General features: G+C 62.6%; 52 protein-coding genes (1 of these 52 running past the window's edge). 27 read left to right on the forward strand and 25 right to left on the reverse strand.

What is annotated here, in order from left to right; translation table 11 throughout:
- Positions 1-573: 573 nt before the first annotated feature.
- On the reverse strand, positions 574-1650 hold the full coding sequence (gene mtnA, locus ACF8EA_RS18560) for an S-methyl-5-thioribose-1-phosphate isomerase (RefSeq protein ID WP_392522913.1): 1077 nt from the start codon (positions 1648-1650) through the stop codon (positions 574-576).
- A gap of 110 nt (positions 1651-1760) precedes the next feature.
- Between mtnA and ubiG the strand changes: the two genes are divergently transcribed.
- From ubiG to ACF8EA_RS18575, 3 genes are all read left to right on the forward strand, one after another.
- The gene (gene ubiG / locus ACF8EA_RS18565) at positions 1761-2459 is read left to right on the forward strand and encodes a bifunctional 2-polyprenyl-6-hydroxyphenol methylase/3-demethylubiquinol 3-O-methyltransferase UbiG (RefSeq protein WP_012271034.1); all 699 of its coding nucleotides are present in this window, start codon (positions 1761-1763) and stop codon (positions 2457-2459) included.
- Between the two features lie 2 nt (positions 2460-2461).
- Positions 2462-3133: an N-acetylmuramic acid 6-phosphate phosphatase MupP gene (gene mupP / locus ACF8EA_RS18570; protein WP_021782445.1), complete on the forward strand. Its 672-nt coding sequence runs from the start codon at positions 2462-2464 to the stop codon at positions 3131-3133.
- Between the two features lie 157 nt (positions 3134-3290).
- Positions 3291-4031: a YciK family oxidoreductase gene (locus ACF8EA_RS18575; RefSeq protein ID WP_021782446.1), complete on the forward strand. Its 741-nt coding sequence runs from the start codon at positions 3291-3293 to the stop codon at positions 4029-4031.
- Positions 4032-4148: 117 nt separating this feature from the next.
- On the opposite strand, the gene ACF8EA_RS18580 is transcribed toward ACF8EA_RS18575, so the two are convergent.
- The 7 genes from ACF8EA_RS18580 to ACF8EA_RS18610 all read right to left on the reverse strand — a co-directional run bounded on the left by ACF8EA_RS18580 (position 4149) and on the right by ACF8EA_RS18610 (position 12062).
- Positions 4149-4934, reverse strand: a complete 786-nt coding sequence (locus tag ACF8EA_RS18580) for an iron-containing redox enzyme family protein (protein WP_331245073.1) — start codon at positions 4932-4934, stop codon at positions 4149-4151.
- 30 nt (positions 4935-4964) lie between these two features.
- Complete coding sequence (locus ACF8EA_RS18585) at positions 4965-7421, reverse strand: EAL domain-containing protein (protein WP_230064542.1); 2457 nt, start codon at positions 7419-7421, stop codon at positions 4965-4967.
- A 288-nt stretch (positions 7422-7709) separates the two neighbouring features.
- A complete protein-coding gene (locus tag ACF8EA_RS18590) occupies positions 7710-9542 on the reverse strand; it encodes an ABC transporter ATP-binding protein (protein ID WP_021782449.1) in 1833 nt (610 codons plus the stop codon).
- Positions 9535-10167: a DsbA family protein gene (locus ACF8EA_RS18595; RefSeq protein ID WP_084850784.1), complete on the reverse strand. Its 633-nt coding sequence runs from the start codon at positions 10165-10167 to the stop codon at positions 9535-9537. Before ACF8EA_RS18595 ends, ACF8EA_RS18590 begins: the two co-directional genes overlap by 8 nt.
- Before the next feature lie 3 nt (positions 10168-10170).
- Complete coding sequence (locus ACF8EA_RS18600) at positions 10171-11103, reverse strand: rhodanese-related sulfurtransferase (protein WP_021782451.1); 933 nt, start codon at positions 11101-11103, stop codon at positions 10171-10173.
- Between the two features lie 127 nt (positions 11104-11230).
- Complete coding sequence (locus tag ACF8EA_RS18605; RefSeq protein WP_010952797.1) at positions 11231-11527, reverse strand: BolA family transcriptional regulator; 297 nt, start codon at positions 11525-11527, stop codon at positions 11231-11233.
- A gap of 10 nt (positions 11528-11537) precedes the next feature.
- Complete coding sequence (locus ACF8EA_RS18610; protein WP_010952796.1) at positions 11538-12062, reverse strand: DUF2059 domain-containing protein; 525 nt, start codon at positions 12060-12062, stop codon at positions 11538-11540.
- A 154-nt stretch (positions 12063-12216) separates the two neighbouring features.
- Between ACF8EA_RS18610 and ACF8EA_RS18615 the strand changes: the two genes are divergently transcribed.
- Positions 12217-13611 carry a class II fumarate hydratase gene (locus ACF8EA_RS18615; protein WP_021782452.1) on the forward strand — a complete coding sequence of 465 codons (1395 nt, stop codon included), beginning with the start codon at positions 12217-12219 and terminating at the stop codon, positions 13609-13611.
- A 115-nt stretch (positions 13612-13726) separates the two neighbouring features.
- Here the strand turns inward: ACF8EA_RS18615 and ACF8EA_RS18620 are convergent, their stop codons facing one another.
- Together ACF8EA_RS18620 and pap are read right to left on the reverse strand one after the other, a co-directional pair.
- Positions 13727-14680, reverse strand: a complete 954-nt coding sequence (locus ACF8EA_RS18620) for a DMT family transporter (RefSeq protein ID WP_084850783.1) — start codon at positions 14678-14680, stop codon at positions 13727-13729.
- Positions 14681-14857: 177 nt separating this feature from the next.
- The gene (gene pap / locus ACF8EA_RS18625) at positions 14858-16351 is read right to left on the reverse strand and encodes a polyphosphate:AMP phosphotransferase (protein WP_084850782.1); all 1494 of its coding nucleotides are present in this window, start codon (positions 16349-16351) and stop codon (positions 14858-14860) included.
- Between the two features lie 136 nt (positions 16352-16487).
- On the opposite strand from pap, the gene mnmC reads away from it, so the two are divergent.
- From mnmC to ACF8EA_RS18650, 5 genes are all read left to right on the forward strand, one after another.
- On the forward strand, positions 16488-18452 hold the full coding sequence (gene mnmC / locus ACF8EA_RS18630; protein WP_392522915.1) for a bifunctional tRNA (5-methylaminomethyl-2-thiouridine)(34)-methyltransferase MnmD/FAD-dependent 5-carboxymethylaminomethyl-2-thiouridine(34) oxidoreductase MnmC: 1965 nt from the start codon (positions 16488-16490) through the stop codon (positions 18450-18452).
- Positions 18453-18866: 414 nt separating this feature from the next.
- Positions 18867-20654, forward strand: a complete 1788-nt coding sequence (locus tag ACF8EA_RS18635) for an N-acetylglutaminylglutamine amidotransferase (RefSeq protein ID WP_084850780.1) — start codon at positions 18867-18869, stop codon at positions 20652-20654.
- Positions 20655-20657: 3 nt separating this feature from the next.
- Positions 20658-22403, forward strand: coding sequence for an N-acetylglutaminylglutamine synthetase (gene ngg / locus ACF8EA_RS18640; protein WP_021782457.1), 1746 nt, complete (start codon positions 20658-20660; stop codon positions 22401-22403).
- A gap of 166 nt (positions 22404-22569) precedes the next feature.
- On the forward strand, positions 22570-23754 hold the full coding sequence (locus ACF8EA_RS18645) for an osmoprotectant NAGGN system M42 family peptidase (protein ID WP_021782458.1): 1185 nt from the start codon (positions 22570-22572) through the stop codon (positions 23752-23754).
- Positions 23755-23837: 83 nt separating this feature from the next.
- Positions 23838-24065 (forward strand): YheU family protein, encoded by a 228-nt coding sequence (locus ACF8EA_RS18650; RefSeq protein ID WP_004575803.1) that lies wholly within the window; start codon positions 23838-23840, stop codon positions 24063-24065.
- Between the two features lie 14 nt (positions 24066-24079).
- Here the strand turns inward: ACF8EA_RS18650 and csrA are convergent, their stop codons facing one another.
- Together csrA and ACF8EA_RS18660 are read right to left on the reverse strand one after the other, a co-directional pair.
- On the reverse strand, positions 24080-24259 hold the full coding sequence (gene csrA, locus ACF8EA_RS18655) for a carbon storage regulator CsrA (RefSeq protein ID WP_021782459.1): 180 nt from the start codon (positions 24257-24259) through the stop codon (positions 24080-24082).
- A 120-nt stretch (positions 24260-24379) separates the two neighbouring features.
- Positions 24380-25189: an SDR family oxidoreductase gene (locus tag ACF8EA_RS18660; RefSeq protein ID WP_084850779.1), complete on the reverse strand. Its 810-nt coding sequence runs from the start codon at positions 25187-25189 to the stop codon at positions 24380-24382.
- Positions 25190-25395: 206 nt separating this feature from the next.
- On the opposite strand from ACF8EA_RS18660, the gene ACF8EA_RS18665 reads away from it, so the two are divergent.
- A complete protein-coding gene (locus tag ACF8EA_RS18665) occupies positions 25396-25548 on the forward strand; it encodes a DUF3309 family protein (RefSeq protein ID WP_003252624.1) in 153 nt (50 codons plus the stop codon).
- A gap of 73 nt (positions 25549-25621) precedes the next feature.
- Here ACF8EA_RS18665 and ACF8EA_RS18670 read toward each other — a convergent pair whose 3' ends face one another.
- The 8 genes from ACF8EA_RS18670 to ACF8EA_RS18705 form a co-directional block, all read right to left on the reverse strand.
- The gene (locus tag ACF8EA_RS18670; RefSeq protein WP_392522918.1) at positions 25622-26785 is read right to left on the reverse strand and encodes a hypothetical protein; all 1164 of its coding nucleotides are present in this window, start codon (positions 26783-26785) and stop codon (positions 25622-25624) included.
- A gap of 11 nt (positions 26786-26796) precedes the next feature.
- Positions 26797-27546, reverse strand: a complete 750-nt coding sequence (locus ACF8EA_RS18675) for a molecular chaperone (RefSeq protein ID WP_274101334.1) — start codon at positions 27544-27546, stop codon at positions 26797-26799.
- Positions 27547-27624: 78 nt separating this feature from the next.
- Positions 27625-30093, reverse strand: coding sequence for a CS1-pili formation C-terminal domain-containing protein (locus tag ACF8EA_RS18680; protein WP_392522919.1), 2469 nt, complete (start codon positions 30091-30093; stop codon positions 27625-27627).
- Between the two features lie 74 nt (positions 30094-30167).
- Entirely contained in the window at positions 30168-30659 is a 492-nt protein-coding gene (locus tag ACF8EA_RS18685) for a CS1 type fimbrial major subunit (protein ID WP_028698289.1), read from the reverse strand.
- 68 nt (positions 30660-30727) lie between these two features.
- The gene (locus ACF8EA_RS18690; protein WP_021782465.1) at positions 30728-31213 is read right to left on the reverse strand and encodes a hypothetical protein; all 486 of its coding nucleotides are present in this window, start codon (positions 31211-31213) and stop codon (positions 30728-30730) included.
- Positions 31214-31366: 153 nt separating this feature from the next.
- Positions 31367-33031, reverse strand: a complete 1665-nt coding sequence (locus ACF8EA_RS18695) for a cation acetate symporter (RefSeq protein ID WP_392522921.1) — start codon at positions 33029-33031, stop codon at positions 31367-31369.
- Entirely contained in the window at positions 33028-33339 is a 312-nt protein-coding gene (locus tag ACF8EA_RS18700; protein WP_010952786.1) for a DUF485 domain-containing protein, read from the reverse strand. The genes ACF8EA_RS18695 and ACF8EA_RS18700 overlap by 4 nt, the downstream gene beginning before the upstream one ends.
- 438 nt (positions 33340-33777) lie before the next feature.
- On the reverse strand, positions 33778-34638 hold the full coding sequence (locus tag ACF8EA_RS18705; RefSeq protein ID WP_021782468.1) for a glycine betaine ABC transporter substrate-binding protein: 861 nt from the start codon (positions 34636-34638) through the stop codon (positions 33778-33780).
- 197 nt (positions 34639-34835) lie between these two features.
- Between ACF8EA_RS18705 and ACF8EA_RS18710 the strand changes: the two genes are divergently transcribed.
- Entirely contained in the window at positions 34836-36401 is a 1566-nt protein-coding gene (locus ACF8EA_RS18710; protein WP_392522922.1) for a beta (1-6) glucans synthase, read from the forward strand.
- A gap of 512 nt (positions 36402-36913) precedes the next feature.
- On the opposite strand, the gene ACF8EA_RS18715 is transcribed toward ACF8EA_RS18710, so the two are convergent.
- Positions 36914-37267, reverse strand: coding sequence for a hypothetical protein (locus ACF8EA_RS18715; RefSeq protein ID WP_101196187.1), 354 nt, complete (start codon positions 37265-37267; stop codon positions 36914-36916).
- Between the two features lie 190 nt (positions 37268-37457).
- On the opposite strand from ACF8EA_RS18715, the gene ACF8EA_RS18720 reads away from it, so the two are divergent.
- Entirely contained in the window at positions 37458-38756 is a 1299-nt protein-coding gene (locus ACF8EA_RS18720; RefSeq protein ID WP_021782471.1) for a serine protein kinase PrkA, read from the forward strand.
- A gap of 73 nt (positions 38757-38829) precedes the next feature.
- Positions 38830-39576 carry a VacJ family lipoprotein gene (locus tag ACF8EA_RS18725; RefSeq protein WP_392522941.1) on the forward strand — a complete coding sequence of 249 codons (747 nt, stop codon included), beginning with the start codon at positions 38830-38832 and terminating at the stop codon, positions 39574-39576.
- Positions 39577-39662: 86 nt separating this feature from the next.
- On the opposite strand, the gene ACF8EA_RS18730 is transcribed toward ACF8EA_RS18725, so the two are convergent.
- Together ACF8EA_RS18730 and ACF8EA_RS18735 are read right to left on the reverse strand one after the other, a co-directional pair.
- A complete protein-coding gene (locus ACF8EA_RS18730; protein WP_021782473.1) occupies positions 39663-40811 on the reverse strand; it encodes a patatin-like phospholipase family protein in 1149 nt (382 codons plus the stop codon).
- 145 nt (positions 40812-40956) lie between these two features.
- Positions 40957-41892 (reverse strand): lipid A biosynthesis lauroyl acyltransferase, encoded by a 936-nt coding sequence (locus ACF8EA_RS18735; protein ID WP_392522923.1) that lies wholly within the window; start codon positions 41890-41892, stop codon positions 40957-40959.
- A 111-nt stretch (positions 41893-42003) separates the two neighbouring features.
- Here ACF8EA_RS18735 and minC point away from each other — a divergent pair, with 111 nt between their 5' ends.
- The 7 genes from minC to ACF8EA_RS18770 all read left to right on the forward strand — a co-directional run bounded on the left by minC (position 42004) and on the right by ACF8EA_RS18770 (position 48709).
- Positions 42004-42765 (forward strand): septum site-determining protein MinC, encoded by a 762-nt coding sequence (gene minC / locus ACF8EA_RS18740; RefSeq protein WP_021782475.1) that lies wholly within the window; start codon positions 42004-42006, stop codon positions 42763-42765.
- A 109-nt stretch (positions 42766-42874) separates the two neighbouring features.
- Positions 42875-43687 (forward strand): septum site-determining protein MinD, encoded by an 813-nt coding sequence (gene minD / locus ACF8EA_RS18745; RefSeq protein WP_003252574.1) that lies wholly within the window; start codon positions 42875-42877, stop codon positions 43685-43687.
- A gap of 3 nt (positions 43688-43690) precedes the next feature.
- Positions 43691-43945, forward strand: coding sequence for a cell division topological specificity factor MinE (gene minE / locus ACF8EA_RS18750; protein WP_021782476.1), 255 nt, complete (start codon positions 43691-43693; stop codon positions 43943-43945).
- A 151-nt stretch (positions 43946-44096) separates the two neighbouring features.
- Complete coding sequence (locus ACF8EA_RS18755; protein WP_019436776.1) at positions 44097-44732, forward strand: RluA family pseudouridine synthase; 636 nt, start codon at positions 44097-44099, stop codon at positions 44730-44732.
- A gap of 169 nt (positions 44733-44901) precedes the next feature.
- Positions 44902-46191: a M18 family aminopeptidase gene (locus tag ACF8EA_RS18760; RefSeq protein ID WP_392522925.1), complete on the forward strand. Its 1290-nt coding sequence runs from the start codon at positions 44902-44904 to the stop codon at positions 46189-46191.
- A 140-nt stretch (positions 46192-46331) separates the two neighbouring features.
- A complete protein-coding gene (locus ACF8EA_RS18765) occupies positions 46332-46499 on the forward strand; it encodes a hypothetical protein (RefSeq protein ID WP_016501052.1) in 168 nt (55 codons plus the stop codon).
- A 44-nt stretch (positions 46500-46543) separates the two neighbouring features.
- Positions 46544-48709, forward strand: coding sequence for a mechanosensitive ion channel family protein (locus ACF8EA_RS18770; RefSeq protein WP_021782478.1), 2166 nt, complete (start codon positions 46544-46546; stop codon positions 48707-48709).
- On the opposite strand, the gene ACF8EA_RS18775 is transcribed toward ACF8EA_RS18770, so the two are convergent.
- Positions 48706-49419, reverse strand: a complete 714-nt coding sequence (locus tag ACF8EA_RS18775) for a UTRA domain-containing protein (protein ID WP_003252562.1) — start codon at positions 49417-49419, stop codon at positions 48706-48708. The genes ACF8EA_RS18770 and ACF8EA_RS18775 overlap by 4 nt on opposite strands.
- Positions 49420-49745: 326 nt before the next feature.
- On the opposite strand from ACF8EA_RS18775, the gene ACF8EA_RS18780 reads away from it, so the two are divergent.
- The 6 genes from ACF8EA_RS18780 (at position 49746) to ACF8EA_RS18805 (ending at position 55025) form a co-directional block, all read left to right on the forward strand.
- Positions 49746-50810 (forward strand): ABC transporter substrate-binding protein, encoded by a 1065-nt coding sequence (locus ACF8EA_RS18780; RefSeq protein WP_252458973.1) that lies wholly within the window; start codon positions 49746-49748, stop codon positions 50808-50810.
- A 129-nt stretch (positions 50811-50939) separates the two neighbouring features.
- Positions 50940-51746: an alkaline phosphatase family protein gene (locus ACF8EA_RS18785; protein ID WP_003252558.1), complete on the forward strand. Its 807-nt coding sequence runs from the start codon at positions 50940-50942 to the stop codon at positions 51744-51746.
- Positions 51743-52582, forward strand: a complete 840-nt coding sequence (locus ACF8EA_RS18790) for an ABC transporter permease subunit (protein WP_103469327.1) — start codon at positions 51743-51745, stop codon at positions 52580-52582. Before ACF8EA_RS18785 ends, ACF8EA_RS18790 begins: the two co-directional genes overlap by 4 nt.
- Positions 52572-53366, forward strand: a complete 795-nt coding sequence (locus ACF8EA_RS18795) for an ABC transporter permease (protein WP_021782481.1) — start codon at positions 52572-52574, stop codon at positions 53364-53366. The genes ACF8EA_RS18790 and ACF8EA_RS18795 overlap by 11 nt, the downstream gene beginning before the upstream one ends.
- A gap of 1 nt (position 53367) precedes the next feature.
- Complete coding sequence (locus ACF8EA_RS18800; RefSeq protein ID WP_021782482.1) at positions 53368-54357, forward strand: ABC transporter ATP-binding protein; 990 nt, start codon at positions 53368-53370, stop codon at positions 54355-54357.
- Positions 54358-54371: 14 nt separating this feature from the next.
- On the forward strand, positions 54372-55025 hold the full coding sequence (locus ACF8EA_RS18805; RefSeq protein ID WP_392522926.1) for an HAD family hydrolase: 654 nt from the start codon (positions 54372-54374) through the stop codon (positions 55023-55025).
- A gap of 60 nt (positions 55026-55085) precedes the next feature.
- Here the strand turns inward: ACF8EA_RS18805 and ACF8EA_RS18810 are convergent, their stop codons facing one another.
- On the reverse strand, positions 55086-56048 hold the full coding sequence (locus ACF8EA_RS18810; protein WP_021782483.1) for an NAD(P)H-quinone oxidoreductase: 963 nt from the start codon (positions 56046-56048) through the stop codon (positions 55086-55088).
- Between the two features lie 139 nt (positions 56049-56187).
- On the opposite strand from ACF8EA_RS18810, the gene ACF8EA_RS18815 reads away from it, so the two are divergent.
- A protein-coding gene (locus ACF8EA_RS18815; protein WP_172402795.1) for a carboxy terminal-processing peptidase crosses the window boundary here: on the forward strand, positions 56188-57671 show its 5' portion. Its footprint extends 598 nt past the window's final position; only the first 1484 of its 2082 coding nucleotides appear in the window; it begins with the start codon at positions 56188-56190; its stop codon lies beyond the right edge, outside the window.

Below are 57671 nucleotides of genomic sequence, written 5' to 3' on the forward strand. Positions count from 1 at the left end.
GGCGACGCCCCTCTACCGCCATACAGGCGGCGCTCGCCCTCCCAGGCGACGCCCCTCTACCGCCATACCCTCAAGGCCACGCCGCCTGGCATGACGTTGCGCAATGGCCGGGTGGGTTTGCCGTGGGTTTTATGGTGTTGCGCAATGGCCGGGTGTGTTTGCCGTGGATTTTATGGTGTTGCAGATACCGAGCGCCGCCCGCGCGGCGCATCGCGAGCTTTGCTCGCTCCTACGTTTGTTTCTGGCCAGTAACACCTGTGGCAGACGCGCGCGACCGCCTTGTTTGTACGACGCGATATCGAGACATGCGCCAAGGCGTTCGCGCACAAATCCCACAGGAATGACTGGCCCGAAACAAACGTAGGAGCGAGCAAAGCTCGCGATGCGCCGCGCGGGCGGCGCTCGGTCTCGCAGGCGACGCCCATCTACCGCCATACAGGCGGCGCTCGGTCTCCCAGGAGACGCCCCTCTACCGCCATACAGGCGGCGCTCGCCCTCACAGGCAACACACCTCGACCGCCCTACCCCTCAATGCCGCCTCGACCGCCCCCTCAATGCCACCTCGACCCCCCCTCAATGCAACCGCTTGCGGCAAACCAGCTGAGCCAGCTTGGCAGCATCCGGGCGCTCGACAATGCCGCGCTCGGTCACGATCACATCGATCAGGTCGGCCGGCGTCACATCGAACACCGGATTGAACACCTCGACACCCGGCGACACCCGGGTACCGCCAAAGTCGAGCCACTCGTCGGCGTCACGCTCCTCCAGCGGGATATCCTCGCCCGTGGCCAGGTTCAGGTCGATGCTGGTGCTCGGTGCCACGACCATGAAGCGCACGCCATGGTGCATGGCACTGACAGCCAGCTGATAGGTGCCGATCTTGCCGGCCATGTCGCCATTGGCAGCGATGCAGTCCGCCCCCACCACCACCCAGGTGATGCCCTTGGTCTTCATGAGGTGGGCCAGCGCAGAGTCGGCACAAAGCGTCACCGGGATGCCCTCATTGGCCAGCTCCCAGCCGGTCAGGCGCGAACCCTGCAGCCAAGGGCGAGTCTCACCGGCATATACCCGCTCGACCATGCCCTCCAGGTAACCGGCACGGATCACCCCCAGCGCGGTGCCAAAGCCGCCAGTGGCAAGGGCGCCGGCGTTGCCGAAGGTGAGCAGGGCCTGGGCATTGCCCTGATGGCGACGGATCAGTTCGATACCCTGCTGGGCCATGGTCAGGTTGGCCTCACGGTCGCTTTCGTGAATGGCCACCGCTTCGGCCTCCAGCGCTGCCAGAACGTCTTCTTCCGGACGCAGGCGCTGCAGGCGCTCGCGCATGCGGTTCAGCGCCCAGAACAAGTTGGCGGCGGTAGGACGCGCTTCGGCCAGGGTGAGAAAGTCGTCTTCCAGGTCCATTTCCCAATCGCCGCCTTCGGCCAGCCGCTCTTCAAGGGCCAGTACCAGGCCGTAAGCTGCGGCAATACCGATTGCCGAGGCACCGCGCACCGCCATGTCGCGGATGGCTGCGGCCACCTGCGCAACATTGTCGCAGGCCAGCCAACGCTCCTCCGACGGCAGCAGGCGCTGGTCGAGCAGGTGCAAGGCGCCGCCCTGCCAGCGGATCGCGGTCACCTTCTCCGCCGCCAAAAGTCGCTCGCGCATTGCCTCTCCCCGTCATTCGGATATCAAAAGCCGGCGATTATAGCGACCCTCGGGGCCGAGCGCTCGGGTATACTCCGACGCAATTTTGCGAAGTTTCAGAGGACTGTTCAATGAGCAACGTCGACCGCGCCGAAATCGCCAAGTTCGAAGCGCTGGCCCACCGCTGGTGGGACCGCGAAAGCGAGTTCAAGCCGCTGCACGAAATCAACCCGCTGCGCGTCAACTGGATCGACGAGCGCGCCAGCCTGGCCGGCAAGAAAGTGCTGGACGTGGGTTGTGGTGGCGGCATCCTCAGCGAAGCCATGGCCCTGCGCGGTGCCACGGTCACCGGTATCGACATGGGCGAGGCGCCATTGGCGGTGGCCCAGCTACACCAGCTGGAGTCGGGCGTGCAGGTGGAATACCGGCAGATCACCGCCGAAGCCCTGGCCGAGGAAATGCCTGAACAGTTCGATGTGGTCACCTGCCTGGAAATGCTCGAGCACGTGCCCGACCCGTCTTCGGTGATTCGCGCCTGCTACCGCATGGTCAAGCCTGGTGGCCAGGTGTTCTTCTCCACCATCAACCGCAACCCCAAGGCCTACCTGCTGGCCATCGTCGGCGCCGAGTACATCCTGAAGATGCTGCCGCGCGGCACCCATGACTTCAAGAAGTTCATCCGCCCCTCCGAGCTGGGCGCCTGGAGCCGCGATGCCGGCCTGCAGGTGAAGGACATCATCGGCCTCACCTACAACCCGCTGACCAAGCACTACAAGCTCAACAGCGACGTCGACGTCAACTACATGATCCAGACCCTGCGCGAGGAATAAGCATGCGTTTGCGAGCAGTACTCTTCGACATGGACGGCACCTTGCTGGACACGGCGCCGGACTTCATCGCCATTTGCCAGGCCATGCTCGCCGACCGCGGGCTGCCGGCCGTTGACGACAACCTGATCCGTGGCGTGATCTCGGGTGGCGCCCGCGCCATGGTTGCCACTGCGTTCGCCATGGACCCGGATGCTGACGGCTTCGAGACCTTGCGCCTGGAGTTCCTCGAGCGTTACCAGCGCGACTGCGCGGTGCACAGCAAGCTGTTCGAGGGCATGGCCGAGCTGCTGGCCGACATCGAAAGAGGCAACCTGCTGTGGGGCGTAGTCACCAACAAGCCGGTGCGCTTCGCCGAGCCGATCATGCAGCAACTGGGCCTGGCCGAGCGTTCGGCGCTGTTGATCTGCCCGGACCACGTGAAAAATAGCAAACCCGACCCCGAGCCGCTGATCCTTGCCTGCAAGACGCTGAACCTGGACCCGGCCAGTGTGCTGTTCGTCGGCGACGACCTGCGCGACATCGAGTCTGGCCGTGACGCTGGCACCCGCACGGCGGCAGTGCGCTACGGCTATATTCATCCAGAGGACAACCCCAACAACTGGGGTGCCGACGTGGTGGTCGACCACCCGCTGGAACTGCGCAAAGTGATCGACAGCGCGCTGTGCGGCTGCTGAACCCAGACCGATGACCGGGCACCGCCTCTTTGTAGGAGCGGGTTTACCCGCGAATGCGCCAGCCCAGACAACACTGGCACCTGATCGGACGCATTCGCGGGTAAACCCGCTCCTACAATAGGCCCAGGCCGCCCACACGAACTCGAAGGACAGAACCATGTTCGACTACACCGCCCGCCCCGACTTGCTGCAAGGCCGGGTCATCCTGGTTACCGGTGCCGGCCGTGGCATTGGTGCCGCGGCTGCCAAGGCCTATGCCGCACTGGGCGCCACCGTGCTGCTGCTGGGCAAGACCGAGGCCAACCTGAACGAGGTCTACGACCAGATCGAAGCCGCCGGTCACCCGCAGCCGGTGGTCATCCCGTTCAACCTGGAAACCGCCCTGCCACACCAATACGACGAGTTGGCGGCCATGATCGAAGACCAGTTCGGTCGCCTCGATGGCCTGCTCAACAATGCGTCGATCATCGGCCCGCGCACGCCGCTGGAACAGCTGTCAGGCGACAACTTCATGCGCGTCATGCATATCAACGTCAATGCCACCTTCATGCTCACCAGCACCCTGCTGCCGCTGCTGAAGCTGTCGGAAGACGCCTCGGTGGTGTTCACCAGCAGCAGCGTCGGGCGCAAGGGCCGGGCTTACTGGGGCGCCTATGGCGTGTCGAAGTTCGCCACCGAAGGCCTGATGCAGACCTTGGCCGATGAACTGGAAGGCGTGGCGCCGGTGCGCTCCAACAGCATCAACCCCGGCGCCACGCGCACGGCGATGCGGGCCCAGGCCTACCCCGGCGAGAACCCGCAGAACAACCCGCTGCCCGAAGAAATCATGCCGGTATACCTGTACCTGATGGGGCCGGACAGCACAGGAGTGAACGGGCAGGCGTTCAACGCTCAATAAACCTGCACTGGCCTCTTCGCGGGCTTGCCCGCTCCCACAGGTATGGCTCAGTCCTTGAGGGCTGCGCAGTGCCTATGGGAGCGGCAAGCCCGTGAAGAGGCCGCTACAGGCGAACGATCAGCCGGCAGCCAACGCCGGCCGCATACGGCCTTGCTGGCGCCCTTCCAGCTGCATGCAGCGCTCCAGGAACAGGTACATGCAGTCGTAGCTCTTGCAAATGGCCCTGCGCAGCTCGTTGCGCAACCCCAGGGTCGGGTTTTCACCGGCCAGGGTACAGATGATTTCCAGCGCCTCCCACGGGTGCGCATCGTCATATTGGGCATGCATCTTCAGCCACTTCATCGCCCGCTTGCGCCCTTCTTCCGGAAAACCCTGCGCATAGGTGTCGGTCGAGCACACCACCGCCGACCATTCACCGGTCGCACCTTCGATGGCGTAGTTGGTAGCCGCCATGGAAATGGCCAGGTTCTCGGTGGCGCACACCCGCCAGCACCAGTCGTTCAGGCCGTTCAGCTCGGGCGGCACTTCTTGCGCCTGCAACTCGTGCAGGTGCACACCGTGCGCCTGGCACCAGTTCACCCAGTAGTCGGCATGGTTGAGCTCGACGCGGATGTTGCGCATCAGCCAGCGCCGCGCCATGTCTTCGCCCTGGTGCCGGCCATAGCGGGTTTTGGTCAGGTTATGCGCCATGTACAACGAAAACTGCTCCACCACCGGCCAGCCCCCGATCAAGTACTGACGGATGGTCGATTGCTTAAGCTGGCCATCGCGTAGACGGGCATAAAACTCATGCTCAACCACCCGTCGCTTGCTCTCGCGGCAGTCTTCAATCAGTTGCTGGGCCCATTGGGGGTAACTGGCGAGGTCCATCAAAGGCCCGATACGAACGAATGCGTCAATCACTTTCAGCTCCTTGATCCTTGTGATTTCCAACTAGCGAAACGTGCCAGGTGCTCGCTGCAACAGAGGCCGGGCGGCGATCCGTTGGCGCTGCAGACTGTCACAGGTGAACACCTGGGGGCGTTCGATCAGGTAGCCCTGGGCGTAATCCACGCCTATTTCCTGCAAGGCCTGCTCGATCAAGGGTGTTTCGACGAACTCGGCAATAGTGCGCTTACCCATCACATGGCCGATATGGTTGATGACCTCGACCATGGCCCGGTTGACCGGGTCGTCGAGCATGTCCTTGACGAAACTCCCGTCAATCTTCAGGTAATCCACGGGCAAATGCTTGAGATAGGCGAACGACGACATGCCGGCGCAAAAATCATCAAGCGAGAAACGGCAACCCAGCCCTTTCAACTCGTTGATGAAGCGAATGGCGCTGCCCAGGTTGGCAATGGCGCTGGTTTCGGTAATTTCGAAACAGATCATCCGCGGCGGAATGGCGTATTCGACGAACAACCGCTGGAGGTATTCAAGGAACTTGTCGTCGCCAATGCTGGAGCCTGACAGGTTGATGGCACAGGTCGACAACGGCCCTTCACGCCCTTCTTCCAGGCACTGGCGTATGACCATGAACACATTGCGCACCACCCAGCGGTCCAGCGCAGTCATCAGGCCGTAGCGCTCGGCGGCCGGGATGAAGCTGCTGGGCAGGATGGTGCGGCCGCTTTCATCGTGCAGGCGCAACAGAATTTCGATATGGCCCGGGCCCTCGAAGGTTTTAAGCGGGGCGATTTCCTGGGCGTAGAGGCAAAAGCGGTTTTCTTCCAGGGCCACATGCAGGCGCTGGATCCAGGCCATTTCGCCAAAACGCATGGACAGTTCGCTGTCGTCGGCGTGGTACACCTGCACACGGTTTCGGCCCTTTTCCTTGGCCATGTAGCAGGCCATGTCGGCGGCGCGCAGAGAGGCCTCCAGGGTGCCGGGGGCCTGGGCCATATGCACCAGGCCAATGCTGACCGTGGTCACGAACGGCCGCCCTTTCCATACGAAGTGCAGGCTCTGCACCAGTTGACGTAATTGTTCGGCAATGCGCTCGGCCTGGTCGGGCGGGCAGTTTTCCAGCAGCACGCCAAATTCATCGCCACCCAGCCGCGCCAGCGTATCGCCCTCACGCAGGCCGGATTGCAGCACCGCGCAGATGTGCCGCAACAACTCATCGCCGGCCGCGTGGCCACAGGTGTCGTTGACCAGCTTGAACTGGTCGAGGTCAAGGAACATCAGCGAGTGCCGCCCGGCCTGACGCGCCAGGTCGTTGAGCGCCTGCTCCAGGCGGTATTCGAACTCGCGGCGGTTGGCCAGCCCGGTCAGGGCGTCATGGGTTGCCTGCCAGGACAGATTGGCGATGTACTGGCGCTCCTGGGTCATATCGTGCAGCACCAGCACAATGCCACTGACCTGGCCATCACTGACAATCGGCGAGCCCACCAGGTTGATCGACACAGTACTGCCGTCCAGGCGCTGGATCAGCCGGGCATGCTCGGAGCCGCCCTTGAGGCTACCGCCGAGCACCTGTTCGACCAGGCTGCGACCATCATCCTCGGCGTGCTCATCAACCAGGCTGAACAGCGCTGACAGTGGCAGGCCCTGAGCCTGGCCGGATTGCCAGTGGGTCAATTGTTCGGCGGCCGGGTTCATATAGCCGATATTGCCCTCGACATCGGTGGTGATCACCGCATCACCGATGGCCTGCAGGGTAATCTGCGCACGCTCTTTTTCTTCCTGCAGGGCACTGGCAAAGGCCTGGCGCTGGGCCAGCAGCTTGCTGGAGCGCCCCCAGGCAATCGCTATCAGGAACATCGCGGTCAGCAGGTTGGTGATCAGCAGCACCCGGAGCAGTGCGCGCGAGCCCTCGCCCAAGGCATCGCTGAAGGCCTTGGCCGCTGGGGTCACGCCTTCGTTGATGGCGACAATGCGGGCCTTCCAATCGCTGACGGTGTCGGCATCCACCGGGCCACTGGCAAAACGCTGGCGCATTTCACCGGCCAGCACATCCAGTTTGGCCAGATAGTCGTCGCCGATGTCCCAGTAATCAATGGCTGTCTGCATATAGCTGACATGGCGGAAATTGCTGTAGAACCAGATGATCCGCGTGACATCGTCAGGGTGGTTGCCACCTTGCAGTACCGCCTGTCGCGCGGCGTCCAGATCAGGGTTGGGGTGGTCGAGCACCTCGCGCAGGCGATGGTCACCCTGAGGCACGGTAATGGCCTGGCGATAGCGTTGGTAGGTGCTGTCGTCGCGCGTCTCGCTGTACAGATTGAGGTAGTAGATGGCATCTTTCTGCGCCTTGGACCACAGGCTTTCGCCCGCGACATAGGCGCGCACGGCCGAAAGCGTATAAAGGCTGAGGCTGCCCAACGCGACCTGAAGGACCACGACGGCGATGAAAGGCCATGTGATGCCGAGCAACTTTGGCGCTTCGAGTGTGCGATTTCCCTTCATGGAGTCCCTGTCACAGAGCAGATAAGGCGTAAATCGACCCAGACAAGCACAGCGTAGGCCATTTGCCATCGCTGTGGAGGGGATTTTTATGACAAGGAATCGGGGAATTTGTACAGCGTATGCGCTGGCCATGGTAGGAGCGGGTTTACCCGCGAAGAGGACACCGCGGTGGATGGCACGGGCTTCGCCCGTGTTCGCGGGCAAGCCCGCTCCCACAGGGATCGCACCAGCTTTTAGAAATTGAGCAAGACAGTTGCTCTCACAAGCCCGGTGAAGGCAGCCAGATAATCAGCTCTGCTGCAGGTGCCCGTAAAGCTTGGCATATAACCCACCCTCGGCTATCAGCTGCTGATGGTCGCCGTCTTCGGCCACGTGCCCGCCATCGAACACCAGCACCCGGTCGGCCTGTTTCACCGCCGACAACCGATGGGCGATGATCAGCGTGGTGCGGCCGCTGAGGAAGCGCGCCAAGGCCTGATGCAGGTTGTACTCGGTGGCAGCATCCAGGGCTGAGGTGGCCTCGTCGAGGATCACCACCTTGGGCTCAGCCAGCACCATGCGGGCAATGGCCAGGCGCTGGCGCTGGCCACCGGACAAGCGCACGCCTGAACGCCCCACCACACTGTCCAGGCCCTGCGGCAAGGCGGCGATGGTGGCATCCAGCTGGGCGATACGCAGCGCCTGCCAGCACGCATCATCGCTGCAGTCGCGGCCCATGGTCAGGTTGGCACGCACGCTGTCGTTGAACAGCGACGGGTGCTGCAACACCACCGCGACGTTCTCGCGCAGGGTTTCCAGGCCGATTTCCTGCAGGCTGGCACCGCCAAAGCGAATGGTCCCGGCCTGGGCGCTATAAAGGCCCAGCAACAGCTGCACCAACGTGCTCTTGCCGCCGCCGCTGGCACCGACAATCGCCACCTTCTCACCCGCAGCGATAGACAGGTCGAGGTGGTCGAGCACCGGCTCGTCGGCATAGGCAAAGCGCAGATCGCGCACTTCAATGCCCACCGTTTCGCGCCCGGCGAACGGGTTGCTGGCGGCCGGGTATTGCGGCTCGTCGGCACGCGCCAGCAGTTCGTTGAGGCGGCTCAGCGCACCGCCTGCGGCGTAGTACGCATATTGCAGATTAAGCAGTTGCTCCACCGGGCCGATCATGAACCACAGGTAGCTGAACACCGCCAGCATCTGGCCGATCGACAGATCGGAAAACAGCACGGTCAGCATGGCCGCCGCACGGAAAATGTCGATGCCGAACTGGAACAGCAGGCCACTGGCACGGCCACTGGCATCGCTTTTCCATTGCGAGTCCACGGCGTAATCGCGCACCTCGCGGGCACGCAGGCCAAGGCGGCCAAGGAAGTAGCCCTGGCGGTTACCGGCGCGGATTTCCTGGATGGCATCGAGGGTTTCCGCCAGCGCCTGGGTAAAGCGCGCGGTGCTGTCGTTCTCAAGCTTTTTCAGGTGTTTGACGCGCTTGCCCAACTGCACCGTGAAGTAGATCACCAGCGGGTTGAACAGCAAGATCAGCAAGGCCAGCTGCCAGTGCATCCAAATCAGGATGGCCGCCGTGCCGGTCAAGGTCAGCATGGCCACCAGGAAGCGGCTGAGAGTTTCGCCAACGAACTTGTCGAGGGTGTCCAGGTCAGTGACCAGGTGGGTGGTCACCGTGCCGCTGCCCAGGCTTTCGTATTCCTTCAGCGAAATACGCTTGAGCCGCTCGATCAGGCGGATGCGCAGGCGGTAGACAATGTCCTTGGCCAGCCCGGCGAACAGCTTGGACTGGATGACGTTGAACGCCAGCGCGGCCAGGCGCAGGCACAAGGTGAGCGCCAGCATCAGGCCGATGTAGCCGGCTGCCACCTGCCAGCCGGACGGCAGCAGGTGGTTCATCCACTTCAGCGCGGCGTCACCATGGCCGAGCAGCACTTCGTCCACCAACAGCGGCAGCAGCAGCGGAATGGGCACGCTGCAACATGCCGCCAGTAACGCTATAAGGTTGGCGGACCAGAGGTTTTTCTTGTGATGCAGGGCCAGGCGGCGGATTTCCGCCCAGCTCAGTCGATCGCCCGCAGTGTAAGGCTTGCCCGGTACCGGGTCGGGTGAGCCAGGCACATCAAGCACAGGCGGCCTGCTGCAGCCAGCGGCCGAGCAAGGGTTGCAGGCGCTCCAGCGGCTGATAGCCGTTGGTCAGCAAGGCCAGTTGGCCATTGCGCTCGGCCAGCAGGGTCGGGAAACCGGCAATACCCAGGTCCTGAGCCCAGGCGAAGTCGGCCGCGGTGGCGGCACGGGTATCGGCACGGGCGAAGGTTTCGGCGAACGTGGCACGGTCGAAGCCACACTGCGAGGCTAGCTCGACCAGCTGCGGCGCGATGGTCACATCGACGCCCTGCTCGTAGAACGAACGCTGGATCAACGCCAGCAGCGGCCAGACGCGCTCGGCATCCAGCTCGCGGGCCGTGACCAGGGCGCGGCAGGCCGGCTCGGTGTCGTAGACGAAGCCGTCAGGCATGGCCCCCTCGAAGCGGAACGGCTGGCCGGTAGCATCAGCCACCGCCTGCCAGTGTTCCAGGATGTACTTGCGAGTGGAGCTGTCCAGGGCGCTGCCGCCAGTGCGCAGCCCGCCCGGTACCAAGTGGGTAGGCACGCCTGCCTCACGCGCCTGGGCGATCAGGGCCGCAGCCACTGGCGCAAAACCCCAGCACCAGGAGCACATCGGGTCCATCACATAGATCAGGCGTGCAGACATGCTTCAAGCCTCAGCTTTGTAGTTGTAACCGATCGGGTGCGGCAGGTTGCGGGCCTTGGCCAGCTCGATCTGCTTCTGCCGGTCGATGGCACTGCGCCGGGTCTTCTCGCTTAGGCTGTCCCAGCAATGCGGGCAGCTGACACCTGGCGAATAGTGCTCGGACGCGCGCTCCTCTGCATTGATCGGGTGGCGGCAGGCGTGGCACTGGTCGTACTCGCCTTCGCTCAGGTCATGGCGCACCGTAACCCGGTTGTCGAAGACGAAGCAGTCGCCGTCCCACAGGCTTTCTTCCTGAGGCACTTCCTCGAAGTATTTCAGGATGCCGCCCTTAAGATGATAGACCGACTCGAAGCCTTCACCGAGCATGTAGCTGGAGGCCTTTTCGCAACGGATGCCGCCGGTGCAGAACATGGCGACCTTCTTGTGCTTGCTCGGGTCGAAATTGGCCTTGATGTACTCCGGGAACTCGCGGAAGGTTTCGGTCTTCGGGTCGATGGCGCCCTTGAATGTACCGATGGCCACTTCGTAGTCGTTGCGGGTGTCGATCAGCAGCACTTCCGGGTCGCTGATCAGGGCGTTCCAGTCCTTGGGCTCGACATAAGTGCCAACGGCCTGGTTGGGGTCTACGCCCGGCACGCCGAGGGTGACGATCTCTTTCTTGAGCTTGACCTTGGTGCGGTAGAACGGCTGTTCGTCGCAGTACGACTCTTTATGGTCGATATCGACCAGACGCGGGTCGTTGCGCAACCAGGTCAGCAGGCCATCAATGCCCTCCCGGGTGCCTGACACGGTGCCGTTGATGCCCTCCTGGGCCAGCAGCAGGGTGCCTTTGACGTTGTTGTCGAGCATGGTCTTGAGCAGCGGCTCGCGCAGCTCGACGTAGTCTTCCAGGGTGACGAACTTGTACAGCGCCGCGACGACGATGGCTTGAGACATGTAACGGAATCTCCAGGTGGTTGCCCTCGTAAGGGGCGGACCGGGTTTGACAGTTGCACAAAAAGCAGGGGGCCGCTAAGCGGCCCCCTTTGGGTGATGCAGATTCTACCAGAACAACAAAACGGTTTCAGTGCCCGCCGCCCGCACACACGGGCGAGGCTGGTGCAACGCCGACCTTGGCCCACTCTTCGGCGGTGTAGGTGTGGATGGCCAGGGCGTGGATCTCGCCCATCAGCTCACCCATGGTGGCGTACACCTTCTGGTGGCGCTTGACGCTGTTCAGCCCGGCGAACTGCTCGCTGACGATCACGGCCTTGTAGTGGGTCTCCTGACCACGACTGTGCATGTGACTTTCATTGAGCACTTCCAGGTGTTGCGGCGCCAGCGCGGCCAGTTGCTGTTCGATACGTTGTTGCATAGTCATTGCGGCGTACTCACTTCTTCGCTGGGGCAGCGGCCTTGCCTGCGTTCGGGTCCAGCTCTTTGGTCATGTCTTCCAGCAGCTTGTTCACCACTGGAACGGCTGGCTCCAGGCTCTGCTGGGTCAGCTGTGCCGACTGCTGGGTGACCTTGGGCATTTCACGCAGCACTTTCTTGCCCAGCGGCGATTCGTAGAACTTGACCAGGTCCTTCAGTTCCTGCTCGGTGAAGGTGCGGGTGTACAGGTCGACCATCTTCGGCTTCAGCTTGTTCCAGCCGATGGCGTTGTCCAGCGCGGCATTGGCCTTGGCCTGGTAGCTTTCCAGTACGGGCTGCTTGGCGGCCGGGGCCTTGGTCTGGGCGAAACGCTGGGCAAACATCTGCTGCACTTGCATGTACACCGGGGTGCCCAGCTTGTCGGCGTTGGCCAAGGTCAGGAATTTCTCGGCAGCAGCGTTGTGACTGGCGGTGGCAGCGAGCACCTGGCCGCTGGCGCAAACCAGGGCAACGGCGGCACAAAGGACACGGAGACGGGTCATTGCATTTCCTTCAAAGAGAGGGAGGCGGGCACCTCAGAGTAGAGCATTCTGCGCCGTGGTGGCGATGTGCTCAAGTGGCACGACGAGCGACGGAACCGCTCGGTCGAATCAGGGCCTAAACTGCGATTTCGAACTACACAGGAGTGAGTACAGAATGAGCCGTATCGAGACAGACAGCCTGGGCCCGGTCGAAGTTCCGGAGGACGCCTACTGGGGTGCGCAGACCCAGCGTTCGCTGATCAACTTCGCCATTGGCAAGGAGCGCATGCCCCGCGCGGTATTGCACGCCCTGGCACTGATCAAGAAGGCCGCGGCGCGCGTCAACGACCGCAATGGCGACCTGCCGGCCGACATCGCCCGGCTGATCGAGCAGGCCGCCGATGAGGTGCTGGATGGCCAGCACGACGATCAGTTCCCGCTCGTCGTCTGGCAGACGGGCAGCGGTACCCAGAGCAACATGAATGTCAACGAGGTGATCGCCGGGCGCGCCAACGAACTGGCCGGAAAAGGCCGTGGCGGCAAGGCGCCAGTACACCCCAATGACCACGTAAACCGCTCGCAGAGCTCCAACGACTGCTTCCCCACCGCCATGCACATTGCGGCAGCCCAGGCGGTGCATGAAAAGCTGCTGCCGGCCGTCACCGAACTGTCTTCGGGGCTGGCCGAGCTGTCGATGCGTCACCACAAGCTGGTGAAAACCGGCCGCACACACATGATGGACGCCACGCCGATTACCTTCGGCCAGGAAGTGTCGGCCTTCGTCGCCCAGCTCGATTACGCCCAGCGCGCCATCCGCGCCACCCTGCCGGCGGTGTGCGAACTGGCCCAGGGCGGTACTGCCGTGGGTACCGGGCTCAACGCTCCACAGGGTTTTGCTGAGGCCATCGCTGCCGAACTGGCGGCGCTGTCCGGGCTGCCGTTCATCACGGCACCCAACAAGTTCGCCGCTCTCGCCGGCCACGAACCGCTGACCAGCCTGGCGGGGGCCCTGAAGACCCTGGCCGTGGCCCTGATGAAAATCGCCAACGACCTGCGCCTGCTGGGGTCCGGCCCGCGCGCCGGGCTTGCCGAGGTGCGCCTGCCAGCCAACGAGCCGGGCAGCTCGATCATGCCGGGCAAGGTCAACCCCACTCAGTGCGAGGCGCTGTCGATGCTGGCCTGCCAGGTACTGGGCAACGACGCGGCCATCGGCTTTGCCGCCAGCCAGGGGCATTTGCAGTTGAATGTGTTCAAGCCGGTAATCATCCATAACCTGCTGCAGTCCATCGAGTTGCTGGCCGATGGTTGCCGCAACTTCCAGGCACATTGCGTGGCGGGTATCGAGCCGGATGCCGAGCAGATGGCCGCGCACCTGGAGCGCGGGTTGATGCTGGTGACGGCGCTGAACCCGCATATCGGCTATGACAAGGCGGCAGAAATTGCCAAGAAGGCTTACAGCGAGGGCACGACCTTGCGCGAGGCGGCATTGGCCTTGAAGTACCTGACCAATGAGCAGTTCGACCAGTGGGTGCGGCCGGAGGACATGCTGGCGCCGGGCGGCAAGGGCTGACTGCTCTGTAGCCTGTACCGGCCCTTTCGCGGGTAAACCCGCTCCTACGCCGAGAGGCGATCCATTGTAGGAGCGGGTTTACCCGCGAAAGGGCCGGTACAGGCAATCGACAGACCTAGGCCAACCGCGCCCTGCGGGCCCGCCAACCCGCCACCAGCGAGGGCCCCAGCGCCACCAGCGCCGAACCGAACACCACCGTGACCGCCCCCACATAGCCCAGGGCGTTGATGTCCTCGGCATGCACATAGTCAGGCCACACCAATGCCGCCAGCGCCACCGCAACGAAGGTCACCAGCGGGGTCAGCGCCAGCGTGGCACTTACCCGTGAGGCCTCCCAGTGCGCCAGCGCTTCGGCAAAGGCGCCGTATGCCACCAGGGTGTTCAGGCAACAGGCCAGCAGCAGCCAGCCTTGTACCGGGGTCAGTTGCAAGGCCTCCAGCGGGTGCACCCAAGGTGTCAGCAACGCAGCACAGCTGAGGTAGATCACCATCATCACCTGCTGCGAATGCCACACGGTCAGCAACTGCTTCTGGCTCAGGGCGTAGAACACCCAGATACTGGTCGCCAGCAAGATGGTCAATACGCCCGTGGTATAGGCACCCAGTGAAGTCAGCAATTCCTCCAGGCGCTGGTTGAAGAACAGGCCAAACCCTGCCAGCAGCACCAACAGCCCCATGCCCTGCCCCACACTGAAGCGCTCGCGGAACACGAACACGCTGGCCACCAGCAACAGCACCGGGCCGATCTGTACCACCAGTTGTGCGGTGCCCGGGCTAAGCAGTTTGAGACCGATCAGGTAAAGCACGTAGTTGCCCATCAGGCCGAACACCGCAACCAGCACCAGGCCCTTGCCCCTGGGCGCCAGTTTGCGGATGGACGGCAAACGCCGTTGAGCCGCCAGCCAGGCGAACAGCAGGCCACCGGAGACCAGCAGCCGGTACCAGGTGACGGTGATTGGGTCGACCACTTGCAATACCTGCTTGAGCTTGATCGGCAGGATGCCCCAGAGCAGCGCCGTCAGAAGTGCCAGGAACAGCCCATAGCCCCAGCGGCCAGAAGTGGTGTGCATAAAATCCTCGATCAAGCCCGTGGTAGGGGTGATTGAATTCTACGGGGTTGGAGGACGGTCACGGTGCAGAGTGCCGAGAAAAGAATTCATCAGGTCATTCTTCCAGGGCATGGCTGGGGGGCGAGGTGTTGCCTGTGCTGACCGCGAAAGCGCCAGAACAGGCAACATCACCTTCGGCTATTTCTTGTGCTTGGCAAACGCCTCTTCCAGCGCCTGGTTGATGGTGCGCAACACCTTCACCCGCGCCCAGCGCTTGTCATTGGCCTCCACCAGCGTCCACGGGGCAATCTCGCTGCTGGTACGGTCGACCATGTCGCCCACAGCCTGGCTGTACTCGCCCCACTTGTCGCGGTTGCGCCAGTCATCCTCGGTGATCTTGTAGCGTTTGAACGGAATCTGCTCTCGCTCTTCGAAGCGCTCCAGTTGGGTCTGCTGATCGATGGCCAGCCAGAACTTGACCAGCACAACGCCGGCATCCACCAACTGCTCTTCAAAGTCGTTGATCTCGCTGTAGGCACGCATCCAGTCAGCCGGGCTGCAGAAGCCTTCCACCCGCTCCACCAGCACCCGGCCATACCACGAGCGGTCGAAGATGGTGAACTTGCCACGTGCCGGGATGTGCCGCCAGAACCGCCACAGGTACGGCTGGGCGCGCTCTTCTTCGGTGGGTGCGGCAATCGGCACGATGCGGTACTGACGTGGGTCCAGCGCCGCCGCCACGCGTCGGATGGCGCCCCCCTTGCCGGCCGCGTCGTTGCCCTCGAACACCGCCACCAGCGCGTGCCGGCGCATGCGCTTGTCACGCAGCAGACCGGCCAGACGGGCCTGTTCGGTGATCAACTGTTCCTGATAGTCGGCCTTGTCCAGGCGCAACGTCATGTCCAGCGCGCCAAGCAGGCTGCGGTCGTCGATGCTATGGCTCAGCGGGGCCACGTTGCCCTGGTGCTTGCCCTTGGGATTATTGGCCAGCGCGGCTTGCAGGCTTTCCAGCAGAATGCGCCCCACCGCCAGGCTGCGGTAATTCGGGTCTACCCCTTCGATGATGTGCCATGGTGCATAGTCGCGGCTGGTGCGGCGCAGCACGCGCTCACCAAAGCGCACGAAGCGGTCGTACGTTTGCGACTGCTGCCAATCCAACGGGCTGATCTTCCAGCTGTGCAGCGGGTCGTCCTTGAGCGATTTCAGCCGTGCCTTCATCTGCTTCTTGGACAGGTGGAACCAGAACTTGATGATCAGCGCACCCTCATCGCAAAGCATCTCCTCCAGGCGTTCGGCACCGGTAATGGCCTGATCGAGCACGGCATCCTTGAACACCCCGTGTACCCGCCCCTGCAGCATCTGGCTGTACCAGTTGCCAAAGAACACACCCATCCGCCCCTTGGGTGGCAAGGCCCGCCAATAGCGCCAGGCGGGCGGGCGGGCCAGCTCTTCGTCGGTCTGCTGGTCGAAGGTGAGCACATCGATCATGCGCGGGTCCATCCACTCGTTGAGCAGCTTTACCGTCTCACCCTTGCCGGCGCCTTCGATGCCGTTGATCAGCACGATCACCGGAAACCGCGCCTGCTGCTTGAGTTCGTACTGGGCTTCGAGCAGGGCCTCGCGTAAAGCGGGTACCTCGGCGTCGTAAGCCTCCTTGTCGATGCTGTGGCCGATTTCGGCAGATTCGAACATGCACTGGCTCCTTCAATGGATAAGCAAGACTAGCGGATTTCATTTCTGCCTGTACGGGCCTCTTCACGAATGAACGCGCTCCCACAGCTCATCCGGATGGCATAAAATCCCGCCATCCGCTGCAACCGAGCCCACCATGCCCACCCTCCTCCAGCACGCCCAGATCGACTGGGACGACCAGGGCCGCCCCCATTCGCGGCACTATGACGACGTCTATTTCGCAGTCAACGAAGGCATCGAAGAAACCAAGCACGTGTTCCTCGGCCAGACCCGCCTGGCCGAGCGTTTTGCCAACCTGGCGCCGCATGCCTGCACGGTGATCGGCGAAACCGGCTTCGGCACCGGCATGAATTTTTTCTGCACCTGGCAGCTGTTTGACCAGCACGCACACAGCGACGCGCGCCTGCACTTCGTCAGCGTCGAAAAGTACCCACTCGCCCACGCCGACATGGCCCGCGCAGTAAGCCTGTGGCCTGAACTGGCCGCCTATACGGGGCCGCTGCTGGAGCAGTACGTGGCGGTGCACCCGGGCTTTCAGCAGTTCACCTTCGCCGATGGCAGGGTCACCCTGACCCTGTTGATAGGCGATGTGCTGGAACAGCTGCCGCAGCTCGATGCGCAGATCGATGTGTGGTTCCTCGACGGCTTCGCCCCCGCCAAGAACCCCGACATGTGGACCCCGGCGCTGTTTGCGCAACTTGCGCGGCTATCGCATCCGGGCACGGTGCTGGGCACCTTCACCACCACCGGCTGGGTACGCCGCAGCCTGGTCGAAGCTGGCTTCGCCATGAAGAAGGTGCCAGGCATCGGCAAGAAGTGGGAGGTGATGAGCGGCGCCTACGTCGGCCCCCTGCCCGGCCCATGCGCGCCCTGGTACGCGCGCCCCGCTGTTGCGCAGGGGCCGCGCGAGGTGCTGGTGATCGGTGCCGGACTTGCCGGCAGCAGCAGCGCCGCCAGCCTGGCCCGGCGTGGCTGGCAGGTTACCGTGCTGGAGCGCCACGAAGCCCCGGCCCAGGAAGCTTCGGGCAACCCGCAAGGGGTGCTGTACCTCAAGCTGTCCGCCCATGGCACCGCACTGTCGCAGATGATCCTGTCCGGGTTCGGCTACACCCGGCGCCAACTGCAGCGGTTGCAGCGCGGCCGTGACTGGGATGCCTGCGGGGTGCTGCAACTGGCCTTCGACAGCAAGGAGGCCGAACGCCAGGGCAAGCTGGCTGTCGCCTTCGACCACGGCTTGCTGCACTGCCTGGCGCGCGCCGAGGCCGAAGCCATCGCCGGCGTGGCGTTGCCTGGCGGCGGGTTGTTCTACCCCGAAGGTGGCTGGGTGCACCCACCGGCGCTGTGCCAGCAGCAGTTGCAGCACCCCGGTATTCACCTGGTGGCCCACCAGGAAGTGCTCGAACTGCGCAAAGTGGGTGAACGGTGGCAGGCCTGGGCTGGCGACCAACTATTAGCCAGCGCTCCAGTGGTGGTCCTGGCCGGCGCGGCCGATGTGCGGCGCTTCGAACCTTGCGCGCAGTTACCACTCAAGCGCATTCGTGGGCAGATCACCCGCTTGCCGGCCACCGCCAGCAGCCAGGCGCTACGCACCGTGGTGTGCGCGGAGGGCTATGTGGCACCGCCGCGCGAGGGTGAACATACACTGGGGGCAAGTTTTGACTTCCACAGTGAAGACCTTGCGCCGACGGTGGCCGAGCACCGGGGCAACCTGGCGTTGCTGGATGAAATTTCTACTGACCTGGCCCGGCGCCTGGGCGTGGCCGAGCTGAACCCCGAGCAACTGCAAGGGCGCGCGGCGTTCCGTTGTACCAGCCCGGATTATTTGCCGATTGTCGGGCCGATGGCTGACGCGCAGGCGTTTGCCGAAGCTTATGCCGCGTTGGGGCGTGATGCCCGGCAGGTGCCGGATGTGGCCTGCCCTTGGCTGGAGGGGTTGTATGTGAACAGCGGGCATGGGTCGCGCGGGTTGATCACGGCACCTTTGAGCGGGGAACTGGTGGCCGCCTGGGTGTGCGGCGAGCCGTTGCCGTTGCCGCGGGAGGTGGCGCAGGCGTGTCATCCGAACCGGTTTGCCTTGCGCAGGCTGATCCGGGGGAAGTGATTGCTTCGGGCGCATGGCGTTGAATTTATTGCGCCGGTGAGATCGAGCGCCGCCCGCGCGGCGCATCGCGAGCTGCGCTCGCTCCTACGTTTGTTTCGGGCCAATTATTCCTGGGGGATTTGCGCGCGAACGCTTTGGTGTATGACTCTGTATTGCGTCGTACAAGCAAGGCGGTCGCGCGCGCCTGTTACAGGCGTTACTGGCCCGAAACAAACGTAGGAGCGAGCGCAGCTCGCGATGCGCTGCGCACGCGGCGCTCGATTTCTGCAATACTGCGAGATCCCAGGCAATAACCTGCCACCTCAACCTTATATAACAAACTGTTCTAAAACTCTAAAAAAGCAAACAGGTCAGTTCATTAAGGTGCCCTAATCCGGGGCATCACCTCCCCAACGGAAAAACCGGTAAGGACTTATGTGCGGATTAGCAGGAGAATTACGTTTCACCCCCATCGACCAAGCCCCTCGCCCAGCCGACCTGGCTGCGGTAGAGCGCATTACCCATCACCTGGCCCCGCGTGGCCCGGATGCCTGGGGCTTCCATAGCCAAGGCCCGATCGCCCTGGGCCACCGGCGGCTGAAAATCATGGACCTGTCCGACGGCTCGGCGCAGCCGATGGTCGACAACACCCTGGGCCTGTCATTGGCCTTCAACGGCGCCATCTACAACTTCCCCGAACTGCGCGAGGAACTACAGGCACTGGGCTACAGCTTCTGGTCCGACGGCGACACCGAGGTGCTGCTCAAGGGCTACCACGCCTGGGGCGCTGCCCTGCTGCCCAAGCTCAACGGCATGTTTGCCCTGGCCATCTGGGAGCGCGACAACCAGCGCCTGTTCCTGGCCCGCGACCGCCTCGGCGTCAAACCCCTGTACCTGTCGCGCAACGGCGAGCGCCTGCGCTTTGCCTCGACCCTGCCGGCACTGCTCAAGGGTGGCGACATCGACCCGATGCTCGACCCGGTGGCACTCAACCACTACCTGAATTTCCACGCTGTGGTACCGGCACCGCGCACCCTGCTGGCCAACGTGCAGAAACTGGAGCCTGGCACCTGGATGCGCATCGACCGGCATGGCGAAGTGGAGCGCCAGGTCTGGTGGCAACTGCACTACGGCCCCCACCCCGACGAGCGTGAACTGGACCTGGAAGGCTGGACCACCCGCGTGCTTGACGCCACCCGGGACGCCGTAGCCATCCGCCAGCGGGCTGCTGTGGATGTTGGCGTATTGCTGTCCGGTGGGGTCGACTCCAGCCTGCTGGTCGGCCTGTTGCGCGAAGTGGGGGTGGAAGACCTGTCGACCTTCTCCATCGGCTTCGAGGATGCCGGCGGCGAGCGCGGCGACGAGTTCCAGTACTCCGACCTGATCGCCAGGCACTACGGCACCCGCCACCACCAACTGCGCATTGCCGAACACGAGATCATCGACCAGTTGCCGGCCGCGTTTCGCGCCATGAGCGAGCCGATGGTCAGCCACGACTGCATCGCGTTCTACCTGCTGTCGCGGGAAGTGGCCAAGCACTGCAAGGGCGTACAGAGCGGCCAGGGTGCCGACGAGCTGTTCGCCGGTTACCACTGGTACCCGCAGGTGGACGGCGCCGACGACGCCTATGCTGCCTACCGGGATGCGTTCTTCGACCGCAGCCACGCCGAATACCGCGACACCGTGCAGGCCCCCTGGCTGCTGGAAACCGACGCCGCCGGCGACTTCGTACGCGAACACTTCGCCCGCCCCGGCGCACCGGCTGCCGTGGACAAGGCCCTGCGCCTGGACAGCACCGTGATGCTGGTCGACGACCCGGTCAAACGGGTGGACAACATGACCATGGCCTGGGGCCTGGAGGCGCGCACGCCGTTCCTCGATTACCGCCTGGTGGAACTGTCGGCACGCATTCCCGCACGCTTCAAGCTGCCCGACGGCGGCAAGCAGGTGCTCAAGCAGGCGGCGCGACGGGTGATCCCGCATGAGGTGATCGACCGCAAGAAGGGTTACTTCCCGGTACCGGGCCTGAAGCATCTGGAAGGTGCCACCCTGGGCTGGGTACGCGAGCTGTTGACCGACCCCAGCCAGGACCGAGGGTTGTTCAACCCGGCCATGCTCGACCGCCTGCTAAGCAACCCGCACGGCCAACTGACGCCATTGCGCGGTTCCAAGCTGTGGCAACTGGCGGCGCTTAACCTGTGGTTGAGCGAACAAGGAATCTGACCGATGAAAGCCCATGAAATCGCTTATGGTCAGCGCCTGCTGCGCGGCCAGGCGCCGTCTTATGAGCGCCTGCAAGCGCGCTTGGCCGGCGACGGCAGCCAGCCCCACGACCAACCGCGTGCCGTGCACTGCGGCTGGGGCCGGCTGCTGATAGGCCACACTTACCCCGACCCGGTTTCCCTGGCCGAGGATTTGCTCGACGAGCACCCGGGCGAACGCGACATCGCCCTGTACGTGGCCGCACCGCAGCAGGTGCTGGCCCAGGCCCCACAGCAGCTGTTCCTCGATCCGTCCGACACCCTGCGCCTATGGTTCACCGACTACCGCCCGGCGCAGCGGGTATTTCGCGGCTTCCGCGTGCGCCGGGCACAGAACCCCGCCGACTGGCAGGCAATCAACACCCTGTACCAGGCGCGCGGGATGCTCCCCGTCGACGCCGAGCTGCTTACCCCCCGACACTTGGGTGGCCCGGTGTACTGGCTGGCAGAGGACGAAGACAGCGGCTCGGTGATCGGCAGCGTCATGGGCCTGAACCACACCAAAGCGTTCGATGACCCCGAGCATGGCAGCAGCCTGTGGTGCCTGGCGGTGGACCCACACTGCACCCGCCCGGGCGTGGGCGAGGTGCTGGTGCGCCACCTGATCGAACACTTCATGAGCCGTGGCCTGGCCTACCTGGACCTGTCGGTGCTGCACGACAACCGCCAGGCCAAGCGCCTGTACCAGAAACTGGGTTTTCGCAACCTGCCCACCTTCGCAGTCAAGCGCAAGAACGGTATCAACGAGCAGTTGTTCCTCGGGCCTGGCCCGCAAGCCGACCTCAACCCCTATGCACGCATCATCGTCGACGAGGCGCTACGCCGCGGCATCGAAGTGCAGGTGGATGACGCCGCTGGCGGCCTGTTCACCCTGAGCCTGGGCGGGCGGCGCATTCGCTGTCGGGAATCGCTCAGCGACCTGACCAGTGCCGTGACCATGACCCTGTGCCAGGACAAACGCCTGACCCAGCACGCGCTGCACAACGCTGGGCTGCAGGTGCCAGCGCAACAGCTGGCGGGCAATGCCGATGACAACCTGGCGTTTCTCGACGAGCATGGCGCGGTGGTGGTCAAGCCGGTCGATGGCGAGCAAGGCCAGGGCGTGGCGGTGAACCTGACCTGCATCGACGACATCACCCGTGCCGTGGCGCACGCCCGCCAGTTCGACAGCCGCGTGCTGCTGGAAAGCTTCCACGCCGGGTTCGATCTGCGCATCGTGGTGATCGGCTACGAGGTGGTGGCCGCCGCCATCCGTCACCCGGCGCAGGTGCTGGGCGACGGCAAACACAGCGTGCGCCAGTTGATCGAAGCCCAGAGCCGTCGCCGCCAGGCCGCCACCGGTGGCGAAAGCCGCATTCCGCTGGACGACGAAACCGAGCGCACCTTGCGCGCAGCAGGCGTTGGTTATGACGACGTGTTGCCGGCCGGCCAGCGCCTGGCCGTGCGGCGTACGGCCAACCTGCACACCGGCGGCACCCTGGAGGACGTCACCGAACGCCTGCACCCGGTGCTGGCCGATGCTGCCGTGCGCGCGGCACGGGCACTGGAAATTCCGGTGGTGGGGCTGGACTTCATGGTGCGTGATGCCGGGCAGCCGGAGTACGTGATCATCGAGGCCAACGAACGTGCTGGCCTGGCCAACCATGAACCGCAGCCCACGGCCGAGCGTTTTATCGACCTGCTGTTTCCCCATAGCCGGCCTTTGGCGTAAACCCGTGCCGGCCTCTTCGCGGGCAAGCCCGCTCCCACAGGGATATCACCGCCCTTGAAGGTTGCGTTGTACCTGTAGGAGCAGATTTCCCGCGAAGGCAGCGCTGTACCTGTAGGAGCGGGCTTGCCCGCGAAGAGGCCAGCACAGGAGTAAAGGAGTCCCCAACATGTCCGAGCGACACCCCGAACCCGATCTCGACTACCTCAAACGCGTGCTGCTGGAAATGCTCGCCATCCCCAGCCCCACCGGTTTCACCGACACCATCGTGCGCTACGTGGCCGAACGCCTTGACGAACTGGGCATCCCCTTCGAGCTGACCCGCCGCGGCACCATTCGCGCCACCCTCAAAGGTCGGCAGGCCACCCCCGACCGCGCCGTCTCTGCCCACCTGGATACCATCGGCGCCAGCGTGCGCCAGTTGCAGGACAATGGCCGCCTGGCCCTGGCGCCGGTCGGTTGCTGGTCCAGCCGTTTTGCCGAAGGCAGCCGGGTTAGCGTGTTCACCGATACCGGGGTATTCCGTGGCAGCGTGCTGCCGCTGATGGCCAGCGGGCATGCCTTCAACACGGCCATCGACCAGATGCCGATCAGCTGGGACCACGTGGAAGTGCGCCTGGATGCCTACTGCGCCACACGCGCCGACTGTGAGGCACTGGGCGTGAGCATTGGTGATTTCGTGGCCTTCGACCCCTTGCCCGAGTTCACCGAAAGCGGCCACATCAGCGCCCGTCACCTGGACGACAAGGCTGGCGTAGCCGCATTGCTGGCGGCATTGAAGGCCGTGGTGGAAAGCGGCCGCCAGCCGCTGATCGACTGCCACCCGCTGTTCACCATCACCGAGGAGACCGGCTCAGGTGCAGCCGGCGCCCTGCCCTGGGACGTCAGCGAGTTCGTCGGCATCGACATCGCCCCGGTGGCGCCTGGGCAGGCGTCCAGCGAGCATGCGGTCAGTGTGGCCATGCAGGACTCGTCGGGGCCTTACGACTACCACCTGTCCCGGCACCTGCTGAAACTGGCCGGCGACCACGACTTGCCGGTGCGGCGCGACCTGTTCCGCTATTACTTCAGCGATGCCCATTCGGCAGTGACCGCCGGGCACGATATTCGTACCGCGCTGGTGGCCTTTGGTTGCGATGCCACCCATGGTTACGAGCGCACCCATATCGACAGCCTGGCAGCGCTGAGCCGGCTGTTGTCAGCCTACCTGCTGAGCCCGCCCGTGTTTGCCAGCGACTCGCAGCCGGCCAATGCATCGCTCGAGCGCTTCAGCCACCAGCTGGAACATGATGCGCAGATGGAAAGTGACACGCGGGTACCGGCGGTGGACAGCCTGGTCGGAAACAAAGGCTAAACGCTCATGGGGCTGCAAAGCGGCCCCAACACCTCGAATGTTTCGCGTAGCATGCTCATACCCACTTCAGACACCACCCGACCATGCTGATCCCCTACGACCAACTGCAAGCCGAAACCCTGACCCGCCTGATCGAGGACTTCGTCACCCGCGACGGCACTGACAACGGCGACGATACCCCGCTGGAAACCCGCGTGCTGCGAGTACGCCAGGCGTTGGCCAAAGGCCAGGCTTTCATCCTTTTCGACCTGGAAAGCCAGCAGTGCCAGTTGCTGGCCAAGCATGATGTGCCCCGCGAACTGCTCGAATAGCAGGTCTGGCCTGTTCAGGCCTTGTTCTGCTTGGACGCCTTGATGCGCTTGTAAACTTCGGCTCGATGCACCGGCACCTCACGCGGGGCATCCACACCAAAGCGCACCACGCCGTCCCGGGTCTCCACCACCATGATCCGGATATCATCGCCAATCATGATGACCTCCCCCACTTCACGCCCTATTACCAGCATGTTCCGATCCTCCTGCAAAAGGGAAAACCGGAGCCTGCCCCGTAGGCATTCAGCTACTCAATAGCTCCACTGCGATTCAGAAGCCCCTTACGCATTTGAGTAACTTCTCCTACAGACCTATCATCGCGACTGGGCTTTTGCCCGCATTTTCACCGCCATTTCGGCCATCTCGTCATACAGCCGCTCAGGGGCCTGGCGTTTCAGTTGCCAGGCCTGGCGCCCTGCCTCATGGGGCAGGATAAGGAACTCGCCTGCAGCGACCTGCTGATGGATATAGTCGGCAATGTCCGCCGCACTGATCGGCGAACCTTCGAGCAACTTGCCCACCTGTGCCTTCATCGCCGGGTTCGGCCCGCGGAACGAGTCCAGCAGGTTGGTCTGGAAGAACGACGGGCACACCACGTGCACCGCCACCTCAATCTGGCGCAACTCCACCAGCAGGCTTTCCGACAATGCCAGCACACCGGCCTTGGCCACGTTGTAGTTGCTCATGCCCGGGCCCTGCATCAGTGCAGCCATCGAGGCGACGTTGATAATGCACCCCTTGCTGCGCTCCAGCAGCGGCAGGAACGCCTTGCAACCCTTGACCACGCCCATCAGATTGACGGCGATCTGCCAGTCCCAGTCTTCCAGCGACAGCTCGGCGAAGAACCCGCCCGAAGCGATACCGGCGTTGTTGACGATCACATCGACCCCACCAAATTTCTCTTCGCAGGCCTGGGCAAGGGCCGTCAGCTGGCTATAGTCGCGCACATCGCAGCGCTGGACGAAGCCGTCGCCACCGGCCTGATGAACCTGCTCCAGCGTTTCGCGCAGGCCGGTTTCGTTAACATCGGCCAGTGCCAGGCGCCAGCCCTCACGTGCCCAGCGCAGGGCAATCTCGCGGCCGAGGCCGGATCCGGCGCCGGTGATCATGATGCGTTTTTGCATGGTCGCAGGCCTTGTTCTGACAGGTAGTCCGATGAGTCTAATCAAGGCGTTGCCATCCAGCAGGATTCATCAGGGTAGTGAATGGGCGGGCATGATTGGGTAGACGGCTGCACGGGGATGGAATCTTTGCCAACCCGCACCGGTCCGAATTATCGAGAGGCCAGCATTCTCAGGCTCTTGCCCCCTAATCATGCAAGGACTTTGACATGACCACGATCCTTATCATCATCCTGATTCTGCTGCTGATCGGTGGCTTACCGGTCTTCCCCCACTCGCGCAGCTGGGGCTATGGCCCTTCCGGCATTATTGGCGTGGTGTTGGTGATTCTGCTGGTACTGCTGTTGCTTGGGATGATATGACGCGCTGCGGATAGCCACTTCATCCAACCATTTGAGGTGAATGGCAAGCGGGTCGCAACACCCGGTTGCCGTCCTACAGGTTCGCATCGAACACCATCGTCACGACAGCTTGATACTCGATACCAGGCAACATGTCCTGTTCCTGGGTGTGGCCGCGAGGGTATACATGAAAATGCAACTGCCCTTGGCTGCCGGTCACACCCTCTGGCGGGACTTCCAGGCTCATGGCGTTCTCAGCTCCACCAAAGGACATTGCCTGCCGATACAGCGAACGGCCATGGTAGGAAACACCTGGCAAAGTCATGGCCAGATACAGCGGTATGTCATGGCCCTTGGCCGAGCGTAAATTGCACGTGCTGCCCAGCCCCGTGCTGCACAGCGCCCAGACGTTGAAAGGCCCACTGGCAGTCAGGCTGAAGGTCACGTCTTTTTCCAGCTTGTCTGCCGCACCCCGCCCTCGGCTCCCATGCCCCTGCGCGTGCCGCGGCACCAGAGCCACCTGCTCGGAACCCGGCTCAAAACGCACCTCAAGGTCATGCACCACCTCCAGTTCGACGTTGATCGCCACTGAATCGTCCGTGAGCCCGGAGACCGTTCGGCTCGAACCCAGGCTTATATCCCTGTCAGGGCCTATCGAATAGACCACGCGCCCTCGGTACACGCCCGACTTCAAGCTCGCCGGTAAAGGCGTCTTCAACCTGTAGCCCAGCGTCAGGTGACTCACGTGGTAAGTGCTCGCATTCGCCGCGTTGACGTTGGCCCAGCACCCGTTGCTGGCTGGCGACCACAGAAACAGGCGATGGGCCGCGCTGGCCAACGCAACCTGGCAACCACTCGAGTCCAGGCTCGTGCGCGCCGCAAGCGTCGGTGCCCCATCGTCCGAAGTCACCGCACCGCCCAGGTGGGTAATGGCAAAGTCCATGCTGACTTGCTCACCGGTCTGGTCACGGACCATCAGTAGCGTAGTCGGCTGGACAGGGGCCGAGAGGTAGAAGCCGTCGGCGCCTTCGCCATCGACTGTTTTCGAGTACTCGACCCCCACATCCAGCAGGTCCTGCAGCGGATCGCCACAAAGCTGCGGCAACTGAGTACACACAGGGGACGACCGGGGCGTCAGGTTTTCAAACTGCCGGGTCTCGCCGCGGTAACGCAGCTTGAGCGTAATATCGGCCGCTTGCGCCCACGACGAACCCAACATGCCAGACAGCAGTACCAGCATTGCACACTTGCGAAACATGCCCCTACCTCTCACTCTGCCTTGAAGCTCATGGCCTTGCGTGCATCGCCTTCCACCAGCTCGAAGCGGTATTCGACACCGGGCTTCTCGACGAACTCGCGCTTACGCCCGGGGCGAAGATGGTGCTTGGCCGGAGGCTCACACTCCTCCTCGTTCAGCACACAGACCTGGACGTTGTCGAGCAGCACCGTCGCATTGCCCTCGTTGCGCACGGTCCATTTCCCCCCCGCTCGCTCGATCGAGGTCTGGTACCGCGTGGCAGCAGGTTTGGTAATCAAAATGGTGCCGTAGCCAGCCAGAAACTGCACACCTGCACTGAGTTCTTTGCGGTAAGACTCAAGCTCCGTTTCATCCAGCGCGAAGCTGTCATCCCGTTCCGGTACTACCGGGATGAAGCGCAGCCGGTAGTAACGCTCCTGGTCTCGTTCACCGCGATACAGCAGCCGCACGGCCTGCATGCCACGTGCCGGGATGATCATCCGCGCAGGGCTGGCAACAACACTGCGCTGATCGAAGGGCAGCTCATCGACGTCCACCTCACGGGGTTCGGCCTGGCCGTCGTAGACCAGCTCCAGCACGCTGACCTTGACGAACGCAGTACTGTCCCCCCGGTTGTAGATACGTTTGGCATAGGTGCCCTTGCCTGGTTCGAGGTAGTCATAAAGCGCGCCGACATCCAGCTGTGGCCCGGCCTGGGCAAACCACGGCAGCATCAGCGCTACGAACAACAAGGGTGACAAGTGAAATGTGAACCTGTGCATCTTCAACCTCTGTTTACTCAATATCGAATCCACCGGCCCGGGAATCGGGCCCTCTACAGCGTTATGCCGAATGGCGGCTCAGCCCACACTGGGCACACACCGCTGATCACCCACAATCAGCAAGTCATCCTCGCGATCAAAGTTGTCCGGCGGTAATGTCAGAAGGCAGTTGCCTGCCGTGCCATGGCGAATTTCCAAGGTGGGCCGTGACTCACTCATTTCCACGTTGAAATAGCCATCCGCCTCGACAACCGTGCGCCCGGCGTCATTGACCACATGCGCGCCGTGCAGTGGCTGGCCTTGCCCGTCCAGCAGCCGGCCAAACACAGTGACCGTTCGCATGACCTTCACTGTGTGGTACCCCACCCCACCGCGGTTGAGGTGGTAGTCCACAGCAAGGGGTTGGATCTGTGCTGGCGGCACGTCCTTCGTGTCGAAGTCGAAGCGCACATGGCCAGACTTGAACGCCGTCACCGGTACGATATTGCGCCCGGGGTGCAGCACTGCACTCATGCCCTGGCCATCGTTGGCGCGCAGCTTCACACCGTGCAGATCGCTTTCGACATCGATGATCAAACCGGCTTCGAGCGGCAGGCTGCTGCCACCCATGGCCAGCTTCCCGTCGCCAAGCGCCAGGGTGCTTTCCAGGTTGAGGCCACCGCTGAGGTTATTGTTGAAAGAGGAACTCTGGGCATAGGCATCGCCCTGCAGCGCCTGGCTGTGGAAGCGCCCATTGGCCGTCAGGCTGGTGCCATAGCCGTCGAGCGTCGCGCTGCCCCCCAGGCTGTGCACGGGGCCCAGGTCGACGTTCTGCCGATACCACAGCGAAGCGTAGGGGTCATTGCCCCCCTCACGCGAGGCGCGGCTACCCACATCGACCCCAAGCTGCCTGCCATCGCGCTCAAGCTTCATGCTTACAGCAACGTTGACGCCGCGGCTGCGGACACCAGCGCTGCTGCGCGTTCCAGGCCTGTCGAAAAGTGACAGGCGAACACTGCTCTGATGCCCCCGCAGCTTCCCGTAGAACGCCCAGCTCAGGTCGGCACCCAGGCCGCTTGCCGAGCCCGCACTGTGTTCCAGGCGCAGCGTCGCTGAACTGCGCGCGGTTATCCGCTGGTTGATCGAAAAGGCGGTGCGGCTGCGCACCTGGCGCTGTGAAGTATCGTCGCGACCACTACTGCCAGGTTCCAGCCAGGTCTGGTTGTGGCTCAGCAGCAACGAGCCCCAAGGATGGGTGTAGGTCAACTGCAGATCGCCGCCGTTGCCCAGGCCCTGGGTCTGATTGAGGCTGGCGTAAAGCTTGAACCGTTCATGCACGTCCCAGTCCAGCGAGGTACCCAACTGCAGGTCAGCATCGACCTGTTGCACTGACAGCCCCAGCACCGCAGCAGGATGCATCAGGTAGTTGGAAAGGGCCCCGAACACCGGGCTCTGTTCACGTTCGCCATCCCCGTTGCTCAGCAGCTCGACCTGCTGGCCCAGGTAAAGGTTGTAACGCCAGCGGTTATCCATGTTCTGCCACCGGCTGGGCTTGTAGATGGACGCTTCGCTGCGCGAGGTCTCCAGGCCGTCTTCGAGCAAACGCAGCTCTACATCATAGATGCCGCCAGGCAATACCCGCGTGTCGAGCGCCTGTAAACCGGCCTGTACCGGCTGACTGTTGATCAGCGAACCATTGCGATAGATTTCGACGATACCCGGGCGGTTCGGCGTGACATAGACCGGGATGGCGCTGGCTTGGCCATTGTCGACCAGCAGGCTGTCACTGCTGCCCAGCATCAAGCCAAGCGTGCTATCAGGGCGGCGCCCGAGCAGCGCTGGCTGGCGCACCAGGCCTTGTGAGTCAGTGGAGAAGTAACCCAGCCGAAAGAAATGCGCTTCATGCAGGCTCTGCGCGTAAAGCTGGTTCATGCGGTAACGCATATCGCCTTGCTCAGATGGGCTACGATCCACGCGTGCATCGGCAAGCGTCGTCCAGTTATGCAGGTTGCCCTGACCGAGCAGGCCGATTCTGCCCGTGGTCTGATTGCCATCATTGACCAGGTTGAGCTGGTTACGCAGCAGCAACCCAGCGTCACTCTGCTCCGGGAGGCGGTGAAAGAGCGCGTCCTGCTCCCGCTTCTCGGCATTGGACGTCAGCAATGACAACTGGGAATTAGCCAGGCTGTAATGGATAGCCTGCAACCCGTCCGGGCAGTTTTGCAGGCAGTCGCCCAGCATGCGCCCGCCCTCCAGGCGCTGTTGCCATAACTGCCTGAGTGTGGCCGGCTCTGTGCTCTGCTCAGTGTCGGTAAACGCCAGCAACTGCACACGGTTATCACGGCTCAGCACCACCATGGCATCGCCGAGGTAGCGTTGATCCAGCTCCACTCGCACGGCAAGTGGCACATCGAAAAAGTGCGCCTCGAAGTCTTCTGGCAAACGCCCGAATGTATTCAGATCAATGGCATTGGACGCGCGCGCGGCCAACACTTCGAGGGGCAAAAGGCAGGCAGCACCCAGCAGCCAGACAGCGAGTGCGCGGCCGGGTGCAGCAAACTGGAACATGATTCAATCCACTTCAACACCTGCCCCTACACTGGTAAACATCCAGTAAGTTGAGGCAGGCGGCACTGCTTCAATCAAAGGCTGCTGGAGGAAGTTTCAAACAACACGCTCACTGTCCCGGCATACTCACCCTTTACATAACCATTGCCGGGCTTTATGGCATTAAACGTAATGGGAAGATCATTGCCAACTTTAGCATCTTCCGCGCTCATGACCTCCGCGGGCGTCAACTCCATCTTTTTATCCCCAACAGTGATGATAAGATCAATCTTCTCGTCGGTTTGTGGGTCTTGCAGCGATGCCGTGTGCAGCAGGTGGGCCTGAATAGCGCCGACATCACTCTGTGCCGAGAACTTTTCACTGACCGCCTTGAAGTCTTCGCGCTCCGACTCATATTCAAGTGTCACGCCTTTATCCAGCCAGTCCCCTACGGGGGTCACTGAAAAATCATTCCCGGGAATGATCGCCGTCACTGAAATATTCTGGGTGATCGGCTCAGGGGCGGACGCGACAGCGGCACCGGCAAACAATGCAAGGAACGGGACAGCCAATACATAGGATTTCACATCAAACTTCCTTTAACGGTTGCACAACAAATAGCGGGCACACTGGAGCACCCGAATGGAATTGCGAATCAGGGCGCCCCTGTTTCGAACATCAAGGTGGCTTGCGTGACATAGGTGCCGGGTATGCGAGTCGACGACGCTTCCGGCATCGGATAGAACCTGAATTGAATGCTTTTTCCCTGAGCGGCTTCAGCAGCACTGACGATTTCAACCGGTGCAGTGCCCATTCTTTTGCGATTCAACATGATGTGGTATCGACGGGGCGCTTCTCCACCGCCCACCCGGGTAAACCGATACTCCGAACGGTCGGTTTTCGCGTAGATCGGGCCGTAGGTACTTTTTACAAACACCTCTTTTTCAATTTGCTTGAAGACACCCCGGTCCGGGTCATATTCAGCCTGAAGTACGTCCTCCCACCAACTGTCAACCGAGTTCACCTGAAACTCTGGAACCGACACGACAGCCTGGACACTGATGTCCTGCGGTATTTCCTTCGCCCCGGCAGCGCCCGCCACGCCAAGGAGAGCGAAGGTGATCAAACAGCGTAACTTCATTGAACATTCCCCAAATGTGCCGACATCTATAGAGCACTTACGACATGAGGAGACTTTATGGGCAGAGCATGAGTATGTATGTAGGCTATTTCTGACTGCATAAAATAAAAAACGCCCCGACAGGCGGGGCGTTTTTCAGTGCAGGGGTTGACGTTAGTGCGAGACCGCCCCGCTGGCACCCAGGCCAGTCTGCGAACGCACGAACTGCGGGAAGAACAGCGCGCGCTCATCCTCAGCCGCCTTGGACTTGTCGGTGACCGAGAAGAACCAGATGCTGACGAAGGCAATGGCCATCGAGAACAGCGCCGGGTACTCGTACGGGTAGATTGCCTTCTCGTGGCCGAGAATCTGTACCCAGATGGTCGGGCCAAGGATCATCAGCGTCACCGCACTCACCAGGCCCAGCCAGCCGCCGATCATGGCGCCGCGGGTGGTCAGCTTCTTCCAGTACATCGAAAGCAGCAGTACCGGGAAGTTGCAGCTGGCTGCAATGGAGAACGCCAGGCCGACCATGAAGGCAATGTTCTGCTTCTCGAACAGAATCCCCAGGCCGATCGCCAGCACACCCAAGGCGACAGTGGTGATCTTCGATACGCGGATCTCGTCCTTGTCGTTGGCTTTGCCCTTGCGCCAGACGCTGGCGTACAGGTCGTGGGACACTGCCGAGGCACCGGCCAGGGTCAGGCCAGCCACCACCGCCAGGATGGTGGCAAAGGCCACCGCCGAGATGAAGCCGAGGAACACACTGCCACCCACCGCATTGGCCAGGTGCACCGCAGCCATGTTGTTGCCGCCCAGCAGAGCGCCTGCGGCGTCCTTGAATTCCGGGTTGGTGCTGACCAGCAGGATAGCGCCAAAGCCAATGATGAAGGTGAGGATGTAGAAGTAGCCGATGAAGCCGGTGGCGTACAGCACGCTCTTGCGCGCTTCCTTGGCATCACTGACGGTGAAGAAGCGCATCAGGATGTGCGGCAGACCGGCAGTACCGAACATCAGTGCCAGGCCCAGGGAGAATGCCGAGATCGGGTCCTTGACCAGGCCGCCGGGGCTCATGATCGCCTCACCCTTGGCGTGTACCTTGATCGCTTCGGTGAACAGCGTGTTGAAGTCAAAGCCCACGTGCTTCATGACCATCAGCGCCATGAAACTGGCACCGGACAGCAGCAGCACAGCCTTGATGATCTGTACCCACGTAGTGGCCAGCATGCCACCGAACAGCACGTACAGGCACATCAGGATACCCACCATGACCACCGCTACATGGTAGTCCAGGCCGAACAGCAACTCGATCAGCTTGCCGGCGCCGACCATTTGCGCGATCAGGTAGAACGCCACCACCACCAGCGAACCGGAGGCCGACAAGGTGCGGATTTCCTTTTGCCCGAGGCGGTACGAGGCCACGTCGGCAAAGGTGTACTTGCCCAGGTTGCGCAAGCGTTCGGCAATCAGGAAAAGAATGATCGGCCAGCCGACCAGAAAACCGATCGAGTAGATCAGGCCGTCATAACCCGAGGTGAACACCAGCGCGGAAATACCCAGGAACGAGGCGGCTGACATGTAGTCGCCAGCGATCGCCAAACCGTTCTGGAAGCCGGTGATCTTGCCGCCGGCAGCATAGTAGTCCGATGCCGACTTGTTGCGCTTGGAGGCCCAGTAGGTGATGCCGAGCGTGAAGGCGACGAAGGTCACGAACATGGCAATGGCGGAAACGTTCAGCGGTTGTTTCTGCACCTCGCCGGTCAGGGCATCTGCGGCCCACACGGCGGGTGCAAAGGCTCCGCAGGCCAGTACGGCCAGGGCTTTGACAGAGCGAATCATTGTTGCGCCTCCTTCAGGATTTCCTTGTTCAGCTCATCGAACTCGCCGTTGGCGCGGCGCACGTAGATGGCGGTCAGGACGAATGCCGAGACGATCAGGCCGACGCCCAGGGGAATGCCCCAGGTAATCGATGACTCAGGACTGAGCTTGGCGCCCAGCACATGAGGACCGTAGGCGATCAGGAGGATGAAGGCGCAGTACAGGCCGAGCATGATCGCCGAGAGAATCCAGGCGAACCGTTCGCGTTTGGTGACCAGCTCCTTGAAACGGGGGCTGTTTTGTATCGAGAGGTAAATGCTGTCGTTCATTGTTTTTGTCCTAGCAGCACAGGTAGGGGAAGAACCCACACCCTTACTTTATGCGGCTGCCGGACGCCAACCAGACGACCTTAGTCTTAGATGCAACGGTGTTTTACCGATTGCGTAACAAAGAAGAGATTTGGCCAGGGGTGGCAAGGGACCGGTTCAGGTTTTGCGGTCGGGCATAAAACCAGCGCCGCCCGCGCGGCGCATCGCGAGCTGCGCTCGCTCCTCCGTTTGTTTCGGGCCAGTCATTCCTGTGGCAGGCGCACGCGACCGCCTTGTTTGTGCGACGCGATATTGCGTCATGCGCCAAGGCGTTCGCACGAAAAACCCACAGGTATAATTGGCCCGAAACAAACGTAGGAGCGAGCGCAGCTCGCGATGCGCCGCGCGGGCGGCGCTCGATCTAACTGGCGTTAAAAAAACAACGTGAAACGCCCAAAGTTACTTGCCAGTCCACTCCTTCACACGATCAGGGTGCTTGGCTACCCAGTCCTTGGCTGCCGCTTCAGGCTTGGCCCCTTCCTGAATCGCCAGCATCACCTCGCCAATCTCGTCCTTGGACTGCCAGTTGAACTTCTTCAGGAACTCCGCCACTTCCGGTGCCTTGGTTGCCAGTTCCTTGCTGCCGATGCTGTTAACGGTTTCCGACGCGCCATATACGCCTTTCGGATCTTCGAGGAACTTCAGCTTCCACTTGGCGAACATCCAGTGCGGAACCCAACCGGTCACCGCAATCGACTGGTGCTTGGCATAGGCACGGCCCAGCTCCGCAGTCATCGCAGCGCCCGAACTGGCCTGCAACTTGTAACTCGTCAGGCCATAGTCCTTGATTGCCTGGTCGGTCTTGAGCATCACACCAGAGCCTGCATCAATGCCGACGATCCTGTCCTTGAAGCTGTTATCGGTCTTGAGGTCGGCGATGCTCACTGCCTTGACGTACTCGGGGACGATCAGACCGATCTTGGCGTCCTTGAAGTTCGGGCCGTAGTCGACCACGTTGTCCTTGTTCTTGGCCCAGTACTCGCCATGGGTCACCGGCAACCAGGCCGACAACATGGCATCGAGCTTGCCAGTTGCCACACCCTGCCACATGATCCCCGTGGCCACGGCCTGCAACTTCACGTCGTAGCCGAGTTTTTGCTTGATTACTTCGGCAGCCACGTTGGTGGTCGCCACGCTGTCGGCCCAACCATCCACGTAACCAATGCTTACTTCTTTGGCCATAGCCTGTGCAGCGCTCATGGCCATTACCAGGGCGGTGCCCACACCCAGTAAACGTCGCATTTTCTTCAAAGTTGCCATCAAAGCATCCCCTCGTCAGGTCTTGGAGATTGCATCATCTTCCTGCAACACAAGACGACCTGATCCAGCTGCGACCTGTACCCGCCCCATATGCGACAGCACTATGCCATTAGCGCCATCGGCCGGCAGCGGCCTGCGCGATCCTTGCATGCCAAAGGTTTGGCGCCGGGCTACTATCTATGCTTTTGTGCCAGACGATGGACCGCCCGATGCCCAGTTGTAGCCGCCTGTTGTTACCGTTGTACCTGCTTGCCTGCCTGCTGGCCCTGTTCGGGCTGGGGGGGCTCTGGTACGGGCTGGGCAAGCCAGTGCACCTGCCCGATGCGGCCAGCCCTGCACACAAGCTGCAGTGCGCCTCGTACACACCTTTTGACAAAGACCAATCGCCTTATGACCAGCCGTTTCGCCTGCGCCCGGCGCGGATGGACGCCGACCTGGCGTTACTGGCCGAGCGGTTTGAGTGCATCCGTACCTATTCCATGAGCGGTCTTGAGGCAATCCCGGCGCTGGCACGCAAGCACGGTCTGAAGGTGATGCTGGGCGCCTGGGTGAACGCCCACCCGGCCGACACCGAGAAGGAAATCAACCTGCTGATCGCCGCTGCCAACGCCAACCCTGACGTGGTCAGCGCGGTGATCGTCGGCAATGAGACACTGTTGCGCAAGGAGGTGACCGGTGCCCACCTGGCCAAGCTGATCGGGCGGGTGAAGAGCCAGGTCGAGGTACCGGTGACCTACGCCGATGTCTGGGAGTTCTGGCTGCAGCACCCGCAGGTGGCCCCGGCAGTGGACTTCCTGACCATCCATCTGCTGCCCTACTGGGAGGACGACCCGCGTGGCATCGACGAGGCCTTGGCCCACGTCGCCGACGTGCGCCGGGTATTCGGCACACGTTTCGCGCCCAAGGACATACTGATTGGCGAAACCGGCTGGCCCAGCGAAGGCCGCCAACGCGAAACTGCGGTACCCAGCCGGGTCAATGAAGCGCGCTTCATCCGCGGCTTTGTGGCCATGGCCGAGCGCAATGGCTGGCACTACAACCTGATCGAAGCCTTCGATCAGCCATGGAAACGCGTCAATGAGGGCGCGGTGGGCGGCTACTGGGGGTTATACGACGCGGACCGGCAGGACAAGGGTGTGCTCGAAGGGCCAGTGAGCAACCTGCATGACTGGCCGCGGTGGCTGCTGGCCAGTGCCGTGCTGATGGTGATCATGCTGGTGCTGGCCGGGCGCCCCGCTACACCGATGGCGGCCTTGCTGCTGCCATTGCTGGCGGCGTTTGGCGCCGCTTGCGTGGGCCTGTGGGGCGAGTTGATGCGTACCCATGCGCGCTTTGCCGCGGAGTGGTTATGGGCACTGATGCTGGCCGGGCTGAACCTGCTGGTGCTGGCCCATGCGTTGTTGGCGCTGGCGCGGCGAGCCGGCTGGCGTGAGCGCTTGTTCGCCCGGCTACAGGTGCAAGCTGGCTGGCTGTTGCTGGCGGCGGGCTTTGCGGCGGCGGTGAGCATGTTGGCAATGGTGTTCGACCCACGCTACCGCAGTTTCCCCAGCGCAGCGCTGGCGTTGCCGGCGCTGGTGTATGTGTTGTGGCCGGTGCGGGCGCGGCGGCCGGAGGTGGCGTTGCTGGCGTTCATCGTCGGGGCCGGGGTGGCGCCGCAGTTGTTCGTGGAAGGGCTGGAGAACCAACAGGCCTGGAGCTGGGCTGTGGTGAGTGTGCTGATGACAGCGGCGTTGTGGCGGAGTTTGCGGTTACGCCAGGCTTGATTTTTGCGGTGGGGCGGAGATCGAGCGCCGCCCGCGCGGCGTTGTGGCGGAGTTTGCGGTTACGCTAGGCTTGATTTTTGCGGTGGGGCGGAGATCGAGCGCCGCCCGCGCGGCGTTGTGGCGGAGTGTGCGGTTACGCCAGGCTTGATTTTTGCGGTGGGGCGGAGATCGAGCGCCGCCCGCGCGGCGTTGTGGCGGAGTGTGCGGTTACGCCAGGCTTGATTTTTGTGGTGGGGCGGAGATCGAGCGCCGCCCGCGCGGCGCATCGCGAGCTGCGCTCGCTCCTACGTTTGTTTCGGGCCAGTTATGCCTGTGACAGGCGCGCGCGACCGTTTTGCTCGTACTACGCGATATTGAGCCATGCGCCAAGGCGTTCGCGCACAGATCTCACAGGCTTGATTGGCCCGAAACAAACGTAGGAGCGAGCGCAGCTCGCGATGCGCCGCGCGGGCGGCGCTCGATCTCCGCCCCACCACAAAATCCAAAACGGACGCCTGTCAGCCGCACCGCAATTACCTGACCAGGCGCAACCCCGCCAATACCAGCGCAAACACTGCAATGCTGGCGGTATACAGCACCAGCGCCGGCACCGCGAACACCAGGGCCAGCACCGCCAGCCACCAGCCAGCGCGGCCGGGAGCCACCTGCGCCAGCAGCGCAAGACCCAGCCCGCCCCAGGCCATTACCTGATGGTGAATGCCCAACCCCAGCAGCGAACGCACCTCGCACTGCCAGTACGCCGTCGGCACTGCGCACAGCCCTACCCACTGCCCATCCTCCATCAGGCCGTAACGCACACCATAACTGGCCGCGAGCCAAAGCCCCAGAAACAGCAACAGCAGCACCGTCGGCAGCGAACGAGACATCCTGTTCTCCAATAGCGGTAATCGAAAACGTCCATGATCGCTTATGCCCGTTTCTAAGGCAAAATCACACCCCGGCAGCTATGTTGCAGATAGCAAGTACGCCAAAGGCCACCGCAGCGGGCAACTTTGCCCGCCTGGCTGTGGTCCTAGCCTGCACACTGCTCGACCTTGCGTTCTCTTGGGGGATTAAATGCTTCGATCTTTGCGCCTCGCTGCCCTGCTCGGCAGCCTGCTCATGGCTGTGGCCGCTTCAGCGCGGGATATCGACGCTGCCAGCTATGGCTACCCTTTGACCAACCCGTTCGAGGCGACCATCGCCACCACGCCGCCGGACAAGCGCCCTGACTTGCCCAACGACGATGAAATCAATCAGTCCGACTACAGCCTGAACTTGCGCCCGGAACGTGAGTTCACCTTGCCCGACAACTTCTGGGCCGTGAAGAAGCTCAAGTACCGCCTGGCTCGACAGGATCGCGAAGCGCCGCTGATCTTCATCATCGCCGGCACCGGTGCGCCCTACAGCAGCAGCATCAATGAATACCTGAAAAAGCTGTTCTACAAGGCGGGTTTCCACGTGGTGCAACTGTCATCGCCCACCAGCTATGACTTCATGAGTGCAGCCTCGCGCTTTGCTACCCCCGGCATCAGCCAGGAAGACGCCGAAGACATGTACCGGGTGATGCAGGCCGTGCGCGCCCAGCATCCACGCCTGCCGGTCAGTGATTTCTACCTCACCGGTTACAGCCTGGGTGCGCTCGACGCCGCCTTCGTCAGCCACCTGGACGAAACCCGCCGCAGCTTCAACTTCAAGCGTGTGCTGCTGCTCAACCCACCGGTCAACCTCTACACCTCGATCAACAACCTCGACAAACTGGTGCAAACCCAGGTCAAGGGCATCGACCGTAGCACCACGTTCTACGAGCTGATGCTGGAAAAGCTCACCCGTTACTTCCAGGACAAGGGCTACATCGACCTGAACGACGCCCTGCTGTACGACTTCCAGCAGTCGCGCCAGCACCTGTCCAACGAACAGATGGCCATGCTGATCGGTACTTCGTTCCGCTTCTCGGCAGCGGACATTGCTTTTACTTCCGACCTGATCAACCGCCGCGGCCTGATCATTCCGCCGAAGTTCCCGATCACCGAAGGCAGCAGCCTCACGCCGTTCTTCAAGCGCGCCCTGCAGTGCGACTTCGACTGCTACATGACCGAACAGGTGATTCCGATGTGGCGCGCCCGCACCGACGGCAACAGCATCCTGCAGTTGGTCAACCAGGTCAGCCTGTATGCGCTGGAAGACTACCTGCGCAGCAGTGACAAGATCGCCGTGATGCACAACGCCGATGACGTCATTCTCGGTCCGGGCGACATTGGCTTTTTACGCAAGGTGTTCGGTGACCGACTGACCCTTTACCCCCATGGCGGCCATTGCGGCAACCTCAACTATCGCGTCAACAGTGACGCCATGCTGGAGTTCTTCCGTGGTTAACAAACTCCTCTTCGCCACTGCCCTGCTTGCCGCTGGTCACACCCTGGCCGCCGAAACCGCACCGCGAGCCAGCGTGGTCGAGGCCGACCCGCAGGTGATCGGTACCGCGCCCCTGGTGCCTGAAGCCGATGGCTTCCTCGACCCGCTGCGTGAGCTGAAATTCAACCCTGGGCTGGATCAGCGCGAGTTCGAGCGCTCAACCTTGGCGGCGCTTAACGTGTACGACCCGCTGGAGTCGATCAACCGGCGCATCTATCACTTCAACTACCGACTGGACCAATGGGTACTGCTGCCGCTGGTGAATGGCTACCAGTATGTCACCCCAAGCTTCGTGCGCACGGGGGTGAGCAACTTCTTCAACAACCTTGGCGATGTGCCGAACCTGTTCAACAGCGTGTTGCAGCTCAAAGCCAAGCGCTCGGCAGAAATCACTGCGCGACTGATGTTCAACACCATTATCGGCGTGGGTGGGCTGTGGGACCCGGCGACCAGCATGGGCCTGCCGCGCCAGAGCGAGGACTTTGGCCAGACCCTGGGGTTCTATGGCGTGCCGGAGGGGCCGTACCTGATGCTGCCGGTGCTAGGGCCATCGAACCTGCGCGATACCACCGGGATTGTGGTGGACTATGCGGGAGAGCAGGCAGTCAACTACCTGAACGTGGCTGAAGTCAGCAGCGACCACCCGGAAATCTTCGCCCTGCGCGTGGTGGACAAGCGCTATACGACCAAATTCCGCTATGGCCAGCTCAACTCGCCGTTCGAGTATGAAAAGGTGCGGTATGTATATACCCAGGCGCGCAAGTTGCAGATAGCCGAGTAAGCCTGCTGCGGCCCTTTCGCGGGTGAACCCGCGCCTACACAGGTATTGGAGCCCCCCTTGTCGCGAAAGGGCCCGCACAGACAACATCAAATCGCCAGGAATTCACAAAGCTCGCGCTTCTTGGCCAGGGCATCGCGCCGCCCCAATTCGATCAGTTCACTGCAATAGCTGGCCTCGAACAGCAAATAGCTCAACACCCCCGCCCCGCTGGTGCGCGTCGCCCCCGGCCCACGTAAAAACAGGCGCAACGCCGCCGGCAACTCACGGCGGTGCCGAGCGGCAATCTCATCCAGCGGCTGGCTGGGCGCCACCACCAGAACATCGATCGGTGCCAACCCCAGGCGCCGGGCATCAAGGTGCGCCGGCAAGAGCCCGCTCAAGTGGTTGAGGCGCTGCAGCAGTTCGATATCGTCTTCCAGGCTGTCGATGAATGTACTGTTGAGCATGTGCCCGCCGATCTGCGCCAGGCTCGGTTGCTGCCCGCTGAACACACGTTGGGGCGGCACCGGTGGCGCTGGCCGCTGCGGGTTTCCGCTGACCCCGACCACCAGCACCCGGCTGGCGCCCAGGTGCAAGGCCGGGCTGATCGGTGCCGACTGGCGCACTGCACCGTCGCCATAATATTCACCGCCCAGTTGCACCGGGGCGAATAGCAGCGGAATCGCCGCGCTGGCCAGCAGGTGGTCGATGGTCAGCGGTGCGGGTACACCAATACGCCGGTGACGCAGCCAGGCCTCAATGGTGCCGCGGCCCTGGTAGAAGGTCACCGCCTGGCCAGACTCGTAGCCAAAGGCGGTCACCGCCACGGCGCGCAGTTGCTCGGCGGCCAAGGCGTGGCCGATACCATCCAGGTTCAGGTGCGTTTGCAGCAGGCTGCGCAACGGACTGCTGTCGAGCAACGCCACGGGGGCCTGGCCACCCAGCCCCAGCAGGTTGTGGCCGACGAAACGGCTGGCCTGGCGCACGACCCCGGGCCAGTCGCTGCGGATGACCAGATGGCTGCGGAAATTCTGCCAGAAGGCAGTGAGCCGCTGCACGGCGTCGTTGAAGTGCACCGCACCACTGGCCAGGGTGACAGCGTTGATGGCCCCGGCGGAGGTGCCAACAATGACCGGAAACGGGTTGTGCGCGCCGGCGGGCAGCAACTCGGCGATACCTGCCAGCACGCCGACCTGATAGGCGGCGCGGGCGCCGCCGCCAGAAAGGATGAGACCGGTTACCGGGGGTGGAGCCATGGAGTCCTTCCTGGGGTCAAGGTGCTTTCATGCCTGGCCTCTTCGCGGGAGAACCCGCTCCCACAGGGCCCCGCAATATGCAGAACCTGTGGTAATCCTGCAGGAGCGGGTTTACCCGCGAAGAGGCCAGGCCTGCTTACAAGGTTCAGCGCTTTTTCTTGTCATACAGCCGCGGCGCCCCTTCGGGCCGCGACTTGAAACGGCGGTGCGCCCACAGGTACTGCTCGGGGCACTCGCGCAATACGCTCTCGACCCACTGGTTGATGCGCAGGCAATCGGCCTCTTCGCTTTCCCCGGGGAAATCCGCCAGCGGCGGGTGGATGACCAGCCGATAGCCGCTACCATCCTCCAGGCGCTTCTGGGTGAACGGAATCACCTGCGCCTTCCCCAACCGGGCGAACTTGGTAGTGGCCGTTACCGTCGCTGCCGGGATGCCGAACAGTGGCACGAAGATACTTTGCTTGGCGCCATAGTCCTGGTCCGGTGCGTACCAGATCGCCCGGCCCGAACGCAGCAGCTTGAGCATGCCGCGCACGTCTTCACGCTCCACCGCCAGCGAGTCGAGGTTGTGCCGCTCGCGGCCGCTGCGCTGGATGAAATCGAACAGCGCATTGCCATGTTCGCGGTACATGCCGTCGATGGTGTGCTGCTGGCCGAGCAGCGCGGCGCCGATTTCCAGGGTCGTGAAGTGCACCGCCATGAGGATCGCGCCCTGCCCCGCCTGCTGGGCGGCTTGCAGGTGCTCAAGGCCCTCGATATGGGCCAGGCGCGCCAACCTGGCCTTGGGCCACCACCAGCTCATGGCCATTTCGAAGAAGGCGATGCCGGTTGAGGCAAAGTTGGCCTTGAGCAAACGCAGCCGTTCGTCGACCGACAGCTCCGGGAAGCACAGTTCCAGGTTGCGCGCGGCAATGCGCCGACGTTCACCGGCAAAGTGATACATGACGGCGCCCAGCGCGGCACCGATCTTCAGCAGCACCCGGTACGGCAACTGGACTACCAGCCACAGCAGGCCCAGGCCCAGCCACAGGCCCCAGAACTTGGGGTGAAGGTAATAGGGACGAAAACGCGGGCGTTCCATTGAAGCATCCGGAAAGACAAAGGCCGCGCATTCTACAACGGATCAGCGCATGTTGCGGGCAACCGGTGTTCTCGTTATAAGTCAGGGCACTTTTTTCGCAACAAGCCGTCTATGCAGACCATGAGCCCAAACCACACACCCGACACCGCCTCCGTGTTCCAGCTCAAGGGCAGCATGCTCGCCATTACGGTACTGGAACTGGCACGCAATGACCTTGAAGCCCTCGACCGCCAGTTGGCGGCCAAAGTCGCCCAGGCCCCGAACTTCTTCAGCAATACACCGCTGGTGCTGGCGCTGGACAAGCTGCCGGCCGACGAAGGGGCGGTCGACCTGCCCGGCTTGATGCGAATCTGCCGCCACCACGGCCTGCGTACCCTGGCCATCCGCGCCAACCGCATCGAGGACATCGCCGCCGCCATCGCCATCGACCTGCCGGTGCTGCCGCCGTCAGGGGCCCGCGAACGGCCGCTGGAGCCAGAGCCCGAGGTGGTCAAAAAGCCCGAACCGGCCCCGGCGCCACCACCGCCCCCCGAACCCGAGGTGCGCCCGACCCGCATCATTACTTCGCCAGTACGCGGTGGCCAACAGATCTATGCTCAGGGGGGAGACCTGATTGTTACCGCCTCGGTCAGCCCAGGTGCGGAACTTCTGGCCGATGGCAACATCCATGTGTACGGCGCCATGCGCGGCCGCGCCCTGGCCGGCATCAAAGGCAACACCAAGGCGCGTATCTTCTGCCAGCAGATGACCGCCGAAATGGTCTCGATCGCTGGCCAGTACAAGGTCTGCGAAGACCTGCGCCGGGATCCACTGTGGGGTACCAGCGTGCAAGTCAGCCTGTCTGGTGACGTGTTGAACATCACCCGTCTTTAACGGATACTTGCCAGCATTTTTAGAGCAACTTTTTTACCGTTGCCTTTATTTAGCTATTTCAGTTTTTTGCAGGGACAAGTGTCCCGACTATTTTTAGGGGTGAAACACCTTGGCCAAGATTCTCGTGGTTACTTCCGGCAAGGGGGGTGTGGGCAAGACCACTACCAGCGCCGCCATTGGTACCGGCCTCGCACTGCGCGGCCACAAGACCGTCATTGTCGACTTCGACGTGGGCCTGCGTAACCTCGACCTGATCATGGGCTGCGAACGCCGCGTGGTGTACGACTTCGTCAACGTGGTCAACGGCGAAGCCAACCTGCAGCAGGCCCTGATCAAGGACAAGCGCCTCGAGAACCTGTACGTGCTGGCCGCCAGCCAGACCCGTGACAAGGACGCGCTGACCCAGGAAGGCGTGGAAAAGGTACTGATGGACCTGAAGAAAGACTTCGAGTACGTCATCTGCGACTCGCCGGCCGGTATCGAAAAAGGTGCCCACCTGGCCATGTACTTCGCCGACGAAGCCATCGTGGTAACCAACCCGGAGGTTTCTTCGGTACGTGACTCCGACCGCATGCTGGGCATTCTGTCGAGCAAATCGCGCCGCTCCGAAAACGGCGAAGAGCCGATCAAGGAGCATCTGCTGATCACCCGCTACCACCCAGAGCGCGTCGTCAAGGGTGAAATGCTGAGCGTGGCCGACGTCGAAGAAATCCTGTCGATCAAGCTCAAGGGTGTGATCCCGGAATCGCAGGCCGTCCTCAAGGCGTCCAACCAAGGTATCCCGGTCATTCTCGATGACCAGAGCGATGCCGGCCAGGCCTACAGTGATGCGGTCGACCGCCTGCTGGGCAAAGAGAAGCCGATGCGCTTCATCGATGTACAGAAGAAGGGATTCTTCGAGCGCATTTTCGGGAGCAAATAAACCATGAACCTTTTTGACTTCTTTCGTGGCAGACAGAAACAGTCCAGCGCGTCGGTAGCGAAAGAGCGTCTACAGATCATCGTGGCGCACGAGCGCGGCCAACGCAGCGAACCGGACTACCTGCCCGCGCTGCAGAAAGAACTGCTGGAAGTGATCCGCAAATATGTGAACATCGGCAACGATGACGTGCATATCGAACTGGAAAACCAGGGCAGCTGCTCGATTCTGGAGCTGAACATCACTCTGCCGGATCGCTGATCCGCGTAGTCGACAATTTGGGGCTGCCTTGCAGCCCTTCGCGGGCAAGCCCGCTCCTACAGGGGAATGCATATCCTTTGTAGGAGCGGGCTTGCCCGCAAAGGGCCGCAAAGCGGCCCCAGCGTTTACTGCTATTTTCGTGAGACCTGTAATGCCGCTGTCGAATGTCCAGATCCTCTTCGAAGACGCCGCCATCCTGGTGATCAACAAACCGACCCTGCTACTGTCGGTCCCTGGCCGTGCCGAGGACAACAAGGACTGCCTGATCACCCGCCTGCAGGAAAACGGCTACCCCGATGCGCTGATCGTGCACCGTCTGGACTGGGAAACCTCCGGCATCATCCTGCTGGCACGCGATGCCGACAGCCACCGCGAGCTGTCGCGCCAGTTCCACGACCGTGAAACCGAAAAAGCCTACACCGCACTGTGCTGGGGCCAGCCGGCGCTCGACAGCGGCAGCATCGACCTGCCGCTGCGTTACGACCCACCGACCAAACCACGGCATGTGGTGGACCACGAGCAGGGCAAGCACGCCCTGACCTTCTGGCGTATCGTCGAGCGCTGCGGCGATCACTGTCGGGTGGAGCTGACACCGATTACCGGGCGTTCGCACCAGCTGCGCGTGCACATGCTGTCGATCGGGCACCCGCTGCTGGGTGATCGGTTATACGCCAACCCGCAAGCCCTGGCAGCTCATGAGCGGCTTTGTCTGCATGCCTCGATGCTGAGCTTTACCCACCCGGTGTCCGGGCAGCGGTTGAAGTTCGAGTGCCCGGCGCCGTTCTGATTTTTCAGGGCCTGTACCAGCCTCTTCGCGGCTAAAGCCGCGCCCACAGGTACCGCGCTGCTCTCAGGGGCTGTGTAATACCTGTGGGAGCGGCTTTGGCCGCGAAGATGCAGACACCAATTGTCGACATTCTGCGTTAAACTCGCGCCACTGCTGTCTGGAGTGAGCTATGCGCGATGCACTGAATACCGGCCTTATCGACTTTCTAAAGGCCTCCCCCACGCCCTTCCATGCCACCGCCAGCCTGGTCCAGCGCCTTGAGGCGGCCGGCTACAAGCGCCTGGACGAGCGCGACAGTTGGGACCCCGAGGCTGACGGCCGCTACTACGTCACCCGCAACGATTCTTCAATCATCGCCATCAAACTGGGCACGCAGTCGCCGCTGCTCAATGGCATCCGCATGGTCGGCGCCCACACTGACAGCCCGTGCTTGCGGGTCAAGCCTCAGCCCGAGCTTCAGCGCCAGGGCTTCCTGCAACTGGGCGTGGAAGTGTATGGCGGCGCGTTGCTGGCACCCTGGTTCGACCGCGACCTGTCGCTGGCCGGCCGCGTCACCTACCGCCGTGACGGCAAGGTCGAAAGCCAGCTGATCGACTTCAAGCTGCCAATCGCGATCATCCCCAACCTGGCGATCCACCTGAACCGCACCGCCAACGAAGGCTGGGCGATCAACCCGCAGAACGAACTGCCCCCCATCCTCGCCCAAGTGGCTGGTGACGAGCGCGTCGACTTCCGCGCCCTGCTCACCGAGCAACTGGCCCGCGAGCACGAATTGATCGCCGACGTGGTGCTGGACTACGAGCTGAGCTTCTACGACACGCAGGACGCCGCGCTGATCGGCCTGAATGGCGACTTCATCGCCGGCGCCCGCCTGGACAACCTGCTGTCGTGCTACGCCGGTTTGCAGGCCCTGCTGGCCGCCGATAGCGACGAAACCTGTGTGCTGGTGTGCAACGACCACGAAGAAGTCGGCAGTTGCTCGGCCTGCGGTGCCGATGGCCCGATGCTGGAGCAGACCCTGCAGCGCCTGCTGCCCGATGGCGACACCTATGTGCGCACCCTCCAGCGCTCGCTGATGGTGTCGGCCGACAACGCCCACGGCGTGCATCCCAACTACGCCGACAAGCATGACGGCAACCACGGCCCCAAGCTCAACGCCGGGCCCGTGATCAAAGTGAACAACAACCAGCGCTACGCCACCAACAGCGAGACGGCCGGGTTCTTCCGCCACTTGTGCATGGCCGAGGAAGTACCGGTGCAGAGCTTCGTGGTGCGCAGCGACATGGGCTGTGGCTCGACCATCGGGCCGATCACCGCCAGCCACCTGGGTGTGCGCACGGTGGACATCGGTTTGCCGACATTTGCCATGCATTCCATTCGCGAGCTGTGCGGCAGCCATGACCTGGCGCACCTGGTGAAGGTACTGACCGCGTTCTACCGTAGCCGCGAGCTGCCTTGATGTAAGCAGGCCCGGCCTGTTCGCGGCGGTTCGACGCCTCGAACAGGCCGAGCCTGCTTACACATGCTCAAGGTCAATCACGCCTCGTTTGCCAAGCGCTATGCTTGTTACATGGCCCCACTGCAAAAGGATTGCTGTCCATGTCCCCGTTCCTGTCTCTGTTCGTGCCGGTGTTCCTGTTCCTGATGCTGCTGACCATCGGCTTCAGCATGCGCGAACGCAACATCGGTGTACTGATGATGTGGATCGGCACCTTGGGTATTTTCGGCCTCACCTGCTGGAAGATCCTCGAGAAACTGCCGACATAAACCTCTACACTCGGTCAATCGTTTGACCTGAGGTAGATTTTCCAGTGCCTGCCCTCCTGCGTTACCTGTTCCTGCTGCTATTGCTTTTCATTGCCCCGGCACAAGCGGCGGGCCTGCCTGGCCTGCTGGGCGGCAGCGCGCCCGCGCAGCCAGAGGCCACCGAGCCGCTGGGCAAATCGCTGGACGAGGTGATCAAGAACCTCGAAAACGATCAGCAACGGGCCAAGCTGCTGGCCGACCTGAAAAAGCTGCGCGACGCCACCCGGCAATCGCAACCCAGCGTTGAACAGGGTGTGCTCGGCCTGATCGGCGGTGCCCTGCACGACTTTGAAAAACAGTTCAGCGGCGATGCCAGTCCATTCCACCGCTGGGCCGCGGAAATCGAACAGGCCCAGGCCGAACTGGCGGAACTGGTGGTGCCCGTGCACCAATGGCCGGCGATCCTGTTCGGTTTTGCTGCAGTGATTGCCGTGTGGAGCGTGCTGGCCTATGCCTTCAACTGGGTAGGCCATCGGGTACGCCTGCGCTTTGGCCTGAGCGAAGAACTGCCACAGCACCCGCGTACCTGGGACCTGGTGCGCTTTGCCTTGCGCAAGCTCGGCCCATGGTTGGTCGCGCTGGTGTTCACGGTCTACCTGAGTTTCGTGCTGCCGCCATCGCTGGGCAAATCCCTGGCCATGGTGCTGGCCTACGCACTGGTGGTCGGTACCTGCTTTTCGGCCATTTGCGTCATCGCCTTTTCCTTGCTGGACGGCCCACACCGCCACCGTGCCCTGCACATCCTGCGGCGCCAGGCGTTTCGCCCGTTGTGGCTGATCGGCAGCTTCGCCGCGTTTGGCGAGGCGATGAGCGATCCACGCATGCTGGTGGCCCTCGGTACTCACCTGGCCCACGCCCTGGCTACCTTGGCCAATGTGATTGCGGCGCTGTGCACCGGGTTGTTCATCCTGCGCTTCCGCCGCCCGATCGCCCACCTGATCCGCAACCAGCCACTGTCGAGGCGACTGACCCGACGCACCCTCAGCGATACCATCGAGATCCTCGGCAGCTTCTGGTTCATTCCGGCGCTGATCCTTGTGGCCATTTCGCTGTTCGCCACCTTCGTCTCCGCCGGCGACACCAGCACCGCCCTACGCCAGTCGCTGATGTGCACGGTGCTGGTGGTGGTGTGCATGGTGCTCAACGGCCTGGTGCGCCGCCATACTGCCAACCCCAAGCGGGCCAGCAAGCGCCAGGCGGTGTACACCGAGCGCCTGCGCAACTTCGGCTACCTGCTGGTGCACCTGTTCATCTGGCTGGTGTTCATCGAGTTGGGCCTGCGCGTGTGGGGCGTGTCGATGATCAGCTTCGCCGAGGGCGACGGCCATGACGTCAGCCTGCGCCTGCTGGGCCTGGCCGGCACGCTGATGGTGGCCTGGCTGGTGTGGATCCTTGCCGACACCGCCGTACACCATGCCCTGGTGGGCTCGCGCCGGGGGCTGGCCAACGCCCGCGCGCAAACCATGATGCCGTTGATCCGCAACGTGATGTTCGTGGTCATCTTCATCATCGCGGTCATCGTCGCACTGGCCAACATGGGCATGAACGTCACTCCGCTGCTGGCCGGTGCCGGTGTGATCGGCCTGGCCATCGGTTTTGGCGCGCAGTCGCTGGTGGCCGACCTGATCACCGGCCTGTTCATCATCATCGAGGATTCGCTGGCCATCGACGACTATGTGGATGTCGGCGGCCACCTGGGCACGGTGGAAGGGCTGACCATTCGTACCGTGCGCCTGCGCGACATCGACGGCATTGTGCATACCATCCCGTTCAGCGAGATCAAGAGCATCAAGAACTACTCGCGAGAGTTCGGCTACGCGATCTTCCGCGTGGCAATCCCGCACAGCATGAACATCGACCAGGCGATCACGCTGATTCGCGAAGTGGGGCAGAAGCTGCGCAATGACCCGCTGATGCGCCGCAACATCTGGTCACCGTTGGAGCTGCAGGGGGTGGAGAGCTTCGAGTCAGGCTCGGCGATCTTGCGGGCGCGGTTCAAGACCGCGCCGATCAAGCAGTGGGAGGTGTCGCGGGCTTTCAACCTGGCCTTGAAGCGGCAACTGGACGAGGCCGGGCTTGACCTGGCAACGCCGCGGTTGTCGGTGCAGGTGGTGACAGCCGGTGGGGGTGGAATGACAGAGGCTGGTTCGCAGGAGCAGCCAGCACGCTAGCCTGCCTGCGCCCTGATGCGAATGGCATCATGCCGCCAATACTCGAGGTCGCAGTCGATCAGGTGCCCATGCTGGTCACTGTTGACCCGGGTAATGTGCAACCCCGGGCTGCCCGCCGACACTTTCAAGGCACTGGCCGCCTCCACCGGCAACGCTGTCGGCAGGATCTCGAAGCACACCTGCCCGTATTCGATGCCATACACCCGCCCATAAATCTCGGTCAGTGACTGCGCCAGGTCGTGTTCAAGAATGCCGGGAAAGTACCGGGGGTTGAGGTAGTGCTCGGCATACAGCACCGCCCGCCCGTCAATCCGCCGTAACCGGCAGACGCGCACCACGCTGGACAACGCCGGCAGCTGCAAGCGTGCACAAATGGCCGCCGAAGCCGGCTGCAGCCTCGCCGACAGCAGTTCGGTACTGGCCACCCGCCCCTGATCGCGCACCATGGCATGGAAGTGGCTGCGCTCGATCAGGTCGTAGGTCAAGCGCTGCGGCGCAACGAACCAGCCTCGGCGCTCTTCGCGGTAGATCAGGCCTTGGGCCTCCAGCTGCACCAACGCCTCACGCAGGGTAATGCGCGTGGTGTCGAACACCTCGCTGAGCCGCCGCTCGGCCGGCAGCTTGCCGCCCGGCGCCAGCAGACCATGCTCGATCTGCTCCTGCAGGGCATGACAGATGGCTGTTACCGCACGCGGGGGCGTCGACTGCATCAAAAGGTTACCTATCTGGACTAGTCCAGCCCCATCACAGGGCATTTGGAGAACAGTGCAAGCCTATGCAGGGCTGATGAACATCCTGTGACAAAGCTTAGGCCAGCCATTGCCAGAAACGAGCCAAGCCAGCAGAGCCGGGGCGATTACCTGGTCTACGCTGTAGCTTCAGGGCCCTTGCCGGCCCCCTGCCTACATCAAACTGTCACGCAAGCGGCCTACCTTGGCTCAAGGTTTGCTGACCTAGACCAAAGGTGCCAGTCAAAGGCTTGCAACGGCTTTACCCAGAATAATGATCGCAAGGCACCCACCCAAAGGAGCTTCGGATGAAAAAGTTCTTCATGGCGTCACTGCTTGGTTCGGCCATCGCGTTGTGTACCTCGGCCATGGCCGCCGGCACTGACCTCAAGGCCCTGGAAGACGCCGCCCGCAAGGAAGGCACTGTCAACAGCGTGGGCATGCCCGACGCCTGGGCCAACTGGAAAGGCACCTGGGAAGACCTGGCCAGCAAGTACGGCCTCAAGCACAGCGACACCGACATGAGCTCGGCGCAGGAACTGGCCAAGTTCGAAGCCGAGAAAGACAACGCCAGCGCCGACATCGGTGACGTGGGTGCCGCTTTCGGCCCGATCGCGGTGACCAAGGGCGTCAGCCAGCCTTACAAGCCAAGCACCTGGGACCAGGTGCCGGAATGGGCCAAGGACAAGGACGGCCACTGGGCGCTGGCCTATACCGGCACCATCGCCTTCATCATCAACAAGGACCTGGTCAAGGAAGAAGAACGGCCGAAAACCTGGCATGACCTGGAAAAAGGCAAGTACAAGGTTGCCATTGGCGACGTCGGCACCGCCGCCCAGGCCGCCAACGGTGTGCTGGCTGCGGCCATCGCCTACAAAGGTGACGAGCAGAACATCCAGCCGGGCCTGCAGTTGTTCACCAAACTGGCGCAGCAGAAGCGCCTGTCGCTGGCCAACCCGACCATCCAGACCCTGGAAAAGGGCGAAGTGGAAGTTGGCGTGGTGTGGGACTTCAACGGCCTGAGCTACCGTGAACAGATCGATCCCAAGCGTTTTGAAGTGCTGATCCCCTCGGACGGCTCGGTGATTTCCGGCTATACCACGGTCATCAACAAGTACGCCAAGCACCCCAACGCGGCCAAACTGACCCGTGAATACATCTTCAGCGATGCCGGGCAGATCAACCTGGCCAAGGGGCACGCGCGGCCGATCCGGGCCGAGCACCTGAAACTGCCGGCGGATGTGCAGGCCAAGCTGCTGCCCAACGACCAGTACGGTGCCGCCCAGCCGATCAAGAATGCCGAGGCCTGGGAAGCCACCTCGAAGAAACTGCCGCAGATGTGGCAGGAGCAGGTGATCATCGAGATGGAGTAAGGGGCCGGGCTTTGTAGCGCCTGATCCGGCCCTTTCGCGGGTAAACCCGCTCCTACACAGGGATACGCGATACATGTAGGAGCGGGTTTACCCGCGAAGGTGCCAACGCGGTTCATGACTGGAGAAAACATGCAACACAACGTCATCCTGGTCCTGCTCGACGGCCTCAACTACCAGGTCGCCCACCACGCGATGGGCCACCTGCACGCCTACGTCGAGGCCGACCGTGCCGCGCTGTACCGCGTGGAATGCGAGCTGCCATCGCTGTCGCGGCCGCTGTACGAATGCATTCTTACCGGCGTGCCGCCAATCGACAGCGGCATCGTGCACAACAACATCAACCGCCTGTCCAACCAGCGCAGCGTGTTTCACTACGCACGCGAGGCCAATCTGGGCACTGCAGCGGCCGCGTACCACTGGATGAGCGAGCTGTACAACCGCTCGCCCTTCGACCCGCAGCGTGACCGCCACACCCACGCGCCAAAGCTGCCGATCCAGCACGGGCTGTTCTACTGGGACGACCGTTACCCCGATTCGCACCTTCTGGCCGATGGCGAGTACCTGCGCCGCCGCCACGCACCCAACTTCCTGCTGGTGCATCCGATGAGCGTTGACGACGTGGGTCACCGCCACGGCCTGGACAGCAGCCAGTATCGCAACGCTGCGCGCAGCGTCGACATCCTGCTGGCCGACTACCTGCCCGGCTGGCTCGAGGAGGGCTATCAGGTATTGGTCACCGCCGACCACGGCATGAACAACGACCGCTCGCACAACGGCCTGCTGGCTGAAGAACGTGAGGTGCCGCTGTTCGTCTTCGGCGACGCCTTCAGCCTGGACCCGGCCGCCAAGCCGCTGCAGACCGAACTGTGCGGCACCATCTGTGAACTGCTGGGCGCCGCGCATGACAAGACGGTTTGCCGGGAGCTGCTGAAGTGAGTGGCGGCATACGTGGCCGCTACCTGGCCCTGCTCTGCCTGCTGCCGTTCGCCGTGTTCTTCGTCATCTTCCAGGTCGCCCCACTGGCCTGGGTGGCGATCAACAGCCTGCAATCGGAAGCCGGCTGGGGCATCGACAACTTCAGCAAGGTGTTCGCCTCCAAGTTCTACCTGCAGGCGTTGCAACGCAGCCTGGAAATCAGCTTCTGGTCGAGCGTGTTCGGCATCGTCATCGCTACCCTCGGTGCATACTCGCTGCGCCAGGTGGACTCGAAGCTGCGCGACTTCGTCAGCGCCTTCGCCAACATGACCAGCAACTTTGCCGGCGTACCGCTGGCCTTTGCCTTCATCATCCTGCTCGGTTTCAACGGCGCGCTGACCCTGCTGCTGAAGCAGGTCGGCCTGCTGGAAGACTTCAGTATCTATTCCAAAAGCGGGTTGATCCTGGTGTACACCTACTTCCAGATCCCGCTGGGCGTATTGCTGCTGTACCCCGCCTTCGATGCCCTGCGCGAAGACTGGCGCGAGTCAGCCGCGCTGCTGGGCGCCAACCACTGGCAGTACTGGCGACACATCGGCCTGCCGGTACTGGCCCCGGCACTGCTGGGCACCTTCGTCATCCTGCTGGCCAACGCCCTCGGCGCCTACGCCACCGTGTACGCACTGACCACCGGCAACTTCAACGTACTGCCAATCCGCATCGCCGGCCTGGTGGCGGGCGACATCAGCCTCGATCCGAACCTGGCCAGCGCCCTGGCGATGGTGCTGGTGGGGCTGATGACGCTGGTCACGGTGGTGCATCAATGGCTGCTGAAAAGGAGCTACCATGCGCGCTGACATCCGTTCCGGCGGCTGGTACCACCGCCTCGTGGTCTACCTGCTGTTCCTGATCCTGCTGCTGCCCCTGGCCGGCACCCTCCTCTACTCGCTGGCCACCAGCTGGTCGGCGAGCCTGCTGCCCAGTGGCCTGACCCTCAAGTGGTATGCGGCGCTGTGGAGCGAGCCGCGCTTCCTTGCGGCCTTCGGCCAGTCGCTGCTGGTGTGCGTTGGCGCACTGCTGCTGTCGGTGGTGCTGATCTTGCCACTGCTGTTCGTGGTGCATTACCACTTCCCGCGGCTCGACGCGCTGATGAACATCCTCATCCTGCTGCCTTTTGCGGTGCCGCCGGTGGTGTCGTCGGTGGGGCTGCTGCAACTGTATGGCAGCGGGCCGATGGCCATGGTCGGCACACCGTGGATCCTGATCGGCTGCTACTTCACCATCGCCCTGCCGTTCATGTACCGGGCCATCACCAACAACCTTCAGGCCATCAACCTGCGCGACCTGATGGACGCCGCGCAACTGCTTGGCGCCAGCACCTGGCAGGCCGCACTGCTGGTGGTGCTGCCGAACCTGCGCCAGGGCCTGATGGTGGCATTGCTGCTGTCGTTCTCGTTCCTGTTCGGCGAATTCGTGTTTGCCAACCTGCTGGTCGGCACCCGCTACGAGACCCTGCAGGTGTACCTGAACAACATGCGCAACAGCAGCGGCCACTTCAACAGCGCACTGGTGATCTCCTACTTCGCCTTCGTGCTGGTACTGACCTGGGTCGCCAACCGCCTGAACAAGGACAAGACCTGACATGAGCTTCGTCAGCGTACAGAAACTGCAGAAAAGCTACGCCGGTAGCCCGGTGTTCGAGAGTATCGACTGCCACATCGAACGCGGCGAATTCGTCACCCTGCTCGGCCCGTCCGGCTGCGGCAAGTCCACCCTGCTGCGTTGCATTGCCGGGCTGACCTCGGTGGATAGCGGGCAGATACTGCTCGACGGCCACGACATCGTGCCGCTAAGCCCGCAAAAGCGTGGCATCGGCATGGTGTTCCAGAGCTACGCGCTGTTCCCCAACATGACCGTGGAGCAGAATGTCGCCTTTGGCCTGCGCATGCAGAAGGTCAAGGCCGATGAAAGCCAACTGCGGGTACACGAGGCGCTTGAGCTGGTGGAGCTGGGCAAGTTCGCCGGGCGCTACCCACACCAGCTTTCCGGCGGCCAGTGCCAGCGTGTGGCCCTGGCCCGCTCACTGGTCACACGCCCGCGCCTGCTACTGCTCGACGAACCGTTGTCGGCGCTGGATGCGCGTATCCGCAAGCACCTGCGCGAGCAGATTCGCGCCATCCAGCGCGAACTGGGGCTGACCACCATATTCGTCACTCACGATCAGGAGGAAGCGCTGACCATGTCCGACCGCATCTTCCTGATGAACCAGGGGCGCATCGTCCAAAGCGGCGATGCCGAAACCCTCTACACCGCACCCGTGGACCTGTTTGCCGCCGGCTTTATCGGCAACTACAACCTGCTCGACGCCGACAGCGCCAGCCGCCTGCTACAGCGCCCGGTGGCCAGCCGCCTGGCGATCCGCCCAGAGTCGATCACCCTTGGCGAGCACGGCGAGCTTGACGCCGAGGTACGCAGCCACAGCCTGCTGGGCAACGTGATCCGCTACCGGGTGCGGGTGCGTGAAGTGGAGCTGGTGGTCGATGTGCTCAACCGCTCGCCGGCCGACTTGCACGCGGACGGGAAACGGGTAAGCGTGTCGATCGACCCCACTGCGCTGCGGGAAGTGGCTTAAGGAGACTCACCACAATGGCACTGGCAATTTTCGATCTGGATGAAACCCTGATCCACGGCGACTGCGCATCACTGTGGAGCGAGCAGATGGCCCGGTTGGGCTGGGTCGACGGCAAGGACTTCCTGCGCCGCGACCATGAGCTGATGGAAGCCTATGGCAGGGGCCACCTGCAGATGGAGGACTACATGGCTTTCAGCCTGGAGCCGATTGCCGGGCGCACCCTGGAAGAAGTCGAGCACCTGGTGACACCGTGGGTCGAAGAAGTGATCGAACCGATCATCTACGGTGACGCCTGCCGCTGCATCGCCGAGCACCGCAAGCGTGGGGATCGCATCCTGATCATTTCCGCTTCGGGTACGCACCTGGTCGGGCCGATTGCCGCGAGACTGGGCGTGGATGAATACCTGGCCATCGAGCTGGAGGCAGTGAACGGGGTGTACACCGGCAAGACCCACGGGGTGCTGACCTATCGTGAGGGCAAGATCACCCGATTGCTGGAGTGGCTGGATCAGGAGCAGGAAAACCTGGAGGGCGCGAGTTTCTATTCCGATTCGAGGAATGACTTGCCGTTGCTGTTGAAGGTGGATCACCCACATGTAGTGAACCCGGATGCGGTGTTGCGCGAGCATGCCGAGATCAACGGGTGGCCGATTCTGAGCTGGAGCTGAAGGTCTTCATGGCCTGTGCCGGCCTCTTCGCGAGTGACCCCGCGAAGAGGCCAGGCCTGCTTACACCAGGCTAGGGTCGATCACCATCACCAGCTTGCCCGACACCTGGTTGGTCTCCAGCTCGGCATACGCCGCCTGGGCAAACTCCACCGGATAGGTATCGACCAGCTGCGGCGACAACCGCCCCTCGGCAAACAGTGGCCATACGTGCTGCTGCAGTTCGCTCAGCAGCTCGGCCTTGAAGCCGTCGTCACGGTTGCGCAGGGTGGAACCGGTAATTTCCAGACGCTTGCCCAGCACTTGGGCCAGGTCCAGCTCAAACTTGCGTCCGCCCATCAGGCCGATGATCACCCAGCGACCGTCGCGGGCCAACAGTTTGAGGTTCAGCTCACCGTAGCTGGCGCCCACCGGGTCGAGAATCACATCGAACGGGCCAAAACCTTCCAGCGCTTCCAGGTTCTCGTTACGTACCACACCACCCGCAGCGCCCAGCGCCTGGCAGTAGGCAAGACGATCCTGCGAACCGACGCTGACCCATACCGGGCTGCCGAACGCCTTGCACAGCTGGATAGCGGCCGAGCCAACGCCACTGGCGCCGGCGTGCACCAGCACCTTCTCGCCAGCCTTCACTGCACCGAGCTGGAAGATGTTCAGCCAGGCGGTGGCATACACCTCCGGCAACGCTGCCGCTTCATGCAGGCCAAGGCCCTCGGGCACCGGCAGCACATGACGGGCATCCACCACCACTTCCTCGGCCATGGCGCCGCTGGCCAGCAGGGCGCAAACGCGATCACCCACGCGCCAATCGGCACCAGCCCCCACCTCTTCGACCACCCCGGCACACTCCAGCCCCATGTACGGGCTGGCACCCGGCGGTGGCGGGTACAAACCTTTCATCTGCAGCAGGTCGGCGCGGTTCAGCCCCGCAGCGGCCACGCGAATGCGCACTTGGCCCGCGTCACAGGTCGGGCGTTCGGCCTCGACCCACTCCACATGTCCGTCAACGCCTTGCAATGCCTTCACAGTGCCTCCATAGTTGAATCATGACTGGGCCTGAGGTCGCTTACCTCAGGCCTTTTGCAGTATTTGCCCGGCTCCATGGAACCGGCAACGGAAAAGACGGCCTACTATGCGTGATCAATTGCCTCCACGTCGAATCAGCATGAAGCATTTCCTTCCAAGCACCGCACTGGCTGTGATGATCGGCCTGGGCAGCCTCACGCTCGGCGGCAATGCAGTGGCCGCCAACAAGTGGGACAGCCTGCAGCCGGACCGCGACGAGATCGTCGCCAGCCTCAACGTGGTGGAGTTGCTCAAGCGCCACCACTACAGCAAGCCCCCCCTGGACGATGCCCGTTCGGTCATTATCTACGACAGCTACATCAAGCTGCTGGACCCGGCGCGCAGCTACTTCACCGCTGCTGACATTGCCGAATTCGATAAATGGAAAACGCAATTCGACGATTTTCTCAAGAGCGGCAACCTGGACCCGGGCTTCACCATCTACAAACGCTACCTCGACCGCGTCAAGCAACGCCTGGACTTCGCCCTGGCCGAGCTGAACAAGGGCGTGGACAAGATGGACTTCACCACCAAGGAAACCTTGCTGATCGACCGCAAGGACGCACCGTGGATGAAGAACCAGGCCGAGCTCGACGACTTGTGGCGCAAACGCGTTAAAGACGAAGTGCTGCGCCAGAAGATCGCCGGCAAGGAACCCAAGCAGATCCAGGAAACCCTGATCAAGCGCTACAAGAACCAGCTCGCGCGCCTGGACCAGACCCGTGCCGAGGACATCTTCCAGGCCTACATCAACACCTTCGCCCAGTCCTACGACCCACACACCAATTACCTGTCGCCGGACAACGCCGAGAACTTCGACATCAACATGAGCCTGTCGCTCGAAGGCATCGGTGCGGTGCTGCAAAGCGACAACGACCAGGTCAAGATCGTGCGCCTGGTGCCGGCCGGCCCGGCAGCCAAGACCAAGCAGGTGGCCCCGGCCGACAAGATCATCGGCGTGGCCCAGGGCAACAAGGAAATGGTCGACGTGGTGGGCTGGCGCCTGGACGAAGTGGTCAAGCTGATCCGCGGCCCGAAAGGCTCGGTGGTGCGCCTGGAAATCATCCCGGCCAGCAATGCGCCTAGCGACCAGACCAGCAAGATTGTGTCGATCACCCGTGAAGCGGTGAAGCTTGAAGAGCAGGCGGCGAAGAAGTCGGTGCTCAAGCTCAAGCAGGACGGGCGTGACTACAAGCTGGGCATCATCGAGATCCCGGCCTTCTACCTGGACTTCAAGGCCTACCGCGCTGGCGACCCGGAGTACAAGAGCACCACGCGTGACGTGAAGAAGCTGCTCACCGAACTGCAAAAAGAAAAAGTCGACGGCGTGGTCATCGACCTGCGCAACAACGGCGGTGGCTCGCTGCAGGAAGCCACCGAGCTGACCAGCCTGTTCATCGAAAAAGGCCCGACCGTGCTGGTGCGCAACAGCGACGGCCGCGTCGACGTGCTGGAAGACGAAAACCCGGGGGCCTTCTACAAGGGCCCGCTGGCACTGCTGGTCAACCGCCTGTCGGCCTCGGCATCGGAGATCTTCGCCGGTGCCATGCAGGACTACCACCGCGCGCTGATCATCGGTGGCCA

Origin of the sequence: Pseudomonas sp. YQ_5 (assembly GCF_043103305.1) — a bacterium.
GTDB lineage: Bacteria > Pseudomonadota > Gammaproteobacteria > Pseudomonadales > Pseudomonadaceae > Aquipseudomonas > Aquipseudomonas putida_Y.

Bases quoted from the DNA above. Each gene is read 5' to 3' on its own strand.
- mtnA (WP_392522913.1), bottom strand. From the start codon at position 1,650: ATGCGCGAGCGACTTTTGGCGGCGGAGAAGGTGACCGCGATCCGCTGG.
- ubiG (WP_012271034.1), top strand. From the start codon at position 1,761: ATGAGCAACGTCGACCGCGCCGAAATCGCCAAGTTCGAAGCGCTGGCC.
- mupP (WP_021782445.1), top strand. From the start codon at position 2,462: ATGCGTTTGCGAGCAGTACTCTTCGACATGGACGGCACCTTGCTGGAC.
- ACF8EA_RS18575 (WP_021782446.1), top strand. From the start codon at position 3,291: ATGTTCGACTACACCGCCCGCCCCGACTTGCTGCAAGGCCGGGTCATC.
- ACF8EA_RS18585 (WP_230064542.1), bottom strand. From the start codon at position 7,421: ATGAAGGGAAATCGCACACTCGAAGCGCCAAAGTTGCTCGGCATCACA.
- ACF8EA_RS18595 (WP_084850784.1), bottom strand. From the start codon at position 10,167: ATGTCTGCACGCCTGATCTATGTGATGGACCCGATGTGCTCCTGGTGC.
- ACF8EA_RS18600 (WP_021782451.1), bottom strand. From the start codon at position 11,103: ATGTCTCAAGCCATCGTCGTCGCGGCGCTGTACAAGTTCGTCACCCTG.
- ACF8EA_RS18605 (WP_010952797.1), bottom strand. From the start codon at position 11,527: ATGACTATGCAACAACGTATCGAACAGCAACTGGCCGCGCTGGCGCCG.
- ACF8EA_RS18610 (WP_010952796.1), bottom strand. From the start codon at position 12,062: ATGACCCGTCTCCGTGTCCTTTGTGCCGCCGTTGCCCTGGTTTGCGCC.
- ACF8EA_RS18615 (WP_021782452.1), top strand. From the start codon at position 12,217: ATGAGCCGTATCGAGACAGACAGCCTGGGCCCGGTCGAAGTTCCGGAG.
- ACF8EA_RS18620 (WP_084850783.1), bottom strand. From the start codon at position 14,680: ATGCACACCACTTCTGGCCGCTGGGGCTATGGGCTGTTCCTGGCACTT.
- pap (WP_084850782.1), bottom strand. From the start codon at position 16,351: ATGTTCGAATCTGCCGAAATCGGCCACAGCATCGACAAGGAGGCTTAC.
- mnmC (WP_392522915.1), top strand. From the start codon at position 16,488: ATGCCCACCCTCCTCCAGCACGCCCAGATCGACTGGGACGACCAGGGC.
- ACF8EA_RS18635 (WP_084850780.1), top strand. From the start codon at position 18,867: ATGTGCGGATTAGCAGGAGAATTACGTTTCACCCCCATCGACCAAGCC.
- ngg (WP_021782457.1), top strand. From the start codon at position 20,658: ATGAAAGCCCATGAAATCGCTTATGGTCAGCGCCTGCTGCGCGGCCAG.
- ACF8EA_RS18645 (WP_021782458.1), top strand. From the start codon at position 22,570: ATGTCCGAGCGACACCCCGAACCCGATCTCGACTACCTCAAACGCGTG.
- ACF8EA_RS18650 (WP_004575803.1), top strand. From the start codon at position 23,838: ATGCTGATCCCCTACGACCAACTGCAAGCCGAAACCCTGACCCGCCTG.
- csrA (WP_021782459.1), bottom strand. From the start codon at position 24,259: ATGCTGGTAATAGGGCGTGAAGTGGGGGAGGTCATCATGATTGGCGAT.
- ACF8EA_RS18660 (WP_084850779.1), bottom strand. From the start codon at position 25,189: ATGCAAAAACGCATCATGATCACCGGCGCCGGATCCGGCCTCGGCCGC.
- ACF8EA_RS18665 (WP_003252624.1), top strand. From the start codon at position 25,396: ATGACCACGATCCTTATCATCATCCTGATTCTGCTGCTGATCGGTGGC.
- ACF8EA_RS18670 (WP_392522918.1), bottom strand. From the start codon at position 26,785: ATGTTTCGCAAGTGTGCAATGCTGGTACTGCTGTCTGGCATGTTGGGT.
- ACF8EA_RS18675 (WP_274101334.1), bottom strand. From the start codon at position 27,546: ATGCACAGGTTCACATTTCACTTGTCACCCTTGTTGTTCGTAGCGCTG.
- ACF8EA_RS18680 (WP_392522919.1), bottom strand. From the start codon at position 30,093: ATGTTCCAGTTTGCTGCACCCGGCCGCGCACTCGCTGTCTGGCTGCTG.
- ACF8EA_RS18690 (WP_021782465.1), bottom strand. From the start codon at position 31,213: ATGAAGTTACGCTGTTTGATCACCTTCGCTCTCCTTGGCGTGGCGGGC.
- ACF8EA_RS18695 (WP_392522921.1), bottom strand. From the start codon at position 33,031: ATGATTCGCTCTGTCAAAGCCCTGGCCGTACTGGCCTGCGGAGCCTTT.
- ACF8EA_RS18700 (WP_010952786.1), bottom strand. From the start codon at position 33,339: ATGAACGACAGCATTTACCTCTCGATACAAAACAGCCCCCGTTTCAAG.
- ACF8EA_RS18705 (WP_021782468.1), bottom strand. From the start codon at position 34,638: ATGGCAACTTTGAAGAAAATGCGACGTTTACTGGGTGTGGGCACCGCC.
- ACF8EA_RS18710 (WP_392522922.1), top strand. From the start codon at position 34,836: ATGGACCGCCCGATGCCCAGTTGTAGCCGCCTGTTGTTACCGTTGTAC.
- ACF8EA_RS18715 (WP_101196187.1), bottom strand. From the start codon at position 37,267: ATGTCTCGTTCGCTGCCGACGGTGCTGCTGTTGCTGTTTCTGGGGCTT.
- ACF8EA_RS18720 (WP_021782471.1), top strand. From the start codon at position 37,458: ATGCTTCGATCTTTGCGCCTCGCTGCCCTGCTCGGCAGCCTGCTCATG.
- ACF8EA_RS18730 (WP_021782473.1), bottom strand. From the start codon at position 40,811: ATGGCTCCACCCCCGGTAACCGGTCTCATCCTTTCTGGCGGCGGCGCC.
- ACF8EA_RS18735 (WP_392522923.1), bottom strand. From the start codon at position 41,892: ATGGAACGCCCGCGTTTTCGTCCCTATTACCTTCACCCCAAGTTCTGG.
- minC (WP_021782475.1), top strand. From the start codon at position 42,004: ATGCAGACCATGAGCCCAAACCACACACCCGACACCGCCTCCGTGTTC.
- minE (WP_021782476.1), top strand. From the start codon at position 43,691: ATGAACCTTTTTGACTTCTTTCGTGGCAGACAGAAACAGTCCAGCGCG.
- ACF8EA_RS18755 (WP_019436776.1), top strand. From the start codon at position 44,097: ATGCCGCTGTCGAATGTCCAGATCCTCTTCGAAGACGCCGCCATCCTG.
- ACF8EA_RS18760 (WP_392522925.1), top strand. From the start codon at position 44,902: ATGCGCGATGCACTGAATACCGGCCTTATCGACTTTCTAAAGGCCTCC.
- ACF8EA_RS18765 (WP_016501052.1), top strand. From the start codon at position 46,332: ATGTCCCCGTTCCTGTCTCTGTTCGTGCCGGTGTTCCTGTTCCTGATG.
- ACF8EA_RS18775 (WP_003252562.1), bottom strand. From the start codon at position 49,419: ATGCAGTCGACGCCCCCGCGTGCGGTAACAGCCATCTGTCATGCCCTG.
- ACF8EA_RS18780 (WP_252458973.1), top strand. From the start codon at position 49,746: ATGAAAAAGTTCTTCATGGCGTCACTGCTTGGTTCGGCCATCGCGTTG.
- ACF8EA_RS18785 (WP_003252558.1), top strand. From the start codon at position 50,940: ATGCAACACAACGTCATCCTGGTCCTGCTCGACGGCCTCAACTACCAG.
- ACF8EA_RS18795 (WP_021782481.1), top strand. From the start codon at position 52,572: ATGCGCGCTGACATCCGTTCCGGCGGCTGGTACCACCGCCTCGTGGTC.
- ACF8EA_RS18800 (WP_021782482.1), top strand. From the start codon at position 53,368: ATGAGCTTCGTCAGCGTACAGAAACTGCAGAAAAGCTACGCCGGTAGC.
- ACF8EA_RS18805 (WP_392522926.1), top strand. From the start codon at position 54,372: ATGGCACTGGCAATTTTCGATCTGGATGAAACCCTGATCCACGGCGAC.